Source organism: Streptomyces cellostaticus (genome assembly GCF_023630175.1).
In the GTDB taxonomy this organism is placed as follows: Bacteria; Actinomycetota; Actinomycetes; order Streptomycetales; family Streptomycetaceae; genus Streptomyces; species Streptomyces cellostaticus_A.
Genome location: NZ_JALLIN010000020.1, coordinates 57,244 through 114,039, shown reverse-complemented (window position 1 = coordinate 114,039; position 56,796 = coordinate 57,244). Strand labels below are relative to the sequence as shown.

Sequence of the window (56,796 nt, the reverse complement as noted above, 5' to 3'; positions counted from 1 at the left end):
CGAAGAGCGAGGACGGTGGTTGCCGTGGACGCCCAGAACTCCTACGACGTCATCGTCATCGGTACCGGTGCCGGCGGCGGCACGCTCGCCCACCGCCTCGCCCCCTCCGGCAGACGCGTGCTCATCCTCGAACGCGGGGACTACCTGCGGCGCGAGCGCGACAACTGGGACTCCACGGCCGTGTTCGTCAAGGGCAAGTACCGGGCCCCGGAGTTCTGGCTCGACCGGCACGGCGAGGAGTTCCCGCCCGAGGTGAACTACTACGTCGGCGGCAACACCAAGTTCTACGGCGCCGCCCTGTTCCGGCTGCGCACCGAGGACTTCGGCGAACTGCGCCACCACGACGGCATCTCGCCCGCCTGGCCCATCGGTTACGACGACCTGGAGCCGTACTACACCCAGGCCGAGCACCTCTACCTGGTGCACGGACGGCACGGCGAGGACCCCTTCGAAGGGCCGAGCAGCGCCCAGTACGCCCATCCGCCGGTCGAGCACGAGCCGCGCATCCAGCAGTTGAGCGATGACCTGGAGAAGCAGGGACTGCACCCCTTCCACCTGCCGATCGGGGTGGACCTCACCCAGGACGAGAACGGCCGCGCCACGCACGCCAGTGCCTGCATCCGCTGCGACCGGGTGGACGGCTTCCCCTGCCTGGTCCGCGGCAAGTCCGACGCCCAGGTGATCTGCGTGGAGCCGGCGCTCGCCCACCCCAACGTGGAGATGGTGACCAACGCCCGGGTGACCAGGCTGGAGACGGACCCCACCGGGCGCAGCGTCACCTCCGTCGTCGCCCGGCTCCCCGGCGACGAGGAGGCCCGGTTCTCGGCCGACGTGGTGGTCGTGGCCTGCGGGGCCGTCAACTCCGCCGCCCTGCTGCTCGCCTCGGCCAACGACCGGCACCCGCGCGGCCTGGCGAACAGCTCGGACGTCGTCGGCCGGCACTACATGCGCCACAACAACCTGGCGCTGATGGCCGTCTCCAAGGAGCCCAACGACACCCGCTTCCAGAAGACCCTCGCGCTGCACGACTGGTACCTGGGCGCGGACGACTTCGAGTTCCCGCTCGGCGGGATCCAGATGCTCGGCAAGTCCGACGCCGAGCAGATCCACGGTCAGGCCCCGCGCTGGGCCGGGGCGGTGTCGCCGGACATGCCGTTCGAGGTGCTGGCCCATCACGCCGTCGACTTCTGGCTGTGCGGCGAGGACCTGCCGCTGCCGGACAACCGGGTCACCCTGGAGAGCGACGGCCGGATCCGGCTCACGCTCGACGAGTCCAACAACGTCGCCGGCCTGAAGCACCTGCGGCACAGGCTGCAGCACATGCTGGGCCGGCTCGGCATGCACGAGCACCGGTTGCTGTCCCGCAGCATCTACCTGCACAAGGGCATGCCGATCGGGGCCACCGCCCACCAGGCCGGCACGGTGCGCTTCGGCACCGACCCGGCGTCCTCGGCGCTCGACCTCCACTGCAAGGCCCACGACCTGGACAACCTGTACGTCGTCGACACGAGCTTCTTCCCGAGCATCGGCGCGGTCAACCCGTCCCTGACGGCCATGGCGAACGCCCTCCGGGTGGGCGACCACCTGCTGGAGCGGCTGGGCTGACCCACCGCCCGGGCGGGCGTCCGACCGGGCGAAGATCCTCGGCCGCGCAGCGCAACGCGGTCCGCCCCGACGTGCCGGTCGTGCCCGCCGGTGCTTGGCTGACCAGGAACCTCCGGGCCTCCGGCCCGGCCGGGCCGGGCACGCAGGCAAGGAGCAGGGCATCGTGAGTTCCACCGAGGGCGCACCGCGGGACGTGATCCCCGCACATCTGCTGAAGGGCCAGAAGGCGCTGGTCACCGGCGCGAACTCCGGGATCGGCAGGGCGACGGCCGTCGCCCTGGGCCGGGCCGGGGCCGACGTCGTGGTGAACTACGTGTCCGGCCGCGAGGAGGCCGGACAGGTGGTCGAGGAGATCACCGGGCTCGGGGTCAAGGCCGCCGCGTACGAGGCGGACGTGTCCCAGGAGGACCAGGTCGTCGCCATGATGGACCGGATGGTCCAGGAGTTCGGCACGATCGACATCCTGGTCGCCAACGCGGGACTGCAACGGGACGCCGCGCTCACCGACATGACCCTCGCCCAGTGGCAGAAGGTCCTCGACGTCAACCTCACGGGGCAGTTCCTCTGCGCCCGCGAGGCGACCCGGGAGTTCCTGCGCCGCGGCGTGGTCCCGGAGGTGTCCCGGGCGGCCGGGAAGATCGTCTGCATGAGTTCGGTGCACCAGCTCATCCCGTGGTCCGGGCACGTGAACTACGCCTCCTCCAAGGGCGGCGTGCAGATGATGATGGCGACCCTCGCCCAGGAACTCGCCCCGAAGAAGATCCGGGTGAACGCGGTCGCCCCCGGAGCCATCAGGACCCCCATCAACCGCGCCGCCTGGGAGACCCCCGAGGCCCGGCAGGACCTGCTGCGGCTGATCCCCTACGACCGGATCGGCGATCCCGAGGACATCGCCAACGCGGTCGTGGGCCTCGCCTCCGACCTCATGGACTACGTCGTCGGCACCACCCTGTACGTCGACGGCGGCATGACGCTGTTCCCGGGCTTCGCCACCGGCGGCTGACCCGCCTCACCCGCGTCGGCTCCCGGAAAGGCGCACATGCACACGCTTCTGTCACTGGCGGACGTGCCCCCGCAGACCCTGCCGGCCCGCTCGATGATGGCCTTCACCCTGGCCTCGCACATCATCCTGGTGCCCATGGGCGTCGCACTCCCGCTGATCACGCTCATCATGCACGGCTACGGGTTGCGCCGGAACGACGCGACCGCGCTGCTGCTGGCCCGGCGCTGGTCGGCCGTCATGGCGGTGCAGTTCGCCATCGGGGTCGTCACCGGCACCGTGCTGTCCTTCGAGTTCGGGCTGCTCTGGCCCGGCATGCTGGGCCGCTGGGGCGACGTCTTCGGCATCGGGTTCGGCGTGGAGGCCTGGGCCTTCTTCCTGGAGGCCGTGCTCATCGCCGTCTACCTGTACGGCTGGCGCAGGCTGCCCTCCCGGACCCACTTCCTGCTCGGCCTGCCGCTGCCCCTCGCCGCCCTGCTCGGCGCGTTCGGCATCCTGGCCGCGAACTCCTGGATGAACACCCCGCGCGGCTTCACCCTCGACTCCGCCGGCAACCCCGTGGACGTGAGCGTCTGGAAGGCGATCTTCACGCCGATGTTCGGCCCGCAGTACTGGCACTTCGTCGTCGCCATGTTCGTGACGGCCGGCTACGTCGTGGCCGGTGTCTACGCGGCCGGATGGCTCCGGGGCCGCCGGGACCGCTACCACCGGCTCGGCTTCGCCGTCCCCTTCACGCTCGCCGCCGTCTTCACCCCGGTGCAGTTCGTGCTCGGCGACTCCATCGCCCGGCAGGTCTTCCACAAGCAGCCGGTGAAGTTCGCCGCCATGGAGATCGTCTGGAAGACCGACACCCACCAGCCGGAGTACATCTACGGGCGGCTGCACACGGACGGCAGCGTCTCCGGCGGCATCCGGATCCCCCAGCTCGACTCGATCCTCGCCGGCTTCCGGCCGGACACCAAGGTCACCGGCCTCACCTCGGTGCCCGCCGACGACCGGCCGACGGCCGCCCAGGCCACCATCGCCCACTTCGCGTTCGACACCATGGTCTTCATCGGCTCGCTGCTCGTCCTGCTCGCCCTCTGGTACGCCGTCGTGTGGCTGCGCCGCCGCCGGCTGCCGGCCTCGCCCTGGTTCTACCGTGTCGCGGCGTGCGCGGGCGTGGCCTCCGTGGCCGCGGTCGAATGCGGCTGGATCACCACCGAGGTGGGCCGCCAGCCGTGGATCGTGTACCAGAACATGCGTGTCGCCGAGGCGGTGACGTCGACGCGCGCCGGCGGCCTGTGGTTCATGTTCGCCCTGGTGATCGTGGTGTACGTGTTCGTCTTCGGATCGTTCCTGCTGGTCCTGCTGAAGATGCGCTCCCGCTGGCGGACGGCGGACACCACGGCCGGCCCGCCGCCGGAGACACCGGAGGCCGACACCCCGTACGGGCCGCGCTCCGCCGGGAGGTTCCTGTGATCGCCGGGGTCATCGCCGTCGTCCTGCTGCTCGCCGTGGCGGCCTACGCCTGCGGCGGCGGCACCGACTACGGCGCCGGCTTCTGGGACCTGACGGCGGGCGGCGCCGAGCGCGGCAGACGCCCGCGCTGGCTGATCGACCACGCGATGGCTCCCGTCTGGGAGGTCAACAACGTCTGGCTGATCTTCGTCCTGGTCATCATGTGGACCGGTTTCCCGGTCCTCTTCCAGCAGGTGTTCGTCACGATGTGGCTGCCGCTGGCGCTGGCCGCCGTGGGCACCGTGCTGCGCGGCGCCGGTTTCGCCCTGCGCAAGCCGGTCCGCAGGCTGGCCGGGCGGCGCCTGTACGGGGCCCTGTTCGCCGTCGCCTCGCTCCTGACGCCGTTCTTCCTGGGCGCCGCCGCCGGGGGAGTCGCCTCGGGCCGGGTGACCTCGACGACGACCGCGTCGACGGACGCCTGGGCCAACCCCACCTCACTGCTGTTCGGGCTGCTCGCCATCGCGGCCACGGCGTCGCTCGGCGCCGTGTTCCTCGCCGCCGACGCCCGGCGCTTCGCCGCGCCGGACCTGGACGGCTACTTCCGGCGGCGGGCCCTGGGCGCCCTGGCCGCGCTCGCCGTGCTCGCGGTGATCACGCTGGTCGTCACCCACGGGGACGCCCCGTACGTGTGGCACGGACTCACCCACGGCGTCGGCCTGTTCTTCGTCGTCGTCGCGGCGCTGGGCACCGCGGCCACCGGATGGCTGCTGACGCGCCCGTCCGGGGCCTGGTCGCGGGTGACGGCGGTCGGCACGGTCGCCTCCGCCATCGTCGCCTGGGGCATGGCGCAGCGTCCCTACCTGGTGCCGACCTCGCTGACCGTCGCCGAGGGCGCGGGCGCGCACACCACCCTGCGCTGGCTGGGCTTCGTCACCCTCGTCGCCCTCGTGCTCGTGATCCCCGCGGTCGTCCTGCTGTACTGGCTGGACACCCACGGCGAGCTGGAGAGCCTCACCGACGCGGACCTGCGCGGCGCCGGCACCGGTGACGAGGGCTGACCCGGTGGCCGGCCCGCACCCTCAGGCGGGCGCCGGGTGAGCGCGGACGACATCCTGCTGGGCCTCGGGCTGACCGTCGCCCTGGCCGTCGGCTGCCAGATCCTCGCGAACCGGCTGCGGATCCCGGCCCTGATCCTGCTGCTGCCCGCCGGGTTCGCCGCCGGGGCCCTGACCGACGACATCCACCCCGACCTGCTCCTGGGCCCGGCGTTCTCCCCGCTGGTGTCCCTGTCCGTGGCGATCATCCTGTACGACGCCGGGCTGGGGCTCGACCTGCGGCACCTCAAGGGCGCGACCCGCAAGGTCGTCGTCCGGCTGATGGTGCTCGGGGTGGTGCTCACCTGGGGGGCCGTCATGGGCGCGGCACCGGCCCTGTTCGGGGTACCGGTGGCCGTGGCCAGCATGATCGGGGTCATCCTCGTGGTGTCCGGGCCGACCGTCGTCGCCCCCCTGCTGGAGCACGTCCGGCCGTCGGACGGGGTACGCCGTGTCCTGATGTGGGAGGGCTCGCTGATCGACCCCGTCGGCGGCATCCTCGGCGCGGTCGTCTTCCACTCCATCGTCTCCGGAGGACTGCGGAGCGGGAACTTCCACCTCGACGTGTTCTTCGCCGGTGTCACCGTCGGGCTCCTGGGCGGGGCGGTCGGCGCCGCGCTGCTCTGGTTCGCCCTGCGGCGGCTCGAACTCGGCGAGACACTCGGCACGCTGGCCCAGCTCGCCGTCGTCGTCGCGGTGGCCGCGGGGTGCGACGCGGTGTACGACGACACCGGCCTGATCGCCGCGATCGTCACCGGACTGACCGTCGCGAACCTGCCCGGCCTCGACATGCCCGCGCGCCGGCCGTTCTTCGAGACCCTCGTGCAGTTGATCATCGGCCTGCTGTTCGTCTCCATCTCGGCCACCGTGACGCCGAAGTCGCTGGTCCCGGTGCTGCTGCCCACACTCGTGCTCGTCGCCCTGCTCGTGCTCGTGGTCAGACCGCTGGTGGCCCTGCTGTCCACCCTCCGGACCGAACTCACCGCGGGCGAACGCGCCTTCACCGGCTGGATGGCCCCGCGCGGCATCGTGGCCGCCTCCACCGCCACCACCTTCTCCGCCTCGCTCGGCGCGGCGGGGCTGCCCGGTGCCGGGAAGATCCTCCCGGTCACGTTCCTGGTGATCGTGGGAACCGTCCTGGTCTACGCGCTCACCGCGAAGCCCGTCGCCCGCAGGCTCGGTGCCGGCCGGCCGGCACGGGCGCGCCCGCTGCTGGTGGGCGGCGACCCCTGGGTCGTCGGTCTCGCCCGGACGCTGCGCGCCGCCGGTGCCGACGTGCTGATGTGGGCGGGCGGCGCGCACGAGCGCGAACGGATCGAGGAGGCGGGGATCGAACTGGTCACCGGGGAGCTGATGGCCACGGCCACCGACCCCCGGGGCCGACTGGAGGGCGTCACCTCGGTCTTCCTGTTCACGGCCGACGACGACTTCAACGCGCTCGCCGCGGTCGTCATGGCGGACAGTGTCGAGGGCCCGGTCTACCGGGTCGGGCCGCCGCCCGGCGGTGAGGGTGTGGTCGCCCCCTACACGGCCGGGCACACCCTCTTCGGCGGGCGGCTGGTCCGGCACGCCGTAGCCGAACGGTACGAGCGGGGCGCCCGTTTCCGGGTCCAGCCGGCGTCGGCGCCCCGCCCGCCCGGGCACGACGCCCTGTTCGTCGTGCGACCGGGCGGCGGGCTGGAGCCCGTCACCGGGTCCGTGCCGCCCGCCGGCGCGGCACCGGACGGCACCCTCGTGCTCCTCGGCCCCGTGCCACCGCCGGGCTGAACCCGCGCCGCTACCGGGACGCCAGGGCGTCGTTCAGGGTGAGTGCCGCGTCGATGAGCGCGAGATGGGTGAACGCCTGGGGGAAGTTGCCCAGTTGACGGCCCGTCGGGTCGATCTCCTCGGAGTACAGGCCCAGGTGGTTGGCGTACCCCATCATCTTCTCGAAGACCAGCCGGGCCCGGTCGGTGCGCCCGGCCCGTGCCAGCGCGTCGACGTACATGAAGGTGCACAGCGAGAAGGTGCCCTCCGAACCGCGCAGGCCGTCCGGCGAGGCCTCGGGGTTGTAGCGGTAGACCAGGCTGTCGCTGACCAGTTCCTGCTCCATCGCGTCGAGCGCCGACGTCCACAGCGGGTCCTCGGGGGTGATGAACCCGACCGTCGACATGCGCAGCAGCGAGGAGTCGAGCACCTTGCTCCCGTAGTGCTGCACGAAGGCCCGGCGTTCGCCGCTCCAGCCCCGGGTCATCACCTGATCGTAGATCGCGTCGCGTTCGCCGGTCCAGCGCTCCGTCGCGCCCGGCCGGCCCTGCGACTCGGCCAGCCGCAGCGCGCGGTCGAACGCCACCCAGGACATGACACGGCCGTAGGTGAAGTGCCGGCGGCCGCCGCGCGTCTCCCACAGGCCCTCTCCGGCCTGGTCCCAGTGGTCGACCAGCCAGTCGAGGTTGGTCAGCAGCGAGGTCCAGCCCTGGTGCCCCAGCCTGATCCCGTGCCGGTGCGCGAAGTGGATGCTGTCCAGTGCCTCGCCGTAGATGTCGAGCTGGAGCTGGGTCGCGGCGCCGTTGCCGATGCGCACCGGGGCGGAACGGGCGTAGCCCTCCCAGTGCTCCAGCAGTTCCTCCTTCAGGTCGGAGGAACCGTCGACCCGGTACATGATGTTGAGCGGGCCCGAGTCCCCCTCGCTGCCGGCCCGTTCCCTCACCCGGTCGCCCAGCCAGTTGATGAACGCCTTCGCCTCCTCGGTGAACCCCATGCCCAGCAGGGCGTACACGGAGAAGGAGGCGTCACGGATCCAGGTGAACCGGTAGTCCCAGTTGCGTTCGCCGCCCAGTTGCTCGGGGAGCGCCGCCGTCGGGGCGGCCACCAGGGCACCGCTCGGGGCGTACGTCATGAGCTTCAGCGTGATCGCCGAGCGTTCCACCGTCTCCCGCCAGCGCCCCGTGTACTGCGACTGGCCGAGCCAGGAACGCCAGAAGCCGATGGTCTCGTCGAACAGCTCCTGGTACTGCGCGAGCCGGATCTGCCTGGGCGGTCCGTCGGCGGCCGACTCCAGCACCAGACCGCGCTGCCGGCCCGCCTCCAGGGTCAGTGTGAAGTGCAGGTCGTCGCCGCGGTCCGTGAGGACGTCCACCAGCCGCTCGTCCTCCGGCTCACGGATGGGATGGACGGTGAGTACCGTGCCGTCGTCCGCCGCGAACAGCGCGCCGTGCTCGGTGAGGTGCAGCCGGTGGGCCGTCCGGCCGTAGTTGAACCGCGGAGCGATCTCGATGTCGAACGTCATGGCGCCGCGCACACAGCGCACCAGGCGGACCAGCCGGTGGTTGTCCGTGGCCGTCCGCCCCGTCACCGGCATGAAGTCCAGGACCTCGCCCGCCCCCGCCTCGGTCATGAACCGGGTCACCAGGATCGCCGTGTCGGGGAGGTAGAGCTGCTTGGTCGCGTACGTCGCGTGGGCCGGCCGCACCGTGCAGCGGCCGCCCTTGCCCTTGTCGAGCAGGGCGCCGAAGACGCTGGGCGAGTCGAATCGGGGGAGGCAGAGCCAGTCGACCGTTCCGTCCGTGGTCACCAGGGCCGCCGTCTGCAGGTCGCCGAGCAGGCCGTGGTTCTCGATCAGGGGGTAGTCGTCCATCGGGGCACCCCTTCCGGCGCGCGATTCACCCGAACGGTCACTCCTTCGATCAGCCTAGGACGGACCACCCCCGCCCGCGCTCCGGCCGGTGGCGGCCCGGCGGGCCGCGCGGTGCCACAGGCGCCGCTGCAGACGCAGGGTGAGGACGCCGACGACCACCAGGACCACCACGTTGAGCAGCAACTGCAGCAGCGACCCCCGGGCCTGGCCCCAGTCGGCGAAGGCGAGCGAGACGGCGACGTCCGAGGCGGCGGGGATCGTGGTCACGGAGATGAACACCCCGAGCAGGGCGCTGCCGCGTGCCTCGGCGAGCGAGACGATGCCGACCACACCCGCGAGCACGGCCACGGCGACGGAGAAGAAGTCCGGTGTGTCGATGAGGTGCGAGACGGGCCGCAGCCCGAGCGCGAAGGCGGTGGACTGCAGGCCGAACGCCCGCGCCAGCGCGGCGAAGCCCAGCGTGACGACGATGGCCAGCAGGAACCCGGTCGTCAGGGCCCGTGTCCCGTCCCGGACCCGGCGGCGGTTTCGGCGGTCCAGCCCGAGGGCGATACTGGTGATCGCGTTGTACTCGGGGCCGACCACCATCGCCGCCACGATCAGGATCTGCGAGTTCGTCATGATGCCGACCGAGCCGATGATCCCGGCGACGGCCAGGAAGAGGTAGAAGGACGGGGGATAGGTCCCGGCCGCCCGGATGTGCGCCTCGACCGACGCCCACAGGGGCGCCTGGACGAGCGCGCCCGGCTGCTCGGCCTCCAGGCGGTCGGCGTGCCGCGAGAACATCATGCCGACGTCGTCGACGGCGATCGCCCCCGCGCGGTCGACGCCCAGCCCGCGAAGCTGCTCCAGCACGCCGTTGGCGGCGCCTTTCACCACGTCGCACTCGACCGCGTCACCGTCCGGAACCCGCGCCGCCCGCACCACCACGAGGTTGAGGACGCGGTCGTGCGAGGCGAGCAGGCCGACGACCGGCGCGGTGAGCGACGGCGGCATCACCATGCGGAAGTGGATCAGGTCCATCCGTACCCTCCTGGGAGGCGCCCGCTAGCGGTCCGGCCCGCACACGGCACGCAGCGCGGCCCCCACGACCTGGGCCGTGCCGGCCGACGCGTCGATGGTGACGCCCGGTTCGTCGGCGTGCAGCGGATCGAGGGCGGCGTACTGGCTGTCGAGCAGCACGGGCGGCATGAAGTGCCCCTTGCGGTGCGCGATGCGCTCCGCGGCCACCGCACGGTCGAGCGCGAGGTACACGAACCACAGGTCCGCCCCGGTACGCCGGAGCTGGTCGCGGTACGCCCGCTTGAGCGCGGAGCAGGAGGCGACACCCCCGTGCCCGCTCGCCGCGGTGGCGCGGATCCACTCCGTGAGCGCCGCCAGCCAGGGCCGCCGGTCGGCGTCGTCGAGGGGGTGCCCCGACGCCATCTTGGCGCGGTTCGCCGGGGGGTGGAGGTCGTCGCCCTCCAGGAACGGCACACCGAGCCGCCGCGCGAGCAGTGCTCCGACGGTGGACTTGCCGGACGCGGACACGCCCATCACGACCACCACCCGCGAACCCCGGTCCGGTCCGGCCAACGGGGCCTCCTCGGGGGGCGCTGCGCGGAACTGCCCGTACCCCACCACTATCGCCCGGCACCGGGCGAAGTGCCGCGTGCGCCGCCGGTACACCGCCCGCCCGTGGCCGCCGCACTCGCCGGGCGGGGCCGACCGCTCTGGCGGATAGTGGTGGTGGGGCGGGACCACCTAGCCGGCTCTCCGTACAGGCTCTTCCGGTACACGCAGGAGGACCGATGCGTGTTTCACGTCCGCTGGCCGCGCTCGCCTGCGTCGCGCTGTCCGGGGTGGCGCTGGCCGCCTGCCAGGACCAGGCGTCCGGCACGATCACCGGGCACGACGGCGCCAGAGCGGTGCAGACCTTCACGAACCCGTCGACCGAGGGGTGCCACCGCTTCCGCGCGGACGTCACCCGCGTCGACAACTTCACGCAGAACAGCATCCTGCTGTACAAGACGCCCGACTGCACCGCGCCGCAGGGTCAGGAGGGCACCTACCTGGACATGCAGGGCTCGGACGAGGTGGTCAGGTCCACCGGGCCGTGGCGCAGCTTCTCCTTCGCCCCCGGGTGACCCGGGCGGGCCGCCGGGCGGCTCCCGCGCGGACCCCGGGCGCGGCGCTCACGGTCCCCGCGTCCCCTCGTCCCTGCCCTCGTCGTCGCGCAGCCTGCGCCAGATGTGGGTGCGGTGCAGTACGTACAGCGCGCCGCCCAGCACCGCCGCCTGCAGCGCCACGGCGAGCAGCCAGAAGACGGCCCTGCTCTCCATCTCGTCCGTGAGGTAGCTGAAGTTCATCCCGAAGTAGCCGGTCAGGAAGGTCAGCGGCAGGAAGATCGTGGACACGATGGCGAGCCGGTTGATCACCCCGTTCTGCTCGCCCGACACCAGCGAGGCGTAGCTGGCGAAGGCGCGCCGGGTGGCCTCCTGCAGGGACTGGATGTCGGTGAGCACCAGCCGGCCGATGTGCTGGAACTCCTGGGCGAGGTGCCGGCGGTCCTCGGGGAAGTCCCGGCTGAGCATCCTGCGCATGATCACCTCGTCCGTCACCTGCAGGTAGGGCAGCAGAGTGTGGTGCAGCAGCGCGGCGCGCCGCCGCAGCCTTGCCAGGCGGTAGACCTGGTCGGGGCGCCGCCGCTCGAACATCTCGTCCTCGAGGTCCTCCACCAGCAGCAGGTCCGCCACCGCGGCCCGGCGGAAGGTGTCCAGGGCCTCCTGGAGCAGCAGGAACAGCACGGCCGAGGGGTCGGACGGGTTCTCCTCGCCGAGCCGGGCGAGGACGCTCTCCAGCGCCCGGGCCGGCCCCCGGTGCAGCGTGACCAGGTGCCGCTCCGTCGCCATGACGTGCACGTGGACGACCCGCCCGCCCTGGACGACGGGAACGACGAAACCGGCCCGGTCGCCGAGGAACTGGGCCCGCACCGGCTCGCCCGCCCTGCCGAACCACGGCGGGCACTCGGACTCCAGGCCCAGCCCGCCGACGACCGCGCGTGCGTCGGCCGCCGGCTCGTCCGGGAGCTGGACGTCGACCAGCAGGAAGGAGGAGGCGGCCAGGAGCTCACGCGCCTGCGCCAGGCCCGTACGCGTGGCGGCCCCGCCGGGCATCGACACCACCGATACGATCATCTGTCCTCGCCGAGATCCCGGTTCCTTGGCTCCCACGGTGCGCACCCTGACCCGCCGCCGGCCGCGGACACACGCGGGCGCGGCGGCGGGTACCCCGGACGGATGAGCGCGAGGCCGTGCCGGACCGCGCCGGCGGCTTCCGGCAGACCGCCGGGCACGGCGCCAGGGGACCCGTGCGGCCGGCCCGCCGAGGAGTCCGCGGCCGCCCCGGGCCGTCTACTGCCCCAGGGTCGTTCACCGCGCCGGGCGGGCCACCAGCCGGCCCCGGAGTTGTCCCCCGGGCCGTTCACCGGTCCCGGGCGGGCCACCGGCCCCTGGGCCGTCCCCCCGGGCCGTCCATCGTTCCTTCCCAGGTCGTCCGCCGCGTCCGGGGCCGTCCGCCACCGGCCCGCACCGGCCGGTACGCCCGGGGCCCAGGGCCTGCGCTGCGGCGACCCCTCCGGCCCGGCGCAGGCGATCGTCCGCGTGCCGTGACCGGAGAGGCCCACCGGCTCACGACGGCTCACGACGTCCGGCGGCAAACCCTCCCCCCGGACAGCACACCCGGTGCCGCGTCAGCCGAGGTCAGCCCCGTCGCGACGCCCGGCGGGCACTGCCGCCGCACCGGCCGAGAGCCCGAGTACGCCCGGTACGAGGGCCTGCCGGCACGCCGGGCGCACCCACCGGACACCGCTCCTCGACGGGCGAACCTCGGCTGACGCGGCACTAGCCCGCTTGAGGCCGGGCCAGCCCGTGGTCGTAGGCGAAGATCACCGCCTGAATGCGGTCCCGGGCGCCGATCTTGGCCAGCACTCGGCCGACGTGCGTCTTCACCGTGGACTCCGACAGCACGAAACGCGCGGCGATCTCGCTGTTGGTCCACCCCCTGCCGATGGCGACGAGGATCTCCCGTTCGCGGTCGGTGAGGGCGCCCAGACGCGGATCCCCCTCGGAGCCGTCGCCGCCGACGGGTACGAGCCGGGCGAACTCCCGCAGCAGGCGGCGGGTGAGCGCGGGCGCGATCACCGCGTCGCCGGCGGCCACGGCGCGGATGCCGGCGAGGAGTTCCTCGGGGCGGGCGTCCTTCAGCAGGAAACCGCTGGCCCCGGCGCGCAGGGCCGCGTGGACGTACTCGTCGAGGTCGAAGGTGGTCAGGACGAGGACCCGGGAACGGCCGCCCGTGGCGACGATGCGGCGCGTGGCCTCGATGCCGTCCATACCCGGCATGCGCACGTCCATCAGGACGACGTCGGGGCGCAGTTCGGCGGCCTTGCGCACGGCCTCGGTGCCGTGCGCTGCCTCGCCGACCACCTCGGTACCGGGCACGGAGTCCAGCAGCATGCGGAAGCCGTAGCGCTGGAGGGGCTGGTCGTCCACGACGAGCACGGTGGTCATCCGGCCGCACCGCCCCGGGGGCCGAGGTCGAGGGCGGCGCGCACCGTCCAACCCGGGCCCAGGGGACCCGCGCTGACGTGCCCTCGATGGAGGGCCGCCCGTTCCCGCATGCCCATCAGTCCGTGTCCTTCCCCGTTCGCCCTGCCGGGACGGCCGGCCGCGGCGGGCGGACCGGAGTCCTGGACCGCGATCGTCAGCCGCGCGTCCTCCACGACGATCGCCAGGTCCGCGCGGGCACCGGCCCCGGCGTGCTTCAGGGTGTTCGTCAGGGCCTCCTGCACGATGCGGTAGACCGTGAGCTGCACCCCGCTGTCCAGGGCGTCGACGTCGCCGGCCGTACGGTAGACGACCTCCAGGCCCGCGGCCCGCACCCCCTCGCACAGCGCGTCGACGTCCGCGAGACCCGGCTGCGGACTCAGCTCTGGCCCGGTCCGCGGGCCCTCCTCCTCGCGCAGCACGCCGAGCACCCGGCGCAGTTCGCGCAGGGCCTGACGGCCGGTGTCGCCGATGAGGCGCAGAGCCTCCTCCCCGCGCTCCGGGGCGGCGGCGGTGGCGTAGGCGCCGGCGTCGGCGAGCGTGATGACGACGGACAGGTTGTGGCCGACGATGTCGTGCATCTCCCGGGCCACCCGCGCCCGTTCGGCCGCGACGGCCAGCCGGCCGCGCTGGTCGCGTTCGACCTCCAGCCGCGCCGCGCGGTCCCGCAGCCCGGCGAGCTGGGCCCGCCGGATGCGGATCATCAGACCGAGCGCGAGGGCCGCGGTGGCGGTGCTGAGCAGGAAGAAGAGCGCGTCCGAGACCGGTACCGCCGCCGAGACCCGCGCCGCGACCAGGGCCAGCGCACCCGCCAGGACCGCACAGGCCCAGGGGAGCTGCCGCAGCGGCCCGTGCAGGGCCAGGCTGTACAGGGCGACGAAGAGCGCGACGTCCGCACGGAGCGCGGCGCCCAGCGACCACTGGAGGACGAACACGGCCGTCACCGCGCCGAACGCGGCGGCGGGTGCCCGGCGGCGCCACAGCAGCGGCACTACCAGCCCGGCCTGAAGGGCGGCCGTGCCCGCCACGGGGAGTCGGGTGAACGCCACGCGGAAGCGGTGCGGTCCGTCGCCGTGCCCGCCGATCGCGTGCAACAGGTCCGGCAGGCAGAACAGCGAGAACACCAGGACCACCACCGCGGCGTCCAGGACCCACGGACGGGTCCGGTCGGCGTGCCGGAGCCGCCGGCCGGCCCGGCCGAGCCGGGCGACCAGCGGACCCATCGCGCCGAGGTCCTCGGCGGTCACGTAGGTCATCGGCCCATGATGCGGCCGCCCGCCCCTCACACGTCGCTGCGCAACAGCCGGTACGCCGCCCCGCCCAGCGCCAGGGCCGTCCAGCCGAGGAGGACCAGGAGCCCGGCCCCCGGCGAGAGGGTGGTCGAGTCGTGGGTCAGGGCGAAGACCGCCTGGCCCGCGTGGCTCGGCAGGTAGGGGTCGATGTCCGCCTGCCACGAGCTGGGCAGCAGGGTGACCAGCCCGGGGACGAGCAGGAACGCGGCCACGAGCACCGAGACGCCGCCCGCCACCGACCGCAGCAGCGCGCCCAGGGCGGAGCCGATCACGCCGACCAGGCCGAGGTAGAGCCCGGCGCCCAGCAGACTGCGTACGACGCCCGCGTGGCCGAGTCCCATGGCGGCCGGCGTGCCGGAGACGATCCGGCTGCCGACGAGGAAGGCGGCGAACGCGCCCACGGTGGCGACCGCCAGTGCGACCACTCCGTACACCGCGGCCTTGGACCACAGCACGGGCAGCCGGCGCGGCACCGCGGCCATGGTCGAGCGGATCATCCCGGTGGCGTACTCGCCCGCCGTGACCAGCACGCCGAGCACGCCGAGGGCCAACTGGGCGAAGTTCGTGCCGAACAGCGACAGGCTCACGGCCGTCGCGTCGGCGAAGTCGCGCTCCGCGGGCCGGCCCGAGCCCGGACCGGACCTGTAGTGGCTCGCGGCGATGACGCCGAAGGCGACGAGGAACAGCAGGCCGAGGCCGAGGGTGATCCAGGTGGAGCGCAGGGACCAGAGTTTGGCCCACTCGGAGGACAGCACGCGTCGTCCGGTCACCCGGTAGGCGGGCCGGCCCCGACCGGCCGGAGCGGTCTCGGGGGTCTCGGGGGTCTCGTGAGTGGCCGTGAGCGTGCTCATGCCGCGCTCCCGGAGGTCTCGCCGGTCGCGGCGCCGTGGTACTCCACGGCGTCCCGGGTCAGTTCCATGAACGCCTCCTCCAGCGACACCGCCTTCGAGGTCAGCTCGAACAGGGGGATCCCGTGCTCGGCGGCCTTCAGCCCGATCTCGCGTGCGGACACCCCGGTCACCTGCAGTTCCTCGGAACCGACGCGGCCGGTGACCTCCACGCCGGGTCCGGCCAGCACGTCCCGCAGCCGCGCGGGGTCGGCCGTCGCGACCTTCACGCTGTCGCCGCCCGCCTCGCGGACCAGGTCCCGCACGGTCGTGTCGGCCAGCAGCCGCCCGCGTCCCACGATGATCAGGTGGTCCGCCACCAGCGACACCTCGCTCATCAGGTGCGAGGAGACGAAGACCGTGCGCCCCTCGGCGGCGAGGGAGGTGAGCAGGTTCCTGATCCAGCGCACGCCCTCGGGGTCCAGGCCGTTGACGGGCTCGTCCAGCATCACCGTCTGCGGGTCGCCGAGCAGTGCGGCGGCGATGCCCAGGCGCTGTCCCATACCCAGGGAGAAGGCGCCCGCCCGCTTCTTCGCGACGCTGCCGAGACCGGCCAGTTCGACGACCTCGTCGACCCGGCGGCGCGGAATGCCGTGGGTGAGCGCGAGGGCCCTGAGGTGGCCGCGGGCCGAGCGCCCGGGGTGGACCGACCTCGCCTCCAGCAGCACCCCGACCTCCTGCAGCGGTGCCCGGTGGCGGGCGTAGCGCCGTCCGTTCACCGTGACGGAGCCGCTCGTCGGGGCGTCCAGCCCGACGATCATGCGCATCGTCGTGGACTTGCCCGCGCCGTTGGGCCCCAGGAAGCCGGTCACCGTCCCCGGTCTCACCGTGAAGCCCAGCCCGTCCACGGCCGTCTTCCCGCCGTACCTCTTGGTGAGCCGCTGTGCGTCGATCATTCGCGTTCTCCCTCGTTCGGGGGCTGCGGCGGCCGGCCCGCCCGACGCCTCCTCCGCAACGCTAGGGCCGATATGTCCGAATTCGGTGGTACCGGGGGCCGAAGCCCGCACGGCGGGTGGTACCGGGGTACTACGACCCGGCGGTGTGCGCGTGGAGCGACGGGGAGGGGAGGGGCCCGGTGCCGGGACTGAGCCGCCGCCCGGCAGGTGTTCAGGACGCGTTCAGGTACTTCGTGCCACGGTCGGTGACCACGGACGCCGTCGGCGGCCGGCTCGATCTCGCGGGCGCTCGTCCCGTCTCCCGAGGGCGAGCGCCCTGTCGCTCCGACCCGACGGGAGAGCTGAAGTGGAGCAACCGGAGGTCCTCACCGGCCTCGACGCGGCGAGCGCGTCGCACACGGCCGAGTCGGTGACGAAGAAGCTGCCCGAGGCCACGTCGGCGTTCTGGGTCATGAAGATCGCCGCGACGACCCTGGGCGAGACGGCGGGCGACCTCTTCGCACAGACCCTGAAGCTGGGCTACTTCCTCACGACGATCGCGCTGTTCCTGGTCTTCGTGGTGACGCTGGTGGTCCAGCTCCGGTCCAGCCGCTACCACCCGTTCCTCTACTGGACGGTGATCCTGTCGACCAGCATGGCCGGCACCACGATGTCCGACTTCATGAACCGCGACGCCGGCACCGGGTACCTCGCGGCGGGCACGACGAGACTGGGCTGGGGCCCCCAGGGCCTCGGTCTGGGCTACCCCGCCGGGGCGGCCGTCCTGATCTCGGTCCTGCTGGCGATCTTCGCCGTCTGGAAGCTGAGCGGGGCGACGTTCCAGATCCGCGACATCGTCACCTTCAGGGGTGAGGCCCTGTTCTGGTCGGCGATCCTGGTGTCGAACACGCTCGGCACCTCCGCGGGCGACTTCCTCTCCGACAGCTCCGGCCTCGGCTACGCCGGTGGCGCACTGCTCGTGACCGGGCTGCTCGGCGTGCTCCTGGTGCTGACGAAGGTGCCCGTGGTGCCGAACGTCCTGCTGTTCTGGATCGCCTTCGTCCTCACCCGCCCGCTGGGGGCCACCGCGGGCGACCTCCTCACCAAGCCGGTCGCCAAGGGCGGCCTGGACCTGGGTACGGCGGGCTCGTCCGCCGTCCTCCTCGCCGTCCTGTTCACACTGATGGCGTACGCGCAGGTGCGGGAGCGCCGGTCCGCCGCCGCCCGGCCGGTGGGGGAGGAGCGGACCCCGGTCACCCGGCGGGCAGGCTGACCGTGAACCTGGCCCCGGGCCCGTGCGCGGGGTCGTGGGACACCTCCCCGCCGACGGCGCGGGCCAGCCGCCGCGCGAGCGGCAGCCCCAGGCCCGCGCCGTCGTGCCCGTCGCCGGGATCGGCGCGCCGGCCGGGCTGGAACAGCTCGCCCCCGAACGTCTCCGGGACACCGGGGCCGTCGTCGACGACGTCGATCAGCACGGCGCCGGGGACGTGCCGCGCGGACACCGTCACGCGCGAACGGGCGTAGCGGGCGGCGTTGGTGAGCAGCGGACTGAGGATGCGTTCGAGGTGGGCGGGCGCGACTCCCGCCTCCAGCGCCGGCGTTCGCGCCTCCAGCGCCGTCCTGACCCGGCCCGGTGTGTCGAGGCGCCGGAGCAGGCGGTCCAGGACGGGCACGACGTCGGTCGTGCCGGGGGCCGTCGCGGGGGCGAGCGCGTTCTCGCGGGCGTCGTCCAGGAGCGTGTCGCAGATCGTGCGCATGGACCGGGCGGCCTCCGCGATCGTCTCCTGGGCGGTGTTCGTCTCGGCGTCCGTGCGGGGACGCGCCCGCCACCAGTCGAGTTCCATGACGATCCGGGTGAGCGGCGTGCGCAGTTCGTGGGACAGCTCCGCGGTGAGCTGCCGCTCGTGGCGCAGGACGGTGCGTATGCGGTCCAGCAGCGCGTCCAGGGAGGCGCCCAGGCGGGCGAGTTCGGCCGGATGGTCCTCCGTGCCGAAGCGCTGGTCCGAGCCCACCGCGCTCCACCGCGCGGCCCGGTCGGTCATCGTCCGCACCGGGCGCAGGGCCCGGCCGACGGACAGGCGGGTGAGCACGTAGGTGCAGCCGAGCATCACGACGTCCAGCAGGAGCGACCCCACCAGCAGGGTGTCGGCCGAACCGCGGTACGGGGTCAGGTCCAGGGCGGTGACGACGGTGGCAGCGGCACGCCGGCCGGGGACGGTCCGGGAGCACAGCCGGACGGGCCGGCGGCCGAGGTCCAGGACGGTCGCGCAGGCGTCCCCGCCCCGCGAGGCCAGCCGGCCGGCGGCCCGGGCCGGCGGGCTGCCCGCCTCGGCGGACGGCGGTCTCTCCAGCAGCCGGGTGCCGGCGTAGATCCACACATTCGTGTCGAGCAGACGGTCGTTGACGGTTTCCAGGACACGCGCCCGGCGTCCCGTGGTGTCGACGGTGGCGGCGACGGCCGCCGCCCGGCTGCGCAGTTCGTCGTCCGCCTGGTGCCGCAGACGACGGTCCATCACGGTGTTGAACAGCACGGTCAGGATCGTCATCAGCAGGGCGGCGGTGGTCAGCGCCACCAGGGAGAGGCGGCCGCGGAGAGTGCGCGGGGCGAGGCGGCGCGGGGTACGTGAGGCACGGTTCATGACAGGCGGTGCCCGACTCCGCGCGCGGTGCCGACCGTCCGGCCGCTGCCGGCCTCGCGCAGCTTGCGGCGCAGCCGGCTCAGGTACTGGTCCAGCGTGTTGTCGCTGACCTGCGCGCCCTCGGGCCAGCCGGCCCGCACCAGGTCACGGCGGCGCACGAGGGTGCCGTCCGCGGCGACGAGGGTGGCCAGCAGCCGGAACTCGGTGGGGGACAGGGCGACCCGGGTGCCGTGCACGGTCATCAGGTGGTCCACCGCGTCGAGGACCAGGTCACCGGCCGAGACCACCTCGTGCGCGGGGTTCCGTTTGAGTACGGCTCTCAGCCGGGCGGCGAGTTCGGCGAGGTGGAAGGGCTTGGGCAGGTAGTCGTCGCCCCCGGCGGAGAACCCCGCCAGGCGATCGGTGAGCCGGTGCCGGGCGGTCAGGAAGATCACCGGGGCGAGGCAGCCGTTGGCCCGCATCGCCTGGCACACGTCCCGGCCGTCCGCGTCGGGCAGGCCGACGTCCAGGACGACCGCCGCGACGCCGGCGGTGGCCAGCCGCAGGGCGGTCGCGCCGTCCGCGGCCGGGACCGGGTCGAAGTCCTCCTCGTACAGGCCGCGGCGCAGCACGTCACGCAGGGCGTGATCGTCCTCGACCACCAGGATCCTGGGGCGCATGGTCCTCCGTCTGCCTCGCGGCCGGATCGGTCGGGCGGGTGGGGAAGGAGGCGGGCGGCAGGTGGGCGGCCGCGCACAGGCACGCCCCGAGCCAGCCCGCGGCGAACAGCCAGCCGCCCATGACGTCGGTGAGCCAGTGCACGCCGAGATAGCAGCGGCTCAGGCCCACCAGCAGACCCCAGCAGCCGACGGCGACCCGCAGTGCCGTGCCCCCGCGCGGGGCGCGCAGGGTCAGCGCGACGATCAGTATCCCGGCGGTGAGGGCGGCCGTGGTGGTGTGCCCGGACGGGAACGCCCAGCCGCTCGCGTGGGTCGCCCAGTCCCCGTGCGGTGGGCGCGGCCGGTGGACCAGTTCCATCACGCCGTACCGCAGCGCCTGGCCGAGTCCGAGGCAGGCGAGGCAGAGCGCGGCCGCGAGCAGCCGCTGCCGCCCGGTGCGTCCCGCCACGACGCCGGCCACGGCCGCGAGGACGTAGGGGACGACGCCCGTACCGGTGCCGGTCACGCCGCGTGCCACGGCCACGGCCAGGTCGGGGCGGTGGCCGACCGCCCAGGCGAGGCCGGCGTCGTCCAGCCACAGCGGCGAACCGCCCCGGCCGGCGACGACCATGGCCAGCACGATGAACGCCGCCCACGCGCCGAGGCCGGTGCTGCCGGCCAGTTCGGCGGTGTCCTCGCGTTTCACGAGGGGCGCAGCGGTGGACGCGGCGCGGCCGTCCGGCCCTCCGGCGCCGGACACCGGTGCCGGAGCGCGGGCGCGCAGCCGTCGAGCGGCGTCCCGGCGAGGGCGGGGATCATCCGCGGACCTCCTTCTCCTCGGCCCGCCCGCGGCCCCGGTACAGCTCGGCGGCGAGCGGAACCAGCGACACCACGACGATCAGCGCGACCAGCGGGAGCAGATAGCGGTCGACGTTCGGGATCGAGGAGCCCAGCGCGTAGCCCGCCAGGGTCAGGCCGAGGCTCCACACCAGGCCGCCGACGACCTGCCAGACGGTGAACGCCCGCAGGGGCACCTCCAGGGCGCCCGCCAGCGGATTGAGCACGGTCCGCACCACCGGCACGAACCTCGCCAGGAAGATCGCCTTGGCGTGTCCGTAACGCCCGAGCAGTTCCTCCGCCCGCTCCGCGCCCTCGCGCAGCCGCGCCGAGCGGCTGCGCGCCAGCAGGGCACCGCCCGCCCGGCGCCCGATCAGATAGCCGCACTGGGCGCCGGCCAGGGCGCCGAACGCCGCGGCGGCCAGCAGCGGCCCCAGGGACAGGTGCACGCCGTGCCGCCCGGTGCCGGTGCACAGCAGGCCGGCCGTGAACAGCAGGGAGTCACCGGGCAGGAAGAATCCGACCAGCAGGCCGGTCTCGGCGAACATCACCACACCGACCCCGAGTACCCCGAACGCGGCCAGCAGTGACTGCGCGTCGAGCGGGTTCACCGCGAGCTGCGACGACAGAACCACGGGTGTGGTCATCGGCAAGAGTCCTCTCCGGGCGCACCGCACCCCAGCCGTCTACAGTTCCGTAGACTGTCTACGGTACTGTAGACGACTGGGCCGCGCCGCCATTCCCATGGACCCGGTCCGGCGTGGCCCGGCCCGGCACGGCGAAGGCGGGGTCCGAAGACCCCGCCCGGGAAGAGCCCGGGAGACGGCCGGCCGCCGGCTCGGGGCCGTGCCGGGTGCGGGCCCGGCCACGGCCGTGCCCGCACCCGCGGGCGCCCGCATCCTCGCCGAGGGCGGCGGCGGACGATCACGCCGGGACGCCGGGGCCGGCTTCGGCGCTCAGGCGCTCCGGCAGGCCGAGGAGGGGGGAAGGGGCGCGCGGTGTCGCGGAAGGACGTGATGCTCGTGATACGGCTGCCGGAGAACTCGGCGGCCTGGAGCGCCCAGGGCTCGTAGCCGGTCCCGTCCGTACGGGGCCGGTACCGGCCGAAGGCGGGGGAGCCGTTCGCCACGGTCGGGACGAGCCGTGACCCGCGGCAGCCGACGGCCGGGCCGGTCGGTCACGCCTCGGTGCCGGCCGTCCTCCGCATCCGCTTCCTGGAGCGCGGCGACGCCAAGGGCGGAGCCCGAAAGCCCCGCCCGTTCTCGGTGAAACCCCGGATCAGGGCCACACCAGGCAGTACGGCTGATGCCCCGCCTCGTGCAGCCGGTGGCTGAAGTCCTGCCACTCGTGGAGCAACTGGTACACGTTGAACGCATCACGGGGACCGCCCCGGTCCGGGACCGTCGACCAGATGAACGCCGCCGCGCCCACCGCTTCCTCGCCGATGCCGCGGAGCGGGTCGACGACCGTCATCGGGAGCTTGACCACGGCGTAGTCGGGGTGCAGGACGACCAGTTCCAGTGGTGGCACCTTGTGCAGGGGGACGCCCTCGATGCCGGTCAGCACCATGGCGGCCATCGTCTCCGGCTTGATCTTGGTGAACATGCCGTTCATGCCCAGCTCGTCGCCGCCGAGTTCCTCGGGGCGCATCGAGATGGGGACGCGGGCCGCCGTCGCGCCGTCCGGCGCGCCGAAGTACTTGTAGGTCACCCCCACCCGACCACCATTTCTGCCTACCGCCCGTGACCGTTCGATCCGCCGGTCGTTCCGCTCGGGCTCACCCGGAACATCCTGAGTCTGACGTGCGTCGGCCTGACGTGTCTCGGTCGTTTCCTCCACCTGGCGCCGGTGTCTTCCCCGCCGGGCGCGCCGAGGACCCAGGTCGTCAGTCCCCTCGCCCAGTCCGCCACCGCGATGCATATCTCCACCCGACTGCTTTTCTAGGACGCGTGGCCCCCGCCGCGCAACCCGATCATCGTGTCAGTGACCTCCCCCACGGCCGCTCGCCGAAACGTGCGGTGAAACACCAGTCCGCGGGATCAACCCGGTCACTGATCACTACGTGCCGTATGAGCTGTGTGTATCAGCTCTCAGTCTCGCAGATGGCGCGGCCGTGACCCCGAGGCCGGCCGCTCGATGCCCGGGGCGCGGCCTACCCTGAGGTGGTCACCACCCGAACCGGAGTCCGAGAGGCCGGAGAAGCCGCACGTCATGAGTGCCATGAGCGAACTGCCCTATCCCTACGAAGCGCCCGTGTCGCAGGCGCTCTTCGACCGCGCGTCGGCCGTCACGCCGGGTGGCGTGAACTCGCCGGTGCGCGCCTTCCGGGCCGTGGGCGGTACGCCCCGGTTCATGGTCTCCGGCAAGGGGCCGTACCTGACCGACGCCGATGGGCGGGAGTACGTCGACCTGGTGTGCTCCTGGGGACCGATGATCCTCGGCCACTCGCACCCCGAGGTGATCGCCGCCGTCCAGGAAGCCGTCGCCCGCGGCACGTCCTTCGGCACCCCGGGCGAGGGTGAGGTCGCCCTCGCCGAGGAGATCGTCGCGCGGGTGGAGCCCGTCGAGGAGGTGCGGCTGGTCAGCAGCGGCACCGAGGCGACCATGTCGGCGATCCGGCTGGCCCGGGGCTTCACCCGGCGGTCCAAGGTCATCAAGTTCTCCGGCTGCTACCACGGCCACGTGGACTCCCTGCTGGCCGCCGCCGGGTCCGGCGTCGCCACCTTCGCGCTGCCCGACACGCCCGGTGTCACCGGCGCCCAGGCGGGCGACACGATCGTGCTGCCCTACAACGACCTGGAGGCCGTGCAGGAGGCCTTCCACCGGCACCCGGGCGAGATCGCCTGTGTCATCACGGAGGCCTCGCCGGGCAACATGGGTGTCGTCCCGCCGGCCCCCGGCTTCAACCAGGGGCTCAAGGACGCGTGCCGGAAGAACGGCGCCCTGTACATCTCCGACGAGGTGATGACGGGCTTCCGCACCAGCCGCGCCGGATGGTACGGCGTCGACGGGGTCAAGCCCGACCTGATGACCTTCGGAAAGGTCATGGGCGGCGGCTTCCCCGCCGCCGCCTTCGGCGGCCGGGCCGACGTCATGGCCCACCTCGCGCCCGCCGGGCCCGTCTACCAGGCCGGCACCCTCTCCGGAAACCCCGTCGCCACCGCCGCCGGGCTGGCCCAGCTCCGGCTGCTCGACGACGCCGCGTACGACACGGTCGACGCGGTCTCCACCCGGATCCAGGGCCTCGTGACCGAGGCGCTGAGCAAGGAGGGCGTCGCGCACCGGCTGCAGACCGCCTCCAACATGTTCTCCGTGTTCTTCACCGACCGGCAGGTGCGGGACTACGAGGACGCCAAGCGGCAGGAGTCGTTCCGCTTCACCGCCTTCTTCCACTCGCTGCTGTCGAACGGCGTCTACCTGCCGCCGTCGTCCTTCGAGTCCTGGTTCGTGTCCACGGCCCACGACGAGCGGGCCATCCAGAAGATCGCCGACGCCCTCCCGGCGGCGGCCCGAGCGGCCGCGGAGGCCACGGCAGCATGAGCAGCAACGGCAGCGAGAAGGACATCACCGTCGTCCACGTCATGCGGCACGGCGAGGTCGAGAACCCGGACGGCATCCTCTACGGGCGGCTGCCCGGCTACCACCTGTCCGAGCTGGGCCGGAAGATGGCCGACCGGGTGGCCGAGCACCTCTCCGCCCGGGACGTCACCCACGTCTGCGCCTCCCCGCTGGAGCGCGCGCAGGAGACCGCCGCCCCGATCGCCAAGGCGCACGGACTCGACCTGGCCACCGACGCGCGGCTCATCGAGGCCGGCAACGTCTTCCAGGGCAAGACCTTCGGGGTCGGGGACGGCGCGCTGCGCAAGCCCGAGAACTGGAAGCACCTGGTCAACCCGTTCCGGCCGTCCTGGGGCGAGCCGTACGTCGACCAGGTCGTGCGCATGATGGGCGCGCTGCACGCGGCCCGGGACCGGGCCCGCGGGCACGAGGCGGTGCTGGTGAGCCACCAGCTCCCGATCTGGATCGTGCGGTCCTACGTCGAGAAGCGGCGGCTGTGGCACGACCCGCGCAAGCGGCAGTGCACCCTCGCGTCGCTGACGAGTTTCACCTTCCAGGGTGAGCGGATCGTCTCGGTCGGCTACTCCGAGCCCGCCATCGACCTGGTCCCGGTGCATCTCCGGGCCGGTGCCAAGCCCCAGAAGGGTGCGGGGGCCGCGCAGGGCAAGGCCTTCGGGGCCTGATCCACCCTTTTGCCTGTTCTGTTACGAAAAACATAAGAAAGTATTGGAACCTCCCCGATCGTCATGCCCTCTGACTGGGTGACCACCAGCAGACGTGACGAATCGGGGATATCCATGCGCACCTCCTCCCGGACCGGCCGGATGCTCTCCCGCAGGGGAGCACTGGGCCTCGGCGCGGCCGCGGCGGCCGCGGCCCCGCTCGCGGGCTGCGGAACCCTCGCGTCCTCGGACGGGGGCGGGGGGTCGTCCGGTTCCGGCCGGGCGGACGGCGGGAAGGACGGGGCGGGCCGGGGCCGTGGCACGGCGCGCCCGGCCCGGCCCATCGGCGACGGCTCGACCTCGTACACCGGCCGGCAGCCGCATCAGCCCGCGAAGCCCGAGCCGCTGGAGCCGGGCCGGACCCCGCCGCAGTTCGTGGTCTTCTCCTGGGACGGCGCCGGTGAGGTCGGCAACGGCCTCTTCCCGCGCTTCCTCGACCTGGCCAAGGAGCACGGCGCGAGCATGACCTTCTTCCTCTCCGGGCTGTATCTGCTGCCCGAGTCGAAGAAGCGGCTGTACGAGCCCCCGAACAACCCGCGCGGCGCCTCCGACATCGGCTACCTCAGCGACCCCCACATCAGGTCGACCCTGGCCAACGTGCGCCGGGCCTGGCTCGAGGGGCACGAGATCGGCACCCACTTCAACGGGCACTTCTGCGCCGGTTCGGGTTCGGTCGGCAACTGGACCCCCCAGCAGTGGCGGAGCGAGATACGGCAGGCGAAGGCCTTCGTGAAGGAATGGCGGACCAACACCGGATGGACCGACCTGCCGTCGCTGCCGTTCGACTACGACAAGGAACTGGTCGGCGGCCGCACCCCCTGTCTGCTCGGCCAGAAGAACCTGCTGCCCACCGCCCGTGAGCTGGGCTGGCGCTACGACGCCTCCTCGCCGGGCGGCCGCCAGGTGTGGCCGCTGAAGCGGATGGGGATCTGGGACCTGCCGCTCCAGCAGATACCTTTCCCCGGACGTTCCTTCGAGGTCCTGTCCATGGACTACAACATGCTGGCCAACCAGTCCGTCAACTCGACCAACGCGCCCGCCCGCCACCATGCGGCCTGGCGGACCCAGTCCGCGCAGGCCTACATCCAGGGCTTCGAGCGGGCGTACGGGACGAACCGGGCGCCCCTCTTCATCGGCAACCACTTCGAGCAGTGGAACGGCGGCATCTACATGGACGCCGTCGAGCAGGCCCTCACGCACATCGCGCGGGAGAGGGAGAAGGGCGGTGACGTGCGCCTCGTCTCCTTCCGCCAGTTCGTGGACTGGATGGACGCGCAGAAGCCCGAGGTGCTCGCGCGGCTGCGCGCCCTGGAGGTGGGGCAGCGGCCGGCCGGGGGCTGGAAGGAGTACCTGCGGGACACCGGGTCGGCCGCGGGTGACGCGACATGATGAATTGTCCCGAATGCCCCGTGTAAATAGCTCCTGAAATGCGGTTTTCCGCCCACCAGGGGGGCGCGCGAGATCGCCGGAACAGGCATGCGAAACTTTTCACATGAGTACCCGCAGCCGCGCCGTCCTGCTCGGCGCCATGGCCGCCGTAGCGGCCCTGACCCTGTCCGCGTGCGGCAACGGCGGCACCTCCGGCGGAGGCGGCAACACCAACTTCGTCACCGGCAACAACGGCATCGACACCGCGTCCAAGGGCGACCGGGCCGCCGCGCCCGACCTGTCCGGCAGGACCATCGACGGCAAGACCCTCGACATCGCCGACTACAAGGGCGAGGTCGTCGTCGTCAACGTCTGGGGTTCCTGGTGCGGGCCGTGCCGGGAGGAGGCCCAGTACTTCGCCAAGGTCTCCAAGGCCTACGAGGGCAAGGGCGTGCAGTTCGTCGGGATCAACACCCGGGACACCAGCACCACCCCCGCGCTCGCCTTCGAGCAGGAGCACGGGATCGGCTACCCGAGCCTGTACGACCCGACGGGCAAGCTGATGCTCCGCTTCAAGAAGGGCACGCTCAACCCGCAGCTCATCCCCTCCACGCTCGTCATCGACAAGGACGGGAAGGTCGCCGCGCGGGCGCTGGAGGCGCTCGACGACACCGCGCTGCTGAAGATGCTCAAGCCGGTCCTGGCGGAGAAGTGACGTGAGCGCGACTCTCCTGCTGGCCGCCGCCGGAACCGGCCCGAACGACACCGTGCTGAACGGGGCCCTGCTGGTCGCCCTGCCGATCGCGCTGCTCGGCGGCCTGGTCTCCTTCTTCTCGCCCTGCGTGCTGCCGCTCGTCCCCGGCTACCTCTCCTATGTCACCGGGATCGCCGGCACCGACCTCGCCGAGGCCAGACGGGGCCGCATGGTCGCCGGTGCCTCGCTGTTCGTCCTCGGCTTCAGCGCCGTGTTCATCTCCAGCGGCGCGCTGTTCGGCTACTTCGGCTGGACCCTCCAGGACAACAAGAGCACCCTGTCCCGGGTGCTCGGCGTGCTCATGATCCTGCTGGGCGTCTTCTTCATGGGGCTGATGCCCTGGTTCACCCAGCGCGAGTTCCGCTTCCACAGGCGGCCCACCGCGGGCCTGGTGGGCGCGCCCCTGCTGGGGGCCCTGTTCGGCGTCGGCTGGACGCCCTGCATCGGGCCGACGCTCGCCGCGGTGAACTTCCTCTCCTGGCACGAGTCGAGCGCCGGGCGCGGCGCGGTGCTGATGATCGCCTACTGCCTCGGCCTCGGTGTGCCCTTCGTCCTCACCGCGGTCGCCTTCCGCAAGGCGCTCGGCGCCTTCGGCTGGGTCAAGCGCCACTATGTCTGGGTGATGCGCGCCGGCGGCACGATGATGATCGTGACCGGTGTGCTGCTGCTGACCGGGGCCTGGGACCACCTGGTGAACGAGATGCAGAGCTGGTCCGACGGCTTCACTGTGGGGATCTGATCGATGAGCACGACCGACACCGACAAGGGCCCCGAGCAGGAGGAGCTGGGGGCGGCCGGCTCCCGGCTCTCCACCGCGCCGCAGGAGGAGGCCGTGAGTCTGCCGGGCCTCGGCGTCATCGGCTGGGCCCGCTGGTTCTGGCGGCAGCTCACCTCCATGCGGGTGGCGCTGCTGCTGCTCCTGCTGCTCTCGCTCGGCGCGATCCCCGGCTCGCTGATCCCGCAGACCGGCGCCGACGCGACCAAGGTCGACGACTTCCGCGCGGCCCACACCACGCTCGCGCCGGTCTACGACCGGCTCGGCCTCTTCCACGTCTACAGCTCGGTGTGGTTCTCCGCGATCTACATCCTGCTGTTCGTCTCCCTCATCGGCTGCATCGTCCCGCGCACCTGGCAGTTCGTCGGCCAGCTCCGCGGCCGTCCGCCGGGCGCGCCCCGGCGTCTCGACCGGCTGCCCGCCTACACCACCTGGCGAACCGAGGCCGAGCCCGAGCAGGTCCGCGAGGCCGCGCTCGCGCTCGTGCGCGGGCGCCGCTTCCGGGCCCATGTCGCCGGTGACGCCGTCGCCGCCGAGAAGGGTTACGTCCGTGAGCTGGGCAACCTGGTCTTCCACATCGCGCTGATCGTGCTGCTGGTCGCCTTCGCCTCGGGCCAGATGTACAAGTCGGACGGCACCAAGCTGATGGTCGAGGGCGACGGCTTCTCCAACGCCCTGCCGATGTACGACGACTTCAAGTCCGGCAGCCTGTTCACCACCGACGACCTGTCGCCGTTCAGCTTCGGCCTCAAGGACTTCCAGGGCACCTACGAGCTGACCGGCCCCAACCGCGGCACCCCGCGCACCTTCCAGGCGAAGGTCCGCTACAGCGAGGGCGCGGACGGCACGGACAGGACGACCACCATCAAGGTCAACGAGCCGCTGGAGATCGGCGACGCCAAGGTCTACCTCGTCAGCCACGGCTACGCTCCCGTCATCACCGTGCGCGACGGCAGGGGCAAGGTCGTCTACCAGGACGCCGTGCCGCTGCTGCCGCTCGACGGCAACGTCACCTCGCAGGGCGTGATCAAGGTGATGGACGGCTACCGCGACGCCAGGGGCGGCAAGGACCAGCTCGGCGTCCGGGCCTTCTTCCTGCCCACCTACGGCGGCGGCGCCTCGGTGCTCTCGCAGTTCCCGGCGCTGCTGAACCCCGTGCTGAACCTGGAGCCGTACCACGGCGACCTCGGGGTCAACTCGGGCATCCCGCAGAGCGTGTACCAGCTCGACAAGACCCACATGAAGGGCTTCAAGGACGCCGAGGGCCGGCAGCTCAGGGGGAACCTCAAGCCGGGGCAGACCATGAAGCTCCCCGACGGCGCCGGCTCGATCACGCTCGAGAAGGGCGTCAAGGAGTGGGCCGGCTTCGAGATCGTCCAGGAGCCGGGCGGTGGCTGGGCGCTCGTCGGCGCGCTCGGCGCGATCCTCGGCCTGGCCGCCTCCCTGTTCATCCAGCGCCGCCGCGTGTGGGTGCGCGCGGTGCGCGGCGCCGACGGTGTCACCGTGGTCGAGATGGCCGGGCTCGGCCGCAGCGAGTCCGCCAAGGTGCCTGAGGAGCTGGGTGACCTCGCCGCGAACCTCTACGACCGGGCGCCGGGGGCATCCGACCCCGACGACGACTCCACCCCATCCCCCGCTGGACCTGCCGAAGGGGCCGAGAAGTGACTCTCGCCGCCGCAACCGAGCTCGCCGCCGCGACCAACGAACACCTGGCGAGCGTCAGCAACACACTGATCTACTCGTCCATGGCCGTCTACACGCTGGCCTTCTTCGCGTACATCACGGAGTGGCTGTTCGGCAGCCGCAGCAAGGTCGGCCGTACGGCCGCCGCGCTGACCGCCGGCGCCGAACGCGGGGCGGGCGCGCCCGCCGTCACCGTCAGGAGCGCCGGCGCGACCGCCGTCCTGGAGCGGCCGAAGGTCGTCGTGCGCTCCGCGTCCGGTGCGCGGGACGTGCCGGACGGGCCCGGCGCGCACGGCGGTGACGAGCAGGGCGACATGTACGGCCGGATCGCCGTCTCGCTCACCGTGCTCGCCTTCCTCGTGGAGCTCGCCGGCGTCGTCGCCCGCGCGGCCTCCGTGGAGCGGGCGCCGTGGGGCAACATGTACGAGTTCAACATCACCTTCTCCACGGTCGCCGTCGGCGTGTACCTCGCGCTGCTGGCGCTGCGGAAGAACGTGCGCTGGCTCGGCCTGTTCCTGGTCACCACCGTCCTGCTGGACCTCGGTCTGGCCGTGACCGTGCTGTACACCGCCAGCGACCAGCTCGTCCCGGCGCTGCACTCCTACTGGCTGTACATCCACGTGTCCACCGCGATCTTCTGCGGCGCGGTGTTCTACGTCGGCGCGGTCGCCACGATCCTCTACCTGTTCAAGGACTCCTACGAGAGCAAGCTGGAGTCCGGGGGCAAGCCCGGAGCCTTCGCGCGCTCGGTGCTGGAGCGGCTGCCCGCCTCGGCCTCGCTGGACAAGTTCGCCTACCGCGTGAACGCGGCCGTCTTCCCGCTGTGGACCTTCACGATCATCGCGGGCGCGATCTGGGCGGGCGACGCCTGGGGCCGCTACTGGAACTGGGACCCCAAGGAGACCTGGTCCTTCATCACCTGGATCGCCTACGCCTGCTACCTGCACGCGCGGGCCACGGCCGGCTGGAAGGGCCGCAAGGCCGCCTACCTGGCGCTGATCGCGTTCGGTTGCTGGCTGTTCAACTATTACGGCGTCAACATCTTCGTCACCGGCAAGCACTCGTACGCGGGCGTGTGAACGCCCCGTCGGTGACACTGGTGCCATGAGCGGTTCCATCGAACAGGGCATCAGCCAGACGCACGGGAACACGCACATACTCCACTTCCTGGTGCGGCTCCCGAGGACCATGGAAGAGGTCTGGACGGCGGTGGCCACGCCCGCGGGACTCGGGGGCTGGCTCACCGCCGTCGACGTTCTCGAGCCCAGACTCGACGGCGAGGTCGCCTTCCGGGACCTGGGGGCCGGCCGGGTCACCGCGTGGGACGTGGACCGGGTCGCCGAGTACGCCGTGACGGGCGGCCGGCTGCGGTTCCACCTGGAGCGTGAGCGGCAGGGCGGGTGCGTGCTGCGCTTCACCCACGAGTACCAGGGCGAGGGCGGGGCGGAGACGGCCTGGCGCACCAGGTTCGAGCGCATGATCGGCAACCTGGGCACCCCGTCCCCGCCACCCGACCGGGAGGCGTCGGAGCCCCTGCCCGGGCAGTACACCTGACGCCGCGCGGCCGTCCGTCGCGGGCGGCGGCGGGATCGCGGCGACGGGCACCCGGGCCCCACCCGGGCTCTCAGGCCCCCACGCGCAGCAGCAGCTTGCCCGTGCTCGTGCGGGCGCCCATCAGACGGTGCGCGTCCGCCGCCTCCTCCAGTGCGAACTCGGCCGTCACCGGCAGCGACACCGTGCCGTCGGCCACCTTCGCGAAGGCCGCTGCGGTCAGGCGGCGCAGCTCGGCCGGGGCCGTGCCGGCGAGGGCCAGGATCGAGAACCCGGAGACGGAGGCGCCCAGCGGGTACAGCTCGGGCGGGCCGACGGACCACGGCTCGGCCGAGCTCGCGTTGCCGAAGGAGACCAGGCGGCCGAAGACGGCCAGCGAGGCCAGGCCGTCGCGCAGGGTGTCACCGCCGACGGGGTCCAGCACCAGGTCCACGCCCCGGCCGCCGGTCGCCTCCCGCACCCGCTGCCGGAAGTCGCCGGTGAACACCTCGTCGTAGCCGTACTCCTTGGCGTGGGCCGCCTTGGCCGCGCGGGACACCACTCCGTACACCGCGCCGGCGCCCGCCGCTCGCGCCAACTGGCCCACCGCCGTGCCGACTCCGCCGGCCGCGCCCTGGACGAGCACCGTCCCGCCGGGCTGGAGCCGGCCCACGGAGTGCAGCAGGGCGTAGGCCGTGGGCAGGACCGTCGGGAGGGCCGCCGCCGTGCGAAGGTCCATGCCGTCCGGGAGCGGGAAGACGGTCGCCGCCTCGGCCACCACCACCTCCGCGTACGCCCCGCCCTCGGTGAGGGCCGCCACCTCCTGGCCGACGGACAGGCCCGTGACGCCGGGGCCGAGCGCCCGGACCCGGCCGGAGACCTCCAGGCCGGGGACGAACGGCAGCCGCGGCACCCGGTAGCCCTCCGAACGCGCCTTGAGGTCGGCGAAGTTGACGCCCGCCCAGGCCACGTCGACGCTCACCTGCCCGGGTCCCGGCCCGGGCGCCTCGGCCGCCACCGCCGTCAGCACCTCGGGACCGCCGTACCGCTGGAACTCGATCGCGCGCATGCCGGACTCCCCGTTCGGGTCGATGTTCAACGAAAAGCGAACACTCATGAGTGTATGCTTCTCATCGAACACTCGGCAAGCGGGAACGAGCGGGAACGGTGCGGGGCCGGCCCCGCGGCGAGGAGAACGGCATGGCCGCGAGCAGTCACCGGGCCGCCCCGGAGCACACCCACCCCGACGAGGTGCCCGTGCCCGCCGCGCTCGCCGCGCTGGCCGACCCGGTGCGCCTCACGCTCGTCCGGGAACTGGCCGGTTCCGCCGACTGGTCCCGTAGCTGCGGCAGTTTCGACGTGCCGGTCGGCAAGGCGGCCCTCAGCCATCACTTCGCGGTGCTGCGCGGCGCCGGTCTCGTGGAGCAGCGCGACGAGGGCCCGAAGCGGGTGAACCGGCTGCGGCGGGCGGAGTTCGACGCCCGCTTCCCCGGACTGCTCGACCTGGTGCTCCGGGGCGACTGACCCTGCGCGCGTCGGCCCGCGCCCGTCGGCGGCGCCGACGCGCGCACCGGCAGCACGCCCCGGCGCCCGCCTTCCGGACCGGCCCGGCGGCCGCCCGCGGCGTCGGCGCCTCGGCCTCGCCCCCCGAGGGTGACGGGCCGGTCCGGTGCCGCGGGATCAGCCGCTCCCGGGGTCGTCCCGCTCGAGGGACTTCAGGAACTCGGGATTGTCGTCGGGGGCGACCCAGCCCGAGTCCGGACCCCGCCCGGCGGCCGTGCCGCCGTTCGCGGCGGCCGACTGCCGAACCCGGCCGGCGACCAGCCAGGCCACCGGGCCCACCAGCATCCAGCCGGAGAGCAGCACGACGAGCAGCCACACGCCCTTCGGCAGGTGGCGCACCTCTTCCTCGGGGGTGTTCAGGCAGTCGACGAAGGCGTGGATCCACAGTGCCAGCACCAGCAGGACCGGCAGATACCTGAGCATGACGTGCGATCTCCCCAAGGTGTGGGACGGCCCCGGCGACGAGCCCAGGCTATCGGGTGACGGCCGTGCCGGCCCGGGGGTCGCGCCCCTGCGCCCCCACGGCCGGGCGGGGGCGGGCGCGGGACAAAGCGGTACGTCGGCGATACTGGGGCGCATGGCTTACGACGATCTTCGCTCCCTGCTCAGGGCGCTGGAGCGCGAGGGAGACCTCAAGCGCATCAAGGCCGAGGTCGATCCGTACCTGGAGGTCGGGGAGATCGTCGACCGGGTCCAGAAGTCGGGCGGCCCCGCGCTGCTGTTCGAGAACGTGAAGGGCTCCGCGATGCCCCTCGCGATGAACGTCTTCGGCACCGACCGGCGGCTGCTGAAGGCGCTCGGCCTGAAGTCGTACGGCGAGATCTCCGAGAAGATCGGCGGGCTGCTGCGGCCCGAGCTGCCGCACGGATTCATGGGCGTGCGCGAGGCGTTCGGGAAGCTCGGCGCGATGGCGCACGTGCCGCCGAAGAAGGTGAAGCCCGACCACGCGCCGGTGCAGGAGGTCGTGCTGCACGGCGACGAGGTGGACCTCGACCGGCTCCCGGCCCTGTTCACCTGGCCGCAGGACGGCGGGTCCTTCTTCAACCTGGGCCTGACCCACACCAAGGACCCCGAGACCGGCATCCGCAACCTCGGCCTGTACCGCCTGCAGCGGCACGACAAGCGGACCATCGGCATGCACTGGCAGATCCACAAGGACAGCCGGAACCACTACCAGGTGGCGGCCCGGCGCGGCGAACGACTGCCCGTCGCCATCGCCTTCGGCTGCCCGCCCGCCGTGACCTACGCCTCGACGGCGCCACTGCCCGGCGACATCGACGAGTACCTGTTCGCCGGGTTCCTCGCGGGCAGGCGGACCGAGATGGTCGACTGCAGGACGGTCCCGCTCCAGGTCCCCGCCAACGCCGAGGTCGTGCTGGAGGGCTGGCTGGAGCCCGGCGAGATGCTCCCGGAGGGCCCCTTCGGCGACCACACCGGCTTCTACACCCCGCAGGAGCCGTTCCCGGCACTGACCATCGACTGCGTGACGATGCGCAAGCGGCCGCTGCTGCAGTCGATCGTGGTCGGCAGGCCGCCCACCGAGGACGGCCCCCTCGGCCGCGCCACGGAGCGCTTCTTCCTGCCGCTGCTGAAGATCATCGTCCCGGACATCGTGGACTACCACCTGCCCGAGGCCGGCGGTTTCCACAACTGCGCGATCGTCTCGATCGACAAGAAGTACCCCAAGCACGCGCAGAAGGTGATGCACGCGATCTGGGGGGCACACATGATGTCCCTGACCAAACTGATCGTGGTCGTGGACGCCGACTGCGACGTGCACGACCTGCACGAGGTCGCCTGGCGCGCCCTCGGCAACACGGACTACGCCCGCGACCTCACGGTCGTGGAGGGCCCCGTCGATCACCTGGACCACGCCTCCTACCAGCAGTTCTGGGGCGGCAAGGCGGGCATCGACGCGACCAGGAAGTGGCCCGAGGAGGGCTACACGAGGGACGGCGGATGGCCGGAGATGGTCCTGTCGGACCCGGATACGGCGGCCCTGGTGGACCGCCGCTGGAAGGAGTACGGCCTGTGAGCAGCGCCTCCGCGGCCCTCCCGCGGCCCGGCCGCACCAAGGCGTTCCTGCGCCTGGTGATGATCGAGCACTCGGTCTTCGCGCTCCCCTTCGCCTACATCGCCGCCCTCACCGCGATGTTCCAGCTCGACCGGAACATCCACTGGGGCCGGCTCCTGCTGGTCACGGTCTGCATGGTGGGCCTGCGCACGTTCGCGATGGCGGTCAACCGGATCATCGACCGCGAGATCGACGCCCGCAATCCGCGCACGGCCCACCGCGAGCTGGTCACCGGCGCGATGTCGGTGCGGCACGCCTGGACCGGCGCCCTGGTCGCGCTCGTGGTGTTCCTGGGCGCCGCGGCCCTGCTGAACCCGCTGTGCCTGGCCCTGGCGCCCGTCGCCGTGATCCCGATGGTGGTCTACCCGTACGGCAAGCGGTTCACCGACTTCCCGCAGGCCATCCTGGGGCTGGCCCAGGCGATGGGCCCGGTCGGCGGCTGGCTGGCGATCACCGGGGAGTGGTCCTGGAACGCGGTGATCCTCGGGCTCGCCGTCGGCATCTGGATCGGCGGCTTCGACCTGATCTACGCCTGCCAGGACGTCGAGACCGACCGCGAGATCGGCGTCAGGTCGGTCCCGGCCCGTTTCGGCGTCCCCGCCGCCGTCTGGGGCGCCCGCGCCTGCCACACCGTCACCACGGCCCTGTTCGTCTGGTACGGCCTCGCCACCCACGCGGGCGCGTTCTTCTGGCTGGGCCTTGTCGTCGTGGCGGGTGCCTTCGGCTACGAGCACACCATCGTCCGCCCGCACGACCTGTCCCGCGTGAACAGGGCGTTCTTCAGCGTCAACGGTTTCATCGGTATCGCCCTGTTCGTGTGCGCTCTGCTGGACCTGCTGGTGCGGGGTCTGGCGCCCTGAGCGGGGCACGGCGCCGCGGTCGGGCCGACCCGCCCTGAACACGAATCGGTCCGCCGGTACGCTCAAGGTGTGAACGCAGGAGAAACGCAGCGCGCGCCTTGGATCGTGGGGGTCTCCGGAGCTTCCGGCACGCCGTACGCGGCAGCCGTGCTGCGGGCGCTGCTGGACGCCGGTGAGGCGGTCGACCTGGTGGTCAGCCGGGCCTCGCGGCTGACCCTGCTGGACGAGACGGGGATCTCGTTCCGGGACGCCCACTGGCAGGAGGACCTGCGGGAATGGCTGTCCAGGGGGGCCGACGGCAAGCCCGGGACGTTCCAGGTGGACATCGCCGGAGTGCGGTACTGGGGCGCGGGGGACCTCGCGGCCGGACCGTCGTCGGGGTCGTACCCGGCGCGGGGGATGCTGATCGTCCCGGCGTCCACGGCCTGTGTCGCCGGTGTGGCCCTCGGCCTCTCCAAGGACCTGCTGCAGCGCGCGGCGAGCGTCACACTGAAGGAGCGCCGGCCGCTCGTCGTGGCCGTACGGGAGACCCCCCTGAACGGCCAGACCCTGCGTCACCTGGTCGCCCTGGACGACGCCGGCGCGAGCGTGGTGCCGGCCTCGCCCGCCTTCTACGCGGGTGCCACGCACATCCAGGACCTCGTGGACTTCGTCGCCGGCCGGGTGCTGGACGCGGCGGGCGTCGGGCACGGCCTGTACCGGCGCTGGAAGGGCGAACTGGGCGGCGGCGCAGCGGGCCGGTAGCCGGGCGGGTCGCAGTACCTCTCATCACTTCGGGAACTATTCAGCGGAAGGCTTCGATCGCATGGACGCGGTGGACAGGCAGCTCATCCAGGCCCTGAGAGAGAACGGCCGGGCCTCCTACGCGGAGCTGGGGCGCCTCGTCGGCCTGTCGGGACCCAGTGTCACCGACCGCATCAACCGGCTGGAGGCGGCCGGCGTCATCACCGGGTACCGCGCCACCGTGGACTCGGCCTCGCTCGGCCTCGGCGTGATCGCGCTGATCGGCATCTCGCTGTCCGACGCCGCCGACCACGAGGACGTGGCGCAGCGGCTGCGGGACCTGCCGGAGATCGAGGACTGCTGGTTCATCGCCGGCGACGACTCGTTCATGCTCAAGGTGCGCTCCACGGACGTGGACGGCCTGGAGCGGACGATCCGGCGGCTGAGCGGGACCAAGGGCGTGTCCCGGACCCGTACCACCGTCGTGCTGTCCACGAAGTGGGAGAACCGGGTCGGGGAACTGCCCGAGGAGGTCTAGGGCCTGTCGCGAAGGTCCCGCCCGCCCCGCGGGCGGACGACGGGACTCTCGCCACCGGCCCTGGTGCCGCGGCGGGCGGTGTTCGCCCGTCGAGGCGGGGCGCGGTTGCGTCGGGAGTGCGTGCCGGACGTTCCGACGGGGCGAACGTCGCCCGTCGGGGCACTGGGGATACCGTTGGTCGGGCTGTCGGAGAAAGGTGTAGGCATGGACGTCGGGCTCAAGCGCGAGCTGGAGGAGAAGGTCCGCTCCGGCGAGCGGCTGTCCCGCGAGGACGGCATCGCGCTGTACGAGTCGGACGACCTGGCCTGGCTGGGCGGGCTGGCGCACGAGGTACGCACCCGCAAGAACGGTGACGTGGTGCACTTCAACGTCAACCGGCACCTCAACATGACCAACGTGTGCACGGCCTCCTGCGCCTACTGCTCCTTCCAGCGCAAGCCGGGGGAGAAGGACGCGTACACGATGCGCATCGAGGAGGCCGTCAAGCTCGCCAAGGCGATGGAGTCGGAGAACCTCACCGAGCTGCACATCGTCAACGGCCTGCACCCGAACCTGCCGTGGCGGTACTACCCGCGTTCGCTGCGCGAGCTGAAGGCCGCCCTGCCGGACGTGTCGCTGAAGGCCTTCACGGCGACGGAGATCCACCACTTCGAGACCATCTCCGGGCTGAGCGCCTCCGAGATCCTCGACGAGCTGATCGACGCCGGCCTGGAGTCCCTCACCGGCGGTGGCGCCGAGATCTTCGACTGGGAGGTCCGCCGGCACATCGTGGACCACCGCACCCACTGGGAGGACTGGTCCCGCATCCACCGGCTGGCGCACGAGAAGGGCCTGAAGACCCCGTGCACCATGCTCTACGGCCACATCGAGGAGCCCCGGCACCGCGTCGACCACGTGCTGCGGCTGCGTGAACTGCAGGACGAGACCGGCGGGTTCCAGGTCTTCATCCCGCTGCGCTACCAGCACGACTTCGTGGACGTGAAGGACGGCAAGGTCCGCAACCGGCTCCAGGCGCGCACGCAGATGGCGACCGGCGCCGAGGCGCTGAAGACGTTCGCCGTCTCCCGGCTGCTGTTCGACAACGTCCCGCACGTGAAGGTCTTCTGGGTGATGCACGGCGTGCAGACCGCCCAGCTCGCCCTCCAGCACGGCGCCGACGACATGGACGGCTCGGTGGTCGAGTACAAGATCACCCACGACGCCGACAACTACGGCACGCCGAACAAGCTGACCCGCGAGGACCTGCTGGACCTGATCCGCGACGCCGGGTTCCGTCCGGTGGAGCGCAACACCCGCTACGAGGTCATCCGCGAGTACGACGGTCCCGACCCCCTGCGCCGGGAGTCCCCGCAGCCGATGCGGGTCTGAACCCCGCCCGGCCCCCGGGGCGCCCGGGGGCCGGGAGCGCGGTCGGACCGCCGGCGGCCCCCAGGCCGGGCGGATTCGGGTAAGGGATACACTCGCGAGGTGTCCCTTACCTTCACGCTCGATCCAGTGATCACGCCCGCCCTCCACGAGGGTGTCCTCGCGCTGTGGACGGACGTGACCAACGCGGGCGGAGCCGTCGGGTTCGTGCCCCCGGTGACGCGGGAGGACATACGCCCGGCCCTGGTCAAGCAGCTCGCCGCGCTGACCGGCGGCGGCATGCGGCTGCTCGTCGGACACGACGAGGCGGGCGAGGTGGCCGCCACCGCCTTCGTGTCCTTCAACACGCACCGGCTGCAGACCCACTGGGTCTGGCTGTACACCGTGATGGTCCACCCCGGGCACCAGGGCAAGGGGTACGGCCGCGAGCTGATGGCGGCGGCGGAGGGCGCGGTCCGCGGCTTCGGCGGCATCGACGCCATCCGGCTCGGCTGCCGGAGCGGCCTCGGTCTGGAGCGCTTCTACGCCTCCTGCGGCTACGAGGAGGTCGGCCGGGTGCCCGGCGCCATCCGCGTCGCCCCGGGCGACCACCGCGACGACATCACCATGCTGCTCCCGCTGACCTGAGGCCCCGGACCCCCCGCGAAGATCGTCCGTCAGGCGTGTTTCACTGGACGATGCCCCCGGTGGGATTTCGGACCGTACGACACGGAAGAGTGGATTGAGATGCTCCGCTACACGCTGATGCGCCTCGGCGTCTTCGCCGGCTGCCTCGTGGTCGTCTGGGGAGCCGTCTACTCCGGCATCTTCCCGCGCGGCTTCGGCGACTCGAACCTCCTGTGGGTGCTGCTGCTCGCGCTGGTGCTGTCGGCGCCGATCAGCTGGGTGGTGCTGCGCCGCGAGCGGGAGCGGGCCTCGGTGCGGATGGTGGAGCGGGTGGACCGGATGAAGGCCGGCTTGGACTCCAACCGCAGCCAGGAGGACCAGGCCGACGACACCACCCGGGCGCGGAGCCAGGCCTCCTGACCCTCCCGGCCGCCCGCCCGGTGCGAGGCCGGCCGAGGTCCGCCGCGAGACCGGCCTGTCCGGACGGCACAGCCTCTAGGCTTCTGCCCATGGGTGCCGTGAAGACCAAGCGGATGCCGCGTGCGGTGCGGGAGCGCCAGATGCTCGACGCCGCCGTACGGATCTTCGGCCGGCGCGGGTACACGGCCGCGTCGATGGACGAGATCGCCGAACTGGCGGGCGTCTCCAAGCCGTTGGTGTACCTCTACCTGAACTCCAAGGAAGACCTCTTCACGGCGTGCGTCCGCCGGGAGGCGGGCGCCCTGTCGGCGGCGGTCCGCACCGGTGTGCGCGCCGACCTGCCCGCGGACCGCCAGCTCTGGGACGGGCTCCTGGCGTTCTTCGGGCACACCGCCGAGAACCCCGACGGCTGGGCCGTGCTGCACCTCCAGGCCCGTACCCACGGCGAGTTGTTCGCCGCCGAGGTCGCCGCGATGCGCGAGGAGATCGTCGCGTTCGTGACCCGGCTGATCGTCGTCGCGGCTCGCGAGGCCCATCGTGATCCGGACCTCGCCGAGCGCGATGTCGCCGGGCTCGCCGAGGCCCTGGTCGGCGCCGCCGAGTCGCTCGCCGCCTGGGCGAACGCCACCCCGGGCACCACGGCGCGGCAGGCGGCGGCCACCCTGATGAACTTCGCCTGGGCGGGCCTGGGCAACCTGATGCGGGGCCGCCCCTGGAGCCCGCCCCCCTTCGAGGACTGAGGCGCCTGAGGTCCCGGGTCCGGACGGGAGTGCCTACGGGGCCGGCGCCCGTACCTCGCCCGTGAGGTACGGCCGGTCCCCGGCCCCGCGCAGCTCGAAACGGCCGGTGCCGTCCGCGCCGTAGGCCACCGTTCCCGGCAGCGGCAGCGGCAGCGGCAGCGGCAGCGGCACCGGTGCCCGGAACCGGGCCCGGATCCGGGCCGCCTCGGGCGCGCCGTGGGCGGCCAGGCAGCGGGCCACCGTCCACATGCCGTGCGCGACGGCGCTCGGGAAGCCGAAGAGGCGGGCGGCCAGCGGGTGCAGATGGATGGGGTTGCGGTCCCCGGAGGCGGCGCCGTACCGGCGGCCGAGGTCACCGGCGAGCCGCCACTCGGCCGCCACCGGAAGCGTTGGCCGTGGCTCCTTCCCCGGCCCCGGTTCCTTCCCCGGCCCCAGCTCCTCCCGGGGCCCCGGTTCCTCTCCGGGCCCCGGAGCCGCGCCGGGGCCGGTCCGGTGCCGGGCGAGATAGGTGCTCCGTGACTCCCATACGGCGTCCCCGCCGGCCCGCAGTTCGGTGACCACCGTGGCCTCGGTGCCGCGCCGGTGCGGGGCGAGACCGGCGATGTGCACGGCGAGTTCGTACTCCCCGGTGACCGGCAGGCCGGTGCGGCGGACGATGCCGATCGAGGTGTGCACCAGGCCGAGCAGCGGCAGCGGGAAGTCCCGCCCGCTCATCAGGCGCATGGCCAGCGGAAAGCCGAGCACGTGCGGGTAGGTGACGGGCAGCGCGTCCGCGTCGTCGGGGCCGGGGGCGAAGCCGCAGGCCCGTTCGTAGGCGGCCAGCCGGGCCAGGTCCACGCGCAGGCCGGGCAGGACCAGCCGGTCGCGCGGGAACCCCGCCCGCCGGGAAGGGCGCCGGAACGGCGAGCGCAGGGCTCCGCGGGCCGGCAGCGGGGCCGGCGCGGGGGTGCCGGAAAGGGTGACGGTGGTCATCTCATGCTCCCGGCAGGCTCCGGCCGCACCCGCGGACGACCCGCGGGGGCCGCGGCCGGGGCCGGGGCGGTCCCGGGTGCCCGGTGAGGGGGCGGCCCGGTGCCGTGCCGGTGCGGCCCAGGTGGCGCTCGGCCATGTCCAGCTCCCGTGCGGCTCGGCCAGGATGCTTGCCCTGACGTAATGTTACCGGAGGTAATGCTATGTCGCGGCCGAGGAGCGGGTCGAGACGGGTTCGCTCGCGACCCCGTCCGGCGGGGTGTGAGCCAGGGGACACGAACGCCTCTCACATGATCCTCGAGGCTGCACACCCCCGTTCCCGGACCATCCCCGAACCCGCACGATCCCCCCACAGCCGACCCGTACGATCACCTGCCTAACCGTCGGTAACTCCTTACTGCGGGACCGCCACCGGTGAACGCCTCGCCTCCCGAGGCACGTACGTCAGGCAGCAAGCAGTTCTCCGCTGCACGCCCGAGGAGCCGCCCCGTGTCCACTCCGTACCCGAGCGCCCCGGTCTCCTCCGGCGCCCCCGTCCAGGCCACCGACTACGACGGCCTGCCGCTCCTGGTGGAACCCGAGACCCGCCGGCTGGACGGCGCCGTACGGGAGGCGTACGTCCCGCCGTTCGCGCCGCCGGTGCGGCACGGCTCGCTGGCGGACCTGCCGTTCGAGAACGCCGAGTCCGACCCCGGCGCCGTCGTGCTCAGCCGCAGGGCGGACGACGGCCGGTGGACGGACGTGACGGCGGCCGCGTTCGCCGCGGAGGTGTTCGCGGTGGCCAAGGGCCTGATCGCGTCGGGGCTGACACCGGGCGACCGGATCGCCGTGATGGCCCGTACCAGGTACGAGTGGACGCTGCTCGACTTCGCCGCCTGGGCGGCCGGCCTGGTCACCGTCCCCGTCTACCCCACCTCCTCCGTCTTCCAGACCCGCTGGATCCTGCACGACTCCGGCGCGGTCGCCCTGGTCACCGAGACCGGTGCCCAGGCCGCCGCGATGGGCCCCGAGCTGGAGCGGCTGCCGGACCTCGGGCACCTGTGGGTGATCGAGCAGGGGCACGTGGACCGGCTGGCGGAGCTGGGCGCCGGGGTGCCGGACGGCGAAGTCGCCGTACGGCGCGGCATGCTGGGCCCCGACACCCTCGCCACGCTCATCTACACCTCCGGCACCACCGGCCGCCCCAAGGGCTGCGCCCTCTCGCACGGGAACTTCTTCGCCGAGGTCGACAACGCCGTCCAGCTCCTCCACCCGGTCTTCCGGACCGGATCGGCCGAGGAGGCGTCGGTGCTGCTGTTCCTGCCGATGTCCCACGTGTTCGGGCGGATGGTGGCGATCGCCTGCGTCCGCGCCCGGGTCCGGCTGGGGCACGCGCCGAGCCTGAAGGCCGAGGACCTGCTGCCCGACCTCGCCGCCTTCCGGCCGACCTGCCTGCTGACCATCCCGTACATGCTGGAGAAGATCTTCAACTCCGCGCGCGCCAAGGCGGAGGAGGGCGGCCGGGAGGGTGCCTTCGACCGGGCGACCGCGGTGGCCGTGCGGTACGGCGAGGCGCTGGAGGCCCGGCAGACCGGCACCGGCAGCGGCCCCAACCGGGCCCTGCGCACGACCCGTTCCTTCTACGACCCGCTCGTCTTCCGGCGCATCCGCAACGCCATGGGCGGCAGGGTCAGGTACGTCATCTGCGGCGGCTCACCGCTCGGCCGCCGCCTGGCCGCGTTCTACGCCGGCGCCGGGATCGAGGTCTTCGAGGGCTACGGCCTGACGGAGACCGCCGGCGCCTCCACGGTCACCCCGCCGCTCAAGCCCCGGCTGGGCACGGTCGGCTGGCCGCTGCCCGGCACCCGGGTGCGGATCGCGGCGGACGGGGAGATCCTGCTCGCCGGCGACCACGTGCTGCGCGGCTACTGGGACCCGCAGGCGGGCGGCGTCGTCCCCGCCACCCGGGACGGCTGGCTGCCCACCGGCGACATCGGCGAACTGGACGACGAGGGCTATCTGACCATCACCGGCCGCAAGAAGGAGCTGCTGATCACGGCCGGCGGCAAGTCGGTGGCCCCGGCGCCGCTGGAGAACTGGCTGCGCCAGCACCCGCTGATCTCGCAGGTCATGCTCGTCGGCGACGGGCGGCCGTACGTCGCCGCCCTCGTCACCCTCGATCCCGACGGCATCACCCACTGGCGCCGGATGAACGGCAGACATCCGGTGCCGCCCGAACTCCTGGTCGGGGACGCGGAGCTGGAAGCCGTGCTGCGGCGGGCCCTGGACGAGGCCAACAGGCTGGTGTCCCGCCCCGAGTCGATCCGCCGCTTCGCCGTGCTGCCCGTGGACTTCACCGAGGAGGCGGGGCATCTGACCCCCTCCATGAAGCTGCGCAGGGAGCGGATCATGGAGGACTTCGCCCAGGAGATCGAAGGCCTCTACGAACACCGAGGGGTTGGGTGAAGGGGGAAAACTCCCGGACAGAGGCGCTAACCGGCTGCTCTGTCCTTGCCGCGAAACCGCACCCGGCAAGTGCCCCGGACCCGGTAGCGTACGAAGGGGTTCCGGCGGTGCCCAGGATTCGTCGGCCCCTCAGAAGTGCGCGTTCCGGCTGTCGCACCACCTCGGGAACCTGCCGGGACCGGATCGGTATCGGCCGCTCGTAGCCTGCCTTTCCACCCCCGCCTACTCCGTCCCCCGAGCAGAGGCATGACAGAACACAACGACGTCCGCCGGATCTTCCTGCTGAACCCGGACCAGCGCCTCGTCCGCCAGGCCGTGCGCGCGGGAGTCCAAGTGCGCTCCATACGGGCCGACGCCACGGACGAGGCGGCCCTGCGCGCACCCCTCGCCGAGGCCGCCGAGGCCGGGCTGTGCGTCAACCCGGCCCGCGCCCTCGTGGCGCTGTCCGCCCCGGCCGCCGTGCAGCGCCTGGTCCGTGACAACCGGCTCTCGCCGGGCGGCACCGAGGTGGCCCCCGGCGACCTGCGGCTGACCGTGGAGACGCTGAGCGTGCACGGCATGCACCAGGCCGTCGCGATCGTCGCCCGCACGCCCTACGGCCTGCTCCACCCCGCGCCGCTCACGGCCGACACCGCCGCCGAGGTGCGCGCGGTGGTGACCGCGCTGCTGGACCTGACCGGGTACCAGTTCGGTCCGGCCCACTCGAGCGTCGCCCTCACCCCGCGCGGTCCGGTGATCACCGGCTGCCGGGCCGGTCTCGGCGACGACCCGGTCCCGGAACTGGTCAAGGCGGCCGGCGGGCTGGATCTGACGGCCGGAGCGGTCGACGTGCTGGCCGGGCGGCTGGTCGACGCGGTACGGCCGAACCGCTTCGCCGCCGCCGCGCTGATCAGCCCGCCGTGGCGGCTGGCGGAGGCGGAGGTGGGCGGACTGCCGCACGTCCGGTACGTCTCGCCGCCCGAGGCGCCGCACCCCGGCCACCTCGTCGTCGGCGCCGACTCGCCCGACGTGGCGGCCCGTCGGGTGGCCTCCGTAAGGGCGCTGGTCGTCGGTGACGACATCCGGCCGGGAACGGACCGGTAACGATCCGGTAGCCGCGCCCCGCACCGTTGATACGTCGCCGGAAGAAGGACGACGACGCCAGCGACATCAACGGGAGGCGGAGTCAGGATGCTGAAGTTCTCGATCCTCGGGGCCCTGCAGATCCGTACCGTGTCCGGCCCCGCGGAGATCTCCGGCGACCTGCAGCGCACCCTGGTGCAGTCTCTGCTGATCAGCGAGGGCCAGCCGGTTTCCGGGGAGAGCCTGGTCGAGGAGATGTGGGGGGACGCCGTCCCCGACAACCAGGCCAACGCGCTGCAGGCGCACGTCAGCCGGCTGCGCCGCAAGCTGCGCGGACTGGAGCCGGGCCGGGCGGGATCCAGGGTGACCATCCACCCCTCGGGCTACCGGCTCGTCGTGGGGGACGGCGAGCTGGACGCCGCCGAGTTCGTCAGGGCCGTACGGCACGCCGAGTCGTCCCGCGGCGGCGACCCGGCGTACACCGCCCGGCTGCTCGGCGAGGCGCTCGCCCTGTGGCGCGGCCCGGTCTTCGGCGGGTTCGCCTGCGGGACCATGTGCCAGCTCGCGGGCGCCCGCTACGACGAGTACCGGATGCGTGCCATGGAGCTGCGCTTCGACGCCGAGCTGCGGCTCGGCCGGCACGCGGCGGTCCTCGCCGAGCTGACCGACGCGCACACCAACCACCCGCTGCGGGAGCGGTTCTGCGAGCAGCTCATGATCGCCCTGTACTGCTCGGGCCGGCAGGCCGACGCCCTCGACGTCTTCCGCCGGATGCGCCGCCACCTCGACGACGAACTGGGCATCCAGCCGTCGCCCGCGTTGCGTCAGGTGGAGAGCGCCATTCTGTGCCACGATCCGGCGTTGGCCGGTGATACGCGGTCCGTTCTCCCACAGCTCGCCTGAAGATGGTCCGGCTTTGGGCGCACACCGAGGGGCAACCCTTGTAACGTGAAGACGCTTTCCGACGTGACGGGTTCGGGGTACAACCTAGGATTGTCCCGAACATCCGGGGGCTGAGCGGTACAACGGGGTGGGGGGACGGGTTACGTGGAGTCGGCGGCATCCGGTCTGCCTGTCGTGCGCTTCAACATCCTCGGTTCGCTGGAAGGGTGGCACGGCGACCGGCGGCTGAGACTCGGCAGCCCCACCCAGGAACGGGTGCTGGTCACCCTGTTACTGGAGCCGGGGCGCATGGTGCCGATGCCCCGGCTGGTGACCGCCGCCTGGGAGGACGAGCCGCCGCAGACCGCGGGCCATCAGATCCGCAAGGCCGTCGCCGCGCTGCGCACCCGCATCCCCGGGGGCTCCTCCCTGATCGTGACCGACGGCGCCGGATACCGGGCCGTGCTCGAAGAGGACCAGCTCGACCTGCACGAGTTCGGCCGGCGTGCGCGCGAGGCGCGGCAGGCGGTGGCCGCCGGACAGCCCGTCGAGGCGGTCGGTCATCTGCGGGCCTGCCTGGACCTGTGGCGCGGCCCGGTCATGGCGGGCGCGGGCGGCCCGGTGATCTCGGCGGCCTCCGCCGCCCTCGAGGAACGGCACATGGCGGTCGCCGAGCACTACTTCGAGCTGCAGCTCGAACTCGGCGAGTCCGGTGACCTCGTCGGACCGCTGCGCGAGCTGGTCACCGCGCACCCGCTCCGCGAGACCCTGCGCGGACGGCTGATGCTCGCCCTGTACCGGGCCGGGCGGCAGGCGGAGGCGCTGGAGGAGTTCGGCCGGATGCGCGAACTCCTCGTGGAGGAACTGGGCATCGACCCGGGCGCCGAACTGACCCGGCTGTACGAGGCCATCCTGCGCGACAGCCCCGAGGTGGCTCCCCGGGTGCCCCAGTCGGTGGCCGACCGTGCCGCGCTGCTCGTGCCGGCCCCGCCGGCCCGGCCGTCCGGGACCGAGCCGGCGCCCTGCACGCTGCCGTACGACCTGCCGGACTTCACCGGCCGGGACGCGGAACTGGCCCGGCTGCTGCAGGTGGGCCGGGCGGCGGCCGCCGAGCGCACCCGGATCGTCGGCGTCGACGGCATGGGCGGCAGCGGCAAGACCGCGCTCGCGGTGCACGCCGCCCACCAGCTCGCCGCCGACTACCCCGACGGCCAGCTCTTCGTCGACCTGCGCGGATTCAGCCCCGGGGAGAAGGCCCAGGAGCCGGGCACCGTACTGCACTCGCTGCTGCGTACCCTCGGCGTACCGGACGACCGCATCCCTGACGACCTGGAGAGACGCACGGCCCTGTGGCGAAGCGTTTCAGCACAGCGGAAGCTGCTGCTCCTGCTGGACAACGCCGCCGACGCCGCCCAGATCCGGCCCCTGCTGCCCGCCTCCGACGTGTCCCTGGCGATCCTGACCGGCCGGGTGCGGATGCTCGACCTCGACGCCGCCGAGTGGCTCTCCCTCGGACAGCTCTCCGCCGACGACAGCACCACCCTGCTGAACCGGATGCTCGGCGACGAGCGCACCGCCGCCGAACCCGAGGCCGTCGCGCTGCTGGCGGACCTGTGCGGCGGCCTGCCCCTCGCCCTGCGCATCACCACCGCCCGGCTGCGCAACCGCCCCCGCTGGACGGTCCGGTACCTGGTCGACCGGCTCGCCGACGAGACCCGGCGGCTGCGCGAGCTGAGCGCGGGGGAGCGCAGCGTCGAGGCCACGCTCCGGCTGTCGTACCAGGCGATGGAAGAGGACCAGCGCGTCGCGTTCCGCCTGCTCGGGCTGCACCCGGGGAGCACCATCGACGTCCACTCCGCCGCCGCGCTGCTCGGCACCGGCGGCCATGACGCCGAGGACGCCCTCGAACTGCTCCTCGACGCGCATCTGCTGGAGCAGCACGAGGCGGGGCTGTACGGCTTCCACGACCTGGTGCGCACCTACGCGATGAGCGTGCGGGAGGCCGAGGACGACGAGGAGGCCGCGGTCGAGCGGCTGGTGTCGTACTACACGCTCGCCACCGACGTGGCCTGCGAGACGCTCTTCCCCGGCCGCAGCCTCTACGGCGACCCGCCCGCCTCCAGCGGCCCCGAACTGCCCCGGCTGGACGGCGACGAGGGGGCGCTGCGCTGGTTCGACCGCGAGTACGAGGCGCTGCTCGCGGTCGCCACCCAGGCGGGCACCCGGGGGCTGCACCGCTACGCCGCGCTGCTCGCCCGCAATCTGCTCTTCTACCTCGATCTGCGCGGCGACTACGAGGAGTACCGGGTGGTGGGCCGCATCGGCGTCGGTGCCTGCCGGCAGCTCGACGACCCGGCGCTGCTCGGCATCAGCCTGGGCAATCTGGCCGTCGGCCACTGGTGGCTCGGCGACTTCCGGGACGGCATCACCACCGCCCGGGAGGCCCTGGAGCTCGCCTCCGCCGACGACCGCCGGGGCGAGGCGATGTGCATCGACGTCCTCGGCCTGCTGCACGGGGCGCTCGGCGACTTCGACGAGGCCCGCGCCTACCTGGTGCAGGGCATCGCGCTGCACCAGGAACTGGGCTCGGCCCGGATGGAGGCGCAGGCCCTGGACAACCTCAGCACGGTGGAGACCTGGTCGGGTCACTACGCCAAGGGCGCCCGGTACGCGGCCCGGGCCACCGAGCTGAACCGCAGCCTCGGGGACCGCAGCAACGAGATCGCCTCGCTCACCTGGCTGGCCCTGGCCCACCTCGGGACCGACGAGGACGAGCGGGCCCGGGCCTGTCTCGCCCAGGCCCTCGAACTGTGCGACGAGTCCCGCAAGCCCGCGAACGTGGCCGTCGTCCTCGCCCACTGGGCGCAGGTCTGCCAGCGGCTCGGGGAAGTGCGCTCGGCCGCCGAACACGCCGAGCGGGCCCTGGAACTGGTCTCCGCCGAGGGCACGGCGCTGCGCCAGGCGTCGGTGGTCAACGTCGTCGCCCTGGTCCACCTGCGGCGCGGCGCGCCCGAGCGGGCGATGGAACTGCACCGCCACGCCTACGAGCTGGCGTCCCGCCTCGGCTACCGCATCGAGATGGCCCGCGCCCTGCTCGGCCTCGCGGAGACCGCCCACGCACTGGGCGACGAACCGGCGGCCGAGACCCACCGCCGGGCGGCGGAGGAACTGTTCGACGCGATGGGTGTGAGCCCGCAGGGCCGCAGACTGTAGTCGCGTCCGGACGGCCGCCCGGCGGTGCCGCGCGCGGCCGGGCGCCCCGCGGACGCGACCACGCGAAACGGCACCGGTGGGGTGGGGCCCGGCCGGTGCCGTCGGTCACTGGGGTGCGCGCCGCGGGGCGCGACGGGATCAGCCCCGGACGAAGCCGGGACCGTGTCCGTTGGCCAGGGCCGGGGCGTCCGCCTGGTAGCCCGCGAGACCGGCCGCGACGTGCGCCAGGGCGTCCTGCACACCGGCCGCCGGAACGGCCGCGGCGGTACCGAGCGCGAGGACACCGGCGCCGGTGAGCGCGGCCAGAACCGACTTCGTACGCAGTGCGATGGTGCGCATGTCGTGACTCCCCCTGGGTAGACGGATCGAGATCCGGTCGCCGGTTCCTCCCCGGCGCCGCAACCGATGCTGGGTGGAGCCGATCCCCATGCCGTCCCAGCCGGTTACCGGCACAGGTCGCGCTCCCGGTACTCCCGGTTTCAACCGCTCATGGGGCTCCCGAGTCACCCTCGAACATGCGCTGTGACCTGGGCGGACTTCCGGGAGAGGAGAGGGGGCCGCGATACCGATTCCCCGACGCGCTCCCCGGGTGCGCGCACCGTGCGCCGGTGAGGGCGAAGCCGGGCCTGCCGGAGCGGCCGGGTCACGTGCCCGGGCGGCGGCGGAAGTCTCGTGTCACCGGACGGCCGCGGGGCCGGTCCTCCCGCGGCGGCCGCTCCCCGGCCCGGAGGGCGGGCGGCAACCTCCCGCCGGGGCACCGTGCTCGGGGAACCCGGGCGGCGGGACGGGCGGCTCCTCGGCCGGGGCGCGGACGATCGGGCGGTGGGCCACGAGGCCGGCCGGGGAACCGCCGGCGAACGGCGGATCCGGCTCAGGAGCCGAGTCCGTAGCGCGGCTCCGGGCGCGCGTGGCGAGCGTGGACACGGACCGGCCGGGGCCGAGGGCGTCCCGACCGAGCGTCGCCAGGGAGCCGTGGCCGGGGCCACGGATTCACGCGTGTCCTGGTGTCCCGGGGGCCGGCGCGCACGGGGGACGGGCGAACGGAGAATTCGCCGGGAATTCATGAAAGCGCGGGCCGGGAAAAGGCAGGAGCCCCGTCGCCTTACGGCGTGGGGCTCCTTGGGTACTGCACTCAGGTTCTGCGATCAGGCAGTGATCAGACGGGGGTGACGTTCTCCGCCTGCGGACCCTTCGGGCCCTGCGTCACGTCGAAGGAGACCTGCTGGTTCTCCTCGAGCGAGCGGAAGCCCTGGGCGTTGATCGCGGAGTAGTGAACGAAGACGTCGGGGCCGCCGCCCTCCTGGGCGATGAAGCCAAAGCCCTTTTCGGCGTTGAACCACTTAACGGTTCCGGTAGCCATAAGCCCTCCTTGGGCTCAAAAAGGGTTGCCCTGCTCCAGAACCTGCACGTGCGAAACGGTGCTGCACAACTGCATTCGTCTGAAAACGACGAGAGCCCGCGGTCACATGCTCCGCAGGCTCTGTACTGCAAGGGAAACCAAACTGCAACTTGCGGCGAGCCTAGCACGCGGGCTACCGAAAGCAATAGAGGCCAAGATCACGTCACCCGAATGTTTGAACATCCACTCGGATGGGTTGACGGAGGGGCCGGTCTCTGCACCGTACCGCACGGGGTCTAGTCTCGCGATGTGGACAATTCCCGCACCCGGCCGCGCGTCGGCCACATCCAGTTCCTGAACTGCCTGCCCCTCTACTGGGGGCTCGCGAGAACCGGCACGCTCCTGGATTTCGAGCTGACGAAGGACACCCCGGAAAAGCTCAGCGAGCAGATCGTGCGCGGCGACCTCGACATCGGGCCCGTCACCCTCGTGGAGTTCCTGCGCAACGCGGGCGACCTGGTGGCCTTCCCGGACATCGCCGTCGGCTGCGACGGCCCGGTCATGTCCTGTGTGATCGTCTCGCAGGTCCCGCTCGACCGGCTGGACGGCGCCCGGGTCGCCCTCGGTTCCACCTCGCGCACCTCGGTCAGGCTGGCCCAGCTACTGCTGGCGGACCGCTTCGGAGTCCAGCCGGACTACTACACCTGCCCGCCCGACCTCAGCCTGATGATGCAGGAGGCGGACGCCGCCGTCCTGATCGGCGACGCCGCCCTGCGCGCCAACCTGATCGACGGCCCCCGCTTCGGCCTGCAGGTGCACGACCTGGGCGCGCTGTGGAAGGAGTGGACCGGGCTGCCGTTCGTCTTCGCGGTCTGGGCGGCCCGCCGCGACTACGCCGAGCGCGAGCCGCTCATCACCCGCAAGGTCCACGAGGCCTTCCTCGCCTCCCGCAACCTCTCGCTGGAGGAGGTCGGCAAGGTCGCCGAGCAGGCCGCCCGCTGGGAGTCCTTCGACGAGGCCACCCTCGAGCAGTACTTCACCACCCTCGACTTCAGCTTCGGCGAACCGCAGCTCAGGGCGGTCACCGAGTTCGCCCGCCGGGTCGGCCCGACGACCGGCTTCCCGGCGGACGTGAAGGTGGACCTGCTTCAGCCCTGATCGCCCCGGCACTACGCTGCGGGCAGTGAGGCGTCACGGGGGAGCGTTACGGGGGAGAGGTGCACGCCATGCAGCCGCTCGGAGCCGACGAACCGGCCGCCGTCGGGCCCTACCGGCTGCTCGGCCGGCTCGGCTCCGGCGGCATGGGCCGGGTCTACCTGGGCCGCAGCGCGGGCGGCCGTACGGTCGCGGTGAAGATCGTGCATCCGCACTTCGCGCTGGACGAACAGTTCAGGGCCCGCTTCCGGCGGGAGGTCGAGGCCGCCGGCCGGGTCGGCGGAGCCTGGACCGCGCCCGTCCTGGACGCGGATCCGGAGGCCGCCGTGCCCTGGGTCGCCACGGCCTACGCGGCCGGCCCCTCACTCGCCGCCGCCGTCACGGACGGCGGCCCGCTGCCGGCGCGGACCGTACGGGCGCTGGGCGCGGGACTCGCCGAGGCGCTCACCGCCGTACACGAACTGGGCCTGGTGCACCGGGACGTGAAGCCGTCCAACGTGCTGCTGACGCTGGACGGCCCGCTGCTCATCGACTTCGGCATCGCCCGTGCCACGGACGGTACGGCGTCCCTCACCTCGACCGGTGTCTCCGTCGGCTCGCCCGGCTACATGTCCCCCGAGCAGATCCTCGGCAAGGCCGTCACCGGAGCGGCCGACGTCTTCTCCCTCGGCGCGGTGCTCGCCTACGCGGCGACCGGTGAGCCCCCGTTCCCGGGCGACTCCTCGGCCGCACTGCTGTACAAGGTCGTCCACGAGGAACCGGAACTCGGCAGTCTGACGGGTGAGTTGCGCGAGGTGGCGGCCGACTGCCTGGCGAAGGACCCGGCGGCCCGCCCGGCCCCCGCGGAACTGGCCCGCCGGCTCGCCCCGGAGGGCACGGCCCGCCTGGTCACCGGGGGCTGGCTGCCCGGCGCGCTGGTGGAACAGGTCAGCCGGAGCGTGGTGAGCCTGCTCAACCTGGAGACGGCCGATGCCGCGCCGTCCGGGCCGGTGGGCTTCAGCAGCCCCTCGGTGAGCGGGACTTCGGGCGCCGCGCTGCCCGCGCACGAGACGGCCGGTGCGGAGCGGTCCCAACCGGAGGCGTCCGCCGGCGTGTTCGGGCCGGCCCCCGCGATGACTCCGCCCGGGCCGTCCGGTCCCCCGGCGCCGCCGTCCGGTTCCCCGGGATCTCACCGCGCGGGGCCGGGCACCGGGGGCGGGGAGCCGCCCGCCGGGTCCGGGCCGCGGGACGAGCGGCCGGCTCCGGGCAGGGTCACGGTGAGCGTGGCGGCGACGTCCGCGCCGCGCGGGAAGGGACAAGGACGCCGGGTGAGCTGCACCGTCGCACTGGCCGTGGCGGGAGCGGCGGCCGCGGCGGCCGTGGGGGTCGGGGCGCTGCTCCGGCCGTGGGCCGACGGCGACCACGACACGGCGGGCGGCGCACCGACGGCCTCCCGCTCGGCCGCCGCCCCGGCCTCGGAGGCGCCCGACGGGAGCGGCGGCACACCGGGGACGGTCCCGGCCCGCTACCTCGGCACCTGGGAGGGCCCGGCCAGCGGGCTCGGCGGCAGCCTGCCGATGGGCACCTTCCGGCTCACCGTGCGCGACGCGGCCGTCGGCGAGGAACTGGGCAGGCTGCGGCAGACCGACCAGCTCGGCGGCGTCTGCGTCGACATCCTCACCCTCAAGCAGGTGACGCAGTCCCGGATCGTGGCGACCTCGGTCGGCGCGAAGTCCAACCACCTCGGCTGCGACCCGGCGCCGCACCCGGTCGAGCTGACGCCGGTCGGCGACGACCTCCGCTACTCCGCGCAGAGCGCGGCCGAGGGCGATCCGGTGGCCCGGATGTCGAAGGCCGGCTGAGGCGCACGGGACCACGTGCCGGAAGGGGAGAGCGGATGGACGCCGCAGGGGTGAGCACGGAGGCGCTGGCCCTCGCCGCCGCGCTGTGGGGCGCGGCGGCGGGGGCGCTGCTGCCCAGGGCCGCCTACCGCTTCGCGGTCCCGTCCGGCGAGCCGTGGCGGGAGCGGTGCGGGCAGGGGCACCCGATCCGCGGCTGGCTCGGGCGGGCGCGGTGCGGGCGGTGCGCACCGGGCGCGGCGCGGGCGCCGTACGGGCCGTCCGCCGCGCTCCTCGCCGTCGTCACCGCGCTCACCTGCGCCGCCCTCGCCGCCGCCACCGGCACCCGGCCGGAGCTGGGTGTCTGGCTGCTGCTCGCGCCGGTGTGGGTGCTGCTCGCCGCCGTGGACGTACGGGTACGGCGGCTGCCCGACCCGCTGACCCTGCCGCTCGCGGCCGCCGCGCTCGTCCTGCTCGCCCTCGTCACCCTGCTGCCGGAACACGCCGGTGACTGGCCCACCGCGCTGTACGGCGCGCTCGCGCTCGGCGGCGGCTACCTCGTGCTGTTCCTCGTCAATCCGTCCGGCATGGGGTTCGGCGACGTGAAGCTCGCGCTCGGCATGGGAGCCGTGCTCGGCTGGTACGGCTGGCCGACCCTGCTGCTCGGCACCTTCCTCGGTTTCCTGCTCGGCGCGTGCTACGGCGGCGCGCTCGTCGTCGCCCGGCGGGCGGGCCGCGGGACGGCCATCGCCTTCGGGCCGTTCCTCATCGCCGGCGCCTTCGCCGGGCTGCTGATCGGCGCCTACGGCAGCGTGTAGTTCCCGGCGTCCGACCCGCCCCGACCGTGCGGCGCGCCCTGGTGGCGCGCCACACCCGCAGCTCCGCACGGCCCCGACGCCGGGTTCGTCCTCCTGCAGCGCCGCAGGGGCGACGGGTTTCCGGCCGAGGAGCCGTACCGCTCCTCGGCCGGGCAGAACGGTGTCCGGGAGCGCCCGGCAAACTCCGGCGGCGGCCTCGTGGGGTGGAGGCGGCGTTCGGCCGTGGAGGACGCGCTCGCCGGGGCGCCGGACCCGGGCGAACCTCCCGCCGGGGAGCTTCAAGATCGCGAACCCGTGCTGGAGCGGCCTGACGGCGGACGGCCGCAGAGGCTGGCGTAGGCTGGTCCGGTCCGCCCACCCGCCGCCCACCAGCACTCCTGCAACGAGCGCTCCGCGCACAGTTTCTGTCTGACCCTTGACGAAAGGGACCCCCGGTGTCCGAGAAGGCCGACCTCCAGTCCGTCCTCGAGCGTGCCGCCGCCGGTGGGCGGATCACCCCCGAAGAGGCGCTCGTCCTCTACCGCGACGCCCCGCTGCACGCGCTGGGTGCCGCCGCCGACGCGGTGCGCCGCCGCAAGTACGCGGGCATCGAGCACATCGCCACGTACATCATCGAGCGCAACATCAACTACACGAACGTGTGCGTCACGGCGTGCAGGTTCTGCGCCTTCTACGCGGCCCCCAAGGACACCGACAAGGGCTGGACCCGCGACCTCGACGACATCCTGCGCCGCTGCGCGGAGACCGTGGAGCTGGGCGGCACCCAGATCATGTTCCAGGGCGGCCACCACCCGGACTACGGCGTCGAGTACTACGAGAAGCACTTCAAGGCCATCAAGGACGCCTTCCCCCAGCTCGTGATCCACTCGCTGGGCGCCTCCGAGGTCGAGCACATGGCCCGGATCAGCGGTGTCCCGGTGGAGGAGGCCATCACCCGGATCCACGAGGCGGGGCTGGACTCCTTCGCGGGCGCCGGCGCCGAACTCCTGCCCGAGCGGCCGCGCAAGGCGATCGCCCCGCTGAAGGAGAGCGGCGAGCGCTGGCTGGAGATCATGGAGATCGCGCACGGGCTGGGCGTGGAGTCGACGTCCACCATGCTGATGGGCACGGGCGAGACCAACGCCGAGCGCATCGAGCACCTGCGCATGATCCGTGACGTGCAGGACCGCACGGGCGGCTTCCGGGCCTTCATCCCGTACACCTACCAGCCCGAGAACAACCACCTGAAGGGCCGGACCCAGGCCACCCTCTTCGAGTACCTGCGGATGATCGCCGTCGCCCGCCTCTTCCTGGACAACGTCCGGCACATCCAGGGCTCGTGGCTGACCACCGGCAAGGAGGTCGGCCAGCTCTCCCTGCACTACGGCGCGGACGACCTCGGCTCGATCATGCTGGAGGAGAACGTGGTCTCCTCCGCCGGCGCCAAGCACCGCTCCAACCGGCTCGAGATCATCGACCTCATCCGCAAGGCGGGCCGCGTCCCGGCCCAGCGCGCCACGACGTACGAGCACCTCGTCGTGCACGACGACCCGGCGAACGACCCGGTCGACGACCGTGTGGCCTCGCACATCTCCTCCACGGCGATCGACGGCGGCACGGCGCACCCGGAACTGAAGCTGCTGGCCTCCAACTGACCCCGCCGTGCTGACACTTCACCTCGCCGAGCGGTCCCCGCAGCTCGCGGTCCTGGTCGACGGGGCGTCCCTCGCCGGCGTCGGCCCGTACGAGGAGCTGGCCGCCGCCGAGCCCCGGGCGAGGGTGCGGCGCTGGCCCGGCATCCTCACCCCGGGGCTGCTCAACCCGTACGGCCCGGAGCTGCTGGAGGCCACCTACCACCCCGACCCGCGTGAGGCCGACGTGCTCGGCACCGAGCCCATCGGCGGAGCGCGGGCGCGGGAGATCCTCGGCGCCGACCCCGCGCGCCTCGGTGCGAGCGCGCGGCGCGGGGTGCAGCGGATGCTGGCGCACGGCACGGTGGCGGTGGCGGGTGAACTGCGGTCGCGGGCCGTTCTCGACGCGGTGCGCGGGGCCGGGCTGGCGGTGGGGCAGCGGCCGGACCGCCTGCCGGGCCCACCGGCGCTGTCCCCGGCTCCGCTGATCCTGCTGCCGGGGCTGGTGCGCGGCGCTCCCGCCCGGTTCGCCGTGTTCGACGTCGCGGACCGTGCCGAACTGGTTCGGCGCGGTGCCGGGACCTGCGTGGCGACCGTGATCGGCGGGCGGCTGGTGTACCGCGCCCGCTGAGCGGCCCCGACCGGGGGGAACGCTCGCCCCGGGCTCCCGCACCGTGATGCCGTCCCGCTTCGGCGTTCGTGCTCCGGGAGCCCACACCGCCACGGGAGCGCGCCTCGCCCGGCGGTCCCGCTGCCGGGCCGGCTCCGGGACGTGCCCCCCGGAGCGGTACCTGCCGCTCGACGGCCGGCGGTCCGCGTCCGCCGCCGGCCCGGGTCCCGACCGCCGTGTGCGTACCGGCGTGCGGCCGGGTGGAGGACGCGGCCGCGAAGAAGCGGCCGCGACCGATCCAGGGAGGGCGTGCTGCAACAATGGGCGGGTGACCCGCGCCTCTCTGAACAAGCAGCCGCACGAAGTCGCCTCGATGTTCGACGACGTGGCGGAACGGTACGACCTGACCAACGACGTGCTGTCGCTCGGCCAGGACCGGCGCTGGCGCAAGGAGGTGGCGAAGGCGGTCGACGCGCGCCCCGCGCAGAAGGTCCTCGACCTCGCGGCCGGCACGGCGACCTCCTCGCTGCCCTTCGCGCGCACCGGCGCCTACGTGGTGCCGTGCGACTTCTCCCTCGGAATGCTCCAGGTCGGCAAGAAGAAGCACACCTGGCTGCCGTTCACGGCGGGCGACGCGACCCGGCTGCCGTTCAGGGACGACACCTTCGACGCCGTGACGATCTCGTTCGGGCTGCGCAACGTGCAGGACACGGACGCGGCGCTGCGGGAGATGTACCGGGTGACCCGGCCCGGTGGACGCGTGGTGATCTGCGAGTTCTCGCACCCGACCTGGGCGCCCTTCCGGACCGCCTACACCGAGTACCTGATGCGCGCGCTGCCGCCGGTGGCCCGTACGGTCTCCTCCAACCCGGACGCCTACGTCTACCTCGCCGAGTCCATCCGCGCCTGGCCCGACCAGCCCGGCCTCGCCGAGCGGCTGCGCAAGGCGGGCTGGTCGAAGGTGGCCTGGCGCAACCTCACCGGCGGTGTGGTCGCACTGCACCGGGGCTTCAAGGAGAGCTGAGCCCCGTCGGCGGGTGACCGCCGCTCACCGGTCGATCATCTCGAAGGCGTCGCCGGCCTCGCCC

At 73.0% G+C, this 56,796-nt stretch carries 53 protein-coding genes and 1 pseudogene (1 of these 54 only partly in view); 34 read left to right on the top strand and 20 right to left on the bottom strand.

What is annotated here, in order from left to right; all coding sequences use genetic code 11:
* Window positions 1-24 precede the first annotated feature (24 nt).
* The 5 genes from MXD57_RS15165 (at window position 25) to MXD57_RS15145 (ending at window position 6,906) form a co-directional block, all read left to right on the top strand.
* Window positions 25-1,605, top strand: a complete 1,581-nt coding sequence (locus MXD57_RS15165) for a GMC oxidoreductase (RefSeq protein WP_250401943.1) — start codon at window positions 25-27, stop codon at window positions 1,603-1,605.
* A gap of 163 nt (window positions 1,606-1,768) precedes the next feature.
* A complete protein-coding gene (locus MXD57_RS15160) occupies window positions 1,769-2,608 on the top strand; it encodes an SDR family oxidoreductase (protein ID WP_250401942.1) in 840 nt (279 codons plus the stop codon).
* A 36-nt stretch (window positions 2,609-2,644) separates the two neighbouring features.
* Window positions 2,645-4,066, top strand: a complete 1,422-nt coding sequence (locus MXD57_RS15155) for a cytochrome ubiquinol oxidase subunit I (protein WP_250401941.1) — start codon at window positions 2,645-2,647, stop codon at window positions 4,064-4,066.
* On the top strand, window positions 4,063-5,103 hold the full coding sequence (locus MXD57_RS15150; protein WP_250401940.1) for a cytochrome d ubiquinol oxidase subunit II: 1,041 nt from the start codon (window positions 4,063-4,065) through the stop codon (window positions 5,101-5,103). The genes MXD57_RS15155 and MXD57_RS15150 overlap by 4 nt, the downstream gene beginning before the upstream one ends.
* A gap of 36 nt (window positions 5,104-5,139) precedes the next feature.
* Window positions 5,140-6,906, top strand: a complete 1,767-nt coding sequence (locus MXD57_RS15145; protein ID WP_250401939.1) for a cation:proton antiporter — start codon at window positions 5,140-5,142, stop codon at window positions 6,904-6,906.
* 10 nt (window positions 6,907-6,916) lie between these two features.
* On the opposite strand, the gene MXD57_RS15140 is transcribed toward MXD57_RS15145, so the two are convergent.
* Genes MXD57_RS15140 through MXD57_RS15130 form a run of 3 tightly spaced genes read right to left on the bottom strand, consistent with a single transcriptional unit; the run spans window position 6,917 to window position 10,291 of the window.
* Window positions 6,917-8,755, bottom strand: coding sequence for a glycoside hydrolase family 15 protein (locus tag MXD57_RS15140; RefSeq protein WP_250401938.1), 1,839 nt, complete (start codon window positions 8,753-8,755; stop codon window positions 6,917-6,919).
* 54 nt (window positions 8,756-8,809) lie between these two features.
* Complete coding sequence (locus MXD57_RS15135; protein ID WP_250401937.1) at window positions 8,810-9,778, bottom strand: DUF389 domain-containing protein; 969 nt, start codon at window positions 9,776-9,778, stop codon at window positions 8,810-8,812.
* Between the two features lie 24 nt (window positions 9,779-9,802).
* Window positions 9,803-10,291, bottom strand: a complete 489-nt coding sequence (locus tag MXD57_RS15130; RefSeq protein WP_250401958.1) for a gluconokinase — start codon at window positions 10,289-10,291, stop codon at window positions 9,803-9,805.
* Between the two features lie 254 nt (window positions 10,292-10,545).
* On the opposite strand from MXD57_RS15130, the gene MXD57_RS15125 reads away from it, so the two are divergent.
* On the top strand, window positions 10,546-10,881 hold the full coding sequence (locus MXD57_RS15125) for a hypothetical protein (RefSeq protein ID WP_250401936.1): 336 nt from the start codon (window positions 10,546-10,548) through the stop codon (window positions 10,879-10,881).
* A 48-nt stretch (window positions 10,882-10,929) separates the two neighbouring features.
* Here the strand turns inward: MXD57_RS15125 and MXD57_RS15120 are convergent, their stop codons facing one another.
* The 5 genes from MXD57_RS15120 to MXD57_RS15100 form a co-directional block, all read right to left on the bottom strand.
* A complete protein-coding gene (locus MXD57_RS15120; RefSeq protein WP_250401935.1) occupies window positions 10,930-11,931 on the bottom strand; it encodes a CorA family divalent cation transporter in 1,002 nt (333 codons plus the stop codon).
* A gap of 705 nt (window positions 11,932-12,636) precedes the next feature.
* Window positions 12,637-13,305 carry a response regulator gene (locus MXD57_RS15115; protein ID WP_250401934.1) on the bottom strand — a complete coding sequence of 223 codons (669 nt, stop codon included), beginning with the start codon at window positions 13,303-13,305 and terminating at the stop codon, window positions 12,637-12,639.
* Entirely contained in the window at window positions 13,302-14,597 is a 1,296-nt protein-coding gene (locus MXD57_RS15110) for a sensor histidine kinase (protein ID WP_250401933.1), read from the bottom strand. Before MXD57_RS15110 ends, MXD57_RS15115 begins: the two co-directional genes overlap by 4 nt.
* Before the next feature lie 26 nt (window positions 14,598-14,623).
* Window positions 14,624-15,484: an ABC transporter permease gene (locus MXD57_RS15105; RefSeq protein ID WP_250401932.1), complete on the bottom strand. Its 861-nt coding sequence runs from the start codon at window positions 15,482-15,484 to the stop codon at window positions 14,624-14,626.
* Complete coding sequence (locus MXD57_RS15100; protein WP_250401931.1) at window positions 15,481-16,416, bottom strand: ABC transporter ATP-binding protein; 936 nt, start codon at window positions 16,414-16,416, stop codon at window positions 15,481-15,483. Before MXD57_RS15100 ends, MXD57_RS15105 begins: the two co-directional genes overlap by 4 nt.
* A gap of 346 nt (window positions 16,417-16,762) precedes the next feature.
* Here MXD57_RS15100 and MXD57_RS15095 point away from each other — a divergent pair, with 346 nt between their 5' ends.
* Window positions 16,763-17,668 (top strand): COG4705 family protein, encoded by a 906-nt coding sequence (locus MXD57_RS15095; protein WP_250401930.1) that lies wholly within the window; start codon window positions 16,763-16,765, stop codon window positions 17,666-17,668.
* On the opposite strand, the gene MXD57_RS15090 is transcribed toward MXD57_RS15095, so the two are convergent.
* From MXD57_RS15090 to MXD57_RS15065, 6 genes and pseudogenes are all read right to left on the bottom strand, one after another.
* A complete protein-coding gene (locus MXD57_RS15090; RefSeq protein ID WP_250401929.1) occupies window positions 17,649-19,034 on the bottom strand; it encodes a sensor histidine kinase in 1,386 nt (461 codons plus the stop codon). The genes MXD57_RS15095 and MXD57_RS15090 overlap by 20 nt on opposite strands.
* Window positions 19,031-19,693, bottom strand: a complete 663-nt coding sequence (locus MXD57_RS15085; RefSeq protein WP_250401928.1) for a response regulator transcription factor — start codon at window positions 19,691-19,693, stop codon at window positions 19,031-19,033. The genes MXD57_RS15090 and MXD57_RS15085 overlap by 4 nt, the downstream gene beginning before the upstream one ends.
* Window positions 19,647-20,378: a phosphatase PAP2 family protein gene (locus MXD57_RS15080; RefSeq protein WP_250401927.1), complete on the bottom strand. Its 732-nt coding sequence runs from the start codon at window positions 20,376-20,378 to the stop codon at window positions 19,647-19,649. Before MXD57_RS15080 ends, MXD57_RS15085 begins: the two co-directional genes overlap by 47 nt.
* 109 nt (window positions 20,379-20,487) lie before the next feature.
* Window positions 20,488-21,156, bottom strand: coding sequence for a DedA family protein (locus MXD57_RS15075; RefSeq protein WP_250401926.1), 669 nt, complete (start codon window positions 21,154-21,156; stop codon window positions 20,488-20,490).
* A 277-nt stretch (window positions 21,157-21,433) separates the two neighbouring features.
* Window positions 21,434-21,683: pseudogene (locus MXD57_RS15070) on the bottom strand (RNA polymerase subunit sigma-70); the annotation flags it as partial.
* Between the two features lie 104 nt (window positions 21,684-21,787).
* Complete coding sequence (locus tag MXD57_RS15065) at window positions 21,788-22,225, bottom strand: hypothetical protein (protein WP_003974483.1); 438 nt, start codon at window positions 22,223-22,225, stop codon at window positions 21,788-21,790.
* A 504-nt stretch (window positions 22,226-22,729) separates the two neighbouring features.
* Between MXD57_RS15065 and hemL the strand changes: the two genes are divergently transcribed.
* From hemL to MXD57_RS15025, 8 genes are all read left to right on the top strand, one after another.
* On the top strand, window positions 22,730-24,049 hold the full coding sequence (hemL, locus tag MXD57_RS15060) for a glutamate-1-semialdehyde 2,1-aminomutase (protein ID WP_250401957.1): 1,320 nt from the start codon (window positions 22,730-22,732) through the stop codon (window positions 24,047-24,049).
* Entirely contained in the window at window positions 24,046-24,750 is a 705-nt protein-coding gene (locus MXD57_RS15055) for a histidine phosphatase family protein (RefSeq protein WP_250401925.1), read from the top strand. Before hemL ends, MXD57_RS15055 begins: the two co-directional genes overlap by 4 nt.
* A gap of 114 nt (window positions 24,751-24,864) precedes the next feature.
* The gene (locus tag MXD57_RS15050; RefSeq protein WP_250401924.1) at window positions 24,865-26,178 is read left to right on the top strand and encodes a hypothetical protein; all 1,314 of its coding nucleotides are present in this window, start codon (window positions 24,865-24,867) and stop codon (window positions 26,176-26,178) included.
* A 103-nt stretch (window positions 26,179-26,281) separates the two neighbouring features.
* Window positions 26,282-26,872 (top strand): TlpA family protein disulfide reductase, encoded by a 591-nt coding sequence (locus tag MXD57_RS15045; RefSeq protein ID WP_250401923.1) that lies wholly within the window; start codon window positions 26,282-26,284, stop codon window positions 26,870-26,872.
* A 16-nt stretch (window positions 26,873-26,888) separates the two neighbouring features.
* Window positions 26,889-27,650 carry a cytochrome c biogenesis CcdA family protein gene (locus MXD57_RS15040; protein WP_250401956.1) on the top strand — a complete coding sequence of 254 codons (762 nt, stop codon included), beginning with the start codon at window positions 26,889-26,891 and terminating at the stop codon, window positions 27,648-27,650.
* A gap of 3 nt (window positions 27,651-27,653) precedes the next feature.
* Window positions 27,654-29,351 carry a cytochrome c biogenesis protein ResB gene (resB, locus tag MXD57_RS15035; protein WP_250401922.1) on the top strand — a complete coding sequence of 566 codons (1,698 nt, stop codon included), beginning with the start codon at window positions 27,654-27,656 and terminating at the stop codon, window positions 29,349-29,351.
* Complete coding sequence (gene ccsB, locus MXD57_RS15030) at window positions 29,348-30,448, top strand: c-type cytochrome biogenesis protein CcsB (protein WP_250401921.1); 1,101 nt, start codon at window positions 29,348-29,350, stop codon at window positions 30,446-30,448. Before resB ends, ccsB begins: the two co-directional genes overlap by 4 nt.
* A 25-nt stretch (window positions 30,449-30,473) precedes the next feature.
* Window positions 30,474-30,923: a hypothetical protein gene (locus MXD57_RS15025; RefSeq protein WP_250401920.1), complete on the top strand. Its 450-nt coding sequence runs from the start codon at window positions 30,474-30,476 to the stop codon at window positions 30,921-30,923.
* Between the two features lie 70 nt (window positions 30,924-30,993).
* Here MXD57_RS15025 and MXD57_RS15020 read toward each other — a convergent pair whose 3' ends face one another.
* Window positions 30,994-31,968 (bottom strand): quinone oxidoreductase family protein, encoded by a 975-nt coding sequence (locus tag MXD57_RS15020; protein WP_250401955.1) that lies wholly within the window; start codon window positions 31,966-31,968, stop codon window positions 30,994-30,996.
* A 131-nt stretch (window positions 31,969-32,099) separates the two neighbouring features.
* Here MXD57_RS15020 and MXD57_RS15015 point away from each other — a divergent pair, with 131 nt between their 5' ends.
* On the top strand, window positions 32,100-32,423 hold the full coding sequence (locus MXD57_RS15015) for an ArsR/SmtB family transcription factor (protein ID WP_250401919.1): 324 nt from the start codon (window positions 32,100-32,102) through the stop codon (window positions 32,421-32,423).
* A gap of 156 nt (window positions 32,424-32,579) precedes the next feature.
* On the opposite strand, the gene MXD57_RS15010 is transcribed toward MXD57_RS15015, so the two are convergent.
* Entirely contained in the window at window positions 32,580-32,885 is a 306-nt protein-coding gene (locus tag MXD57_RS15010) for a PLDc N-terminal domain-containing protein (protein WP_250401918.1), read from the bottom strand.
* A gap of 154 nt (window positions 32,886-33,039) precedes the next feature.
* Between MXD57_RS15010 and MXD57_RS15005 the strand changes: the two genes are divergently transcribed.
* From MXD57_RS15005 to MXD57_RS14970, 8 genes are all read left to right on the top strand, one after another.
* Window positions 33,040-34,497, top strand: coding sequence for a menaquinone biosynthesis decarboxylase (locus MXD57_RS15005; protein WP_250401917.1), 1,458 nt, complete (start codon window positions 33,040-33,042; stop codon window positions 34,495-34,497).
* Window positions 34,494-35,396: a menaquinone biosynthesis prenyltransferase MqnP gene (gene mqnP / locus MXD57_RS15000; protein ID WP_250401916.1), complete on the top strand. Its 903-nt coding sequence runs from the start codon at window positions 34,494-34,496 to the stop codon at window positions 35,394-35,396. The genes MXD57_RS15005 and mqnP overlap by 4 nt, the downstream gene beginning before the upstream one ends.
* Window positions 35,397-35,465: 69 nt before the next feature.
* The gene (locus MXD57_RS14995) at window positions 35,466-36,140 is read left to right on the top strand and encodes a UbiX family flavin prenyltransferase (RefSeq protein WP_250401915.1); all 675 of its coding nucleotides are present in this window, start codon (window positions 35,466-35,468) and stop codon (window positions 36,138-36,140) included.
* Between the two features lie 61 nt (window positions 36,141-36,201).
* A complete protein-coding gene (locus tag MXD57_RS14990) occupies window positions 36,202-36,657 on the top strand; it encodes an Lrp/AsnC family transcriptional regulator (protein ID WP_250401914.1) in 456 nt (151 codons plus the stop codon).
* A gap of 204 nt (window positions 36,658-36,861) precedes the next feature.
* The gene (mqnE, locus tag MXD57_RS14985) at window positions 36,862-38,025 is read left to right on the top strand and encodes an aminofutalosine synthase MqnE (RefSeq protein ID WP_250401913.1); all 1,164 of its coding nucleotides are present in this window, start codon (window positions 36,862-36,864) and stop codon (window positions 38,023-38,025) included.
* Window positions 38,026-38,124: 99 nt separating this feature from the next.
* Complete coding sequence (locus MXD57_RS14980; protein WP_250401912.1) at window positions 38,125-38,649, top strand: GNAT family N-acetyltransferase; 525 nt, start codon at window positions 38,125-38,127, stop codon at window positions 38,647-38,649.
* A 99-nt stretch (window positions 38,650-38,748) separates the two neighbouring features.
* Window positions 38,749-39,048, top strand: a complete 300-nt coding sequence (locus MXD57_RS14975; RefSeq protein ID WP_250401911.1) for a DUF4229 domain-containing protein — start codon at window positions 38,749-38,751, stop codon at window positions 39,046-39,048.
* An 89-nt stretch (window positions 39,049-39,137) separates the two neighbouring features.
* Window positions 39,138-39,788, top strand: coding sequence for a TetR/AcrR family transcriptional regulator (locus MXD57_RS14970; RefSeq protein WP_250401910.1), 651 nt, complete (start codon window positions 39,138-39,140; stop codon window positions 39,786-39,788).
* Between the two features lie 33 nt (window positions 39,789-39,821).
* Here MXD57_RS14970 and MXD57_RS14965 read toward each other — a convergent pair whose 3' ends face one another.
* Entirely contained in the window at window positions 39,822-40,760 is a 939-nt protein-coding gene (locus MXD57_RS14965; RefSeq protein ID WP_250401909.1) for a MaoC/PaaZ C-terminal domain-containing protein, read from the bottom strand.
* Between the two features lie 486 nt (window positions 40,761-41,246).
* On the opposite strand from MXD57_RS14965, the gene MXD57_RS14960 reads away from it, so the two are divergent.
* The 4 genes from MXD57_RS14960 to MXD57_RS14945 all read left to right on the top strand — a co-directional run bounded on the left by MXD57_RS14960 (window position 41,247) and on the right by MXD57_RS14945 (window position 48,359).
* Entirely contained in the window at window positions 41,247-43,202 is a 1,956-nt protein-coding gene (locus tag MXD57_RS14960) for an AMP-dependent synthetase/ligase (protein WP_250401908.1), read from the top strand.
* Between the two features lie 246 nt (window positions 43,203-43,448).
* A complete protein-coding gene (locus MXD57_RS14955; protein WP_250401907.1) occupies window positions 43,449-44,285 on the top strand; it encodes a hypothetical protein in 837 nt (278 codons plus the stop codon).
* 87 nt (window positions 44,286-44,372) lie between these two features.
* Window positions 44,373-45,167 (top strand): AfsR/SARP family transcriptional regulator, encoded by a 795-nt coding sequence (locus tag MXD57_RS14950; protein ID WP_250401906.1) that lies wholly within the window; start codon window positions 44,373-44,375, stop codon window positions 45,165-45,167.
* A 144-nt stretch (window positions 45,168-45,311) separates the two neighbouring features.
* Window positions 45,312-48,359 carry an AfsR/SARP family transcriptional regulator gene (locus MXD57_RS14945; protein WP_308290765.1) on the top strand — a complete coding sequence of 1,016 codons (3,048 nt, stop codon included), beginning with the start codon at window positions 45,312-45,314 and terminating at the stop codon, window positions 48,357-48,359.
* 138 nt (window positions 48,360-48,497) lie between these two features.
* Here the strand turns inward: MXD57_RS14945 and MXD57_RS14940 are convergent, their stop codons facing one another.
* Window positions 48,498-48,698: a hypothetical protein gene (locus MXD57_RS14940; RefSeq protein ID WP_250401905.1), complete on the bottom strand. Its 201-nt coding sequence runs from the start codon at window positions 48,696-48,698 to the stop codon at window positions 48,498-48,500.
* Window positions 48,699-49,515: 817 nt separating this feature from the next.
* Window positions 49,516-49,719: a cold-shock protein gene (locus MXD57_RS14935; protein WP_003974443.1), complete on the bottom strand. Its 204-nt coding sequence runs from the start codon at window positions 49,717-49,719 to the stop codon at window positions 49,516-49,518.
* A 288-nt stretch (window positions 49,720-50,007) separates the two neighbouring features.
* On the opposite strand from MXD57_RS14935, the gene MXD57_RS14930 reads away from it, so the two are divergent.
* From MXD57_RS14930 to MXD57_RS14905, 6 genes are all read left to right on the top strand, one after another.
* A complete protein-coding gene (locus MXD57_RS14930) occupies window positions 50,008-50,856 on the top strand; it encodes a menaquinone biosynthetic enzyme MqnA/MqnD family protein (protein ID WP_250401904.1) in 849 nt (282 codons plus the stop codon).
* 68 nt (window positions 50,857-50,924) lie between these two features.
* Window positions 50,925-52,694 (top strand): serine/threonine-protein kinase, encoded by a 1,770-nt coding sequence (locus MXD57_RS14925; protein ID WP_250401903.1) that lies wholly within the window; start codon window positions 50,925-50,927, stop codon window positions 52,692-52,694.
* 35 nt (window positions 52,695-52,729) lie between these two features.
* A complete protein-coding gene (locus MXD57_RS14920) occupies window positions 52,730-53,488 on the top strand; it encodes a prepilin peptidase (RefSeq protein WP_250401902.1) in 759 nt (252 codons plus the stop codon).
* A 434-nt stretch (window positions 53,489-53,922) separates the two neighbouring features.
* Window positions 53,923-55,122 (top strand): cyclic dehypoxanthinyl futalosine synthase, encoded by a 1,200-nt coding sequence (gene mqnC / locus MXD57_RS14915; RefSeq protein ID WP_250401901.1) that lies wholly within the window; start codon window positions 53,923-53,925, stop codon window positions 55,120-55,122.
* Window positions 55,123-55,129: 7 nt separating this feature from the next.
* Window positions 55,130-55,729: a hypothetical protein gene (locus MXD57_RS14910; protein WP_250401900.1), complete on the top strand. Its 600-nt coding sequence runs from the start codon at window positions 55,130-55,132 to the stop codon at window positions 55,727-55,729.
* A gap of 307 nt (window positions 55,730-56,036) precedes the next feature.
* Window positions 56,037-56,732 (top strand): demethylmenaquinone methyltransferase, encoded by a 696-nt coding sequence (locus MXD57_RS14905; RefSeq protein WP_250401899.1) that lies wholly within the window; start codon window positions 56,037-56,039, stop codon window positions 56,730-56,732.
* A gap of 24 nt (window positions 56,733-56,756) precedes the next feature.
* On the opposite strand, the gene MXD57_RS14900 is transcribed toward MXD57_RS14905, so the two are convergent.
* A protein-coding gene (locus MXD57_RS14900; protein ID WP_308290763.1) for a PASTA domain-containing protein crosses the window boundary here: on the bottom strand, window positions 56,757-56,796 show its end. 296 nt of this gene lie beyond the right edge of the window; 40 of the gene's 336 nt are visible here — the last part of the coding sequence; its start codon lies beyond the right edge, outside the window; its stop codon occupies window positions 56,757-56,759.

Bases quoted from the DNA above. Each gene is read 5' to 3' on its own strand.
- MXD57_RS15155 (WP_250401941.1), top strand. From the start codon at position 2,645: ATGCACACGCTTCTGTCACTGGCGGACGTGCCCCCGCAGACCCTGCCG.
- MXD57_RS15140 (WP_250401938.1), bottom strand. From the start codon at position 8,755: ATGGACGACTACCCCCTGATCGAGAACCACGGCCTGCTCGGCGACCTG.
- MXD57_RS15135 (WP_250401937.1), bottom strand. From the start codon at position 9,778: ATGGACCTGATCCACTTCCGCATGGTGATGCCGCCGTCGCTCACCGCG.
- MXD57_RS15130 (WP_250401958.1), bottom strand. From the start codon at position 10,291: ATGGGCGTGTCCGCGTCCGGCAAGTCCACCGTCGGAGCACTGCTCGCG.
- MXD57_RS15125 (WP_250401936.1), top strand. From the start codon at position 10,546: ATGCGTGTTTCACGTCCGCTGGCCGCGCTCGCCTGCGTCGCGCTGTCC.
- MXD57_RS15120 (WP_250401935.1), bottom strand. From the start codon at position 11,931: ATGATCGTATCGGTGGTGTCGATGCCCGGCGGGGCCGCCACGCGTACG.
- MXD57_RS15115 (WP_250401934.1), bottom strand. From the start codon at position 13,305: ATGACCACCGTGCTCGTCGTGGACGACCAGCCCCTCCAGCGCTACGGC.
- MXD57_RS15110 (WP_250401933.1), bottom strand. From the start codon at position 14,597: ATGACCTACGTGACCGCCGAGGACCTCGGCGCGATGGGTCCGCTGGTC.
- MXD57_RS15105 (WP_250401932.1), bottom strand. From the start codon at position 15,484: ATGAGCACGCTCACGGCCACTCACGAGACCCCCGAGACCCCCGAGACC.
- MXD57_RS15100 (WP_250401931.1), bottom strand. From the start codon at position 16,416: ATGATCGACGCACAGCGGCTCACCAAGAGGTACGGCGGGAAGACGGCC.
- MXD57_RS15090 (WP_250401929.1), bottom strand. From the start codon at position 19,034: ATGAACCGTGCCTCACGTACCCCGCGCCGCCTCGCCCCGCGCACTCTC.
- MXD57_RS15085 (WP_250401928.1), bottom strand. From the start codon at position 19,693: ATGCGCCCCAGGATCCTGGTGGTCGAGGACGATCACGCCCTGCGTGAC.
- MXD57_RS15075 (WP_250401926.1), bottom strand. From the start codon at position 21,156: ATGACCACACCCGTGGTTCTGTCGTCGCAGCTCGCGGTGAACCCGCTC.
- hemL (WP_250401957.1), top strand. From the start codon at position 22,730: ATGAGCGAACTGCCCTATCCCTACGAAGCGCCCGTGTCGCAGGCGCTC.
- MXD57_RS15055 (WP_250401925.1), top strand. From the start codon at position 24,046: ATGAGCAGCAACGGCAGCGAGAAGGACATCACCGTCGTCCACGTCATG.
- MXD57_RS15050 (WP_250401924.1), top strand. From the start codon at position 24,865: ATGCGCACCTCCTCCCGGACCGGCCGGATGCTCTCCCGCAGGGGAGCA.
- MXD57_RS15045 (WP_250401923.1), top strand. From the start codon at position 26,282: ATGAGTACCCGCAGCCGCGCCGTCCTGCTCGGCGCCATGGCCGCCGTA.
- resB (WP_250401922.1), top strand. From the start codon at position 27,654: ATGAGCACGACCGACACCGACAAGGGCCCCGAGCAGGAGGAGCTGGGG.
- MXD57_RS15025 (WP_250401920.1), top strand. From the start codon at position 30,474: ATGAGCGGTTCCATCGAACAGGGCATCAGCCAGACGCACGGGAACACG.
- MXD57_RS15020 (WP_250401955.1), bottom strand. From the start codon at position 31,968: ATGCGCGCGATCGAGTTCCAGCGGTACGGCGGTCCCGAGGTGCTGACG.
- MXD57_RS15015 (WP_250401919.1), top strand. From the start codon at position 32,100: ATGGCCGCGAGCAGTCACCGGGCCGCCCCGGAGCACACCCACCCCGAC.
- MXD57_RS15010 (WP_250401918.1), bottom strand. From the start codon at position 32,885: ATGCTCAGGTATCTGCCGGTCCTGCTGGTGCTGGCACTGTGGATCCAC.
- MXD57_RS15005 (WP_250401917.1), top strand. From the start codon at position 33,040: ATGGCTTACGACGATCTTCGCTCCCTGCTCAGGGCGCTGGAGCGCGAG.
- MXD57_RS14990 (WP_250401914.1), top strand. From the start codon at position 36,202: ATGGACGCGGTGGACAGGCAGCTCATCCAGGCCCTGAGAGAGAACGGC.
- mqnE (WP_250401913.1), top strand. From the start codon at position 36,862: ATGGACGTCGGGCTCAAGCGCGAGCTGGAGGAGAAGGTCCGCTCCGGC.
- MXD57_RS14975 (WP_250401911.1), top strand. From the start codon at position 38,749: ATGCTCCGCTACACGCTGATGCGCCTCGGCGTCTTCGCCGGCTGCCTC.
- MXD57_RS14970 (WP_250401910.1), top strand. From the start codon at position 39,138: ATGGGTGCCGTGAAGACCAAGCGGATGCCGCGTGCGGTGCGGGAGCGC.
- MXD57_RS14965 (WP_250401909.1), bottom strand. From the start codon at position 40,760: ATGACCACCGTCACCCTTTCCGGCACCCCCGCGCCGGCCCCGCTGCCG.
- MXD57_RS14955 (WP_250401907.1), top strand. From the start codon at position 43,449: ATGACAGAACACAACGACGTCCGCCGGATCTTCCTGCTGAACCCGGAC.
- MXD57_RS14950 (WP_250401906.1), top strand. From the start codon at position 44,373: ATGCTGAAGTTCTCGATCCTCGGGGCCCTGCAGATCCGTACCGTGTCC.
- MXD57_RS14940 (WP_250401905.1), bottom strand. From the start codon at position 48,698: ATGCGCACCATCGCACTGCGTACGAAGTCGGTTCTGGCCGCGCTCACC.
- MXD57_RS14935 (WP_003974443.1), bottom strand. From the start codon at position 49,719: ATGGCTACCGGAACCGTTAAGTGGTTCAACGCCGAAAAGGGCTTTGGC.
- MXD57_RS14925 (WP_250401903.1), top strand. From the start codon at position 50,925: ATGCAGCCGCTCGGAGCCGACGAACCGGCCGCCGTCGGGCCCTACCGG.
- MXD57_RS14920 (WP_250401902.1), top strand. From the start codon at position 52,730: ATGGACGCCGCAGGGGTGAGCACGGAGGCGCTGGCCCTCGCCGCCGCG.